Annotated in this window: 43 protein-coding genes, 1 tRNA gene and 1 pseudogene (1 of these 45 running past the window's edge); 25 read left to right on the top strand and 20 right to left on the bottom strand. The window is 61.5% G+C overall.

Annotated features, from left to right (window positions below; genetic code table 11):
* Positions 1–456, top strand: partial view of a hypothetical protein gene (locus tag ACILSQ_RS24595; RefSeq protein WP_395746329.1) — the 3' portion only. It extends 270 nt beyond the left edge of the window; only the last 456 of its 726 coding nucleotides appear in the window; its start codon lies off the left edge, out of view; the stop codon is at positions 454–456.
* A gap of 13 nt (positions 457–469) precedes the next feature.
* On the opposite strand, the gene ACILSQ_RS24590 is transcribed toward ACILSQ_RS24595, so the two are convergent.
* Both ACILSQ_RS24590 and gluQRS read right to left on the bottom strand, forming a co-directional pair.
* Positions 470–877, bottom strand: a complete 408-nt coding sequence (locus tag ACILSQ_RS24590) for a hypothetical protein (protein ID WP_395746328.1) — start codon at positions 875–877, stop codon at positions 470–472.
* Positions 874–1731, bottom strand: a complete 858-nt coding sequence (gene gluQRS / locus ACILSQ_RS24585; RefSeq protein ID WP_395746327.1) for a tRNA glutamyl-Q(34) synthetase GluQRS — start codon at positions 1729–1731, stop codon at positions 874–876. The genes ACILSQ_RS24590 and gluQRS overlap by 4 nt, the downstream gene beginning before the upstream one ends.
* A gap of 185 nt (positions 1732–1916) precedes the next feature.
* On the opposite strand from gluQRS, the gene ACILSQ_RS24580 reads away from it, so the two are divergent.
* Both ACILSQ_RS24580 and ACILSQ_RS24575 read left to right on the top strand, forming a co-directional pair.
* A complete protein-coding gene (locus tag ACILSQ_RS24580; protein ID WP_395746326.1) occupies positions 1917–2675 on the top strand; it encodes a Nif3-like dinuclear metal center hexameric protein in 759 nt (252 codons plus the stop codon).
* A gap of 107 nt (positions 2676–2782) precedes the next feature.
* Positions 2783–3400: a DNA-3-methyladenine glycosylase gene (locus ACILSQ_RS24575; RefSeq protein ID WP_395746325.1), complete on the top strand. Its 618-nt coding sequence runs from the start codon at positions 2783–2785 to the stop codon at positions 3398–3400.
* Positions 3401–3903: 503 nt separating this feature from the next.
* Here ACILSQ_RS24575 and ACILSQ_RS24570 read toward each other — a convergent pair.
* On the bottom strand, positions 3904–4122 hold the full coding sequence (locus ACILSQ_RS24570) for a hypothetical protein (RefSeq protein ID WP_395746324.1): 219 nt from the start codon (positions 4120–4122) through the stop codon (positions 3904–3906).
* 119 nt (positions 4123–4241) lie between these two features.
* Here ACILSQ_RS24570 and ACILSQ_RS24565 point away from each other — a divergent pair.
* The 3 genes from ACILSQ_RS24565 to ACILSQ_RS24555 all read left to right on the top strand — a co-directional run bounded on the left by ACILSQ_RS24565 (position 4242) and on the right by ACILSQ_RS24555 (position 5579).
* Positions 4242–4331, top strand: a tRNA-Ser gene (locus ACILSQ_RS24565).
* A 110-nt stretch (positions 4332–4441) separates the two neighbouring features.
* Positions 4442–4744 carry a GIY-YIG nuclease family protein gene (locus tag ACILSQ_RS24560; RefSeq protein ID WP_395746323.1) on the top strand — a complete coding sequence of 101 codons (303 nt, stop codon included), beginning with the start codon at positions 4442–4444 and terminating at the stop codon, positions 4742–4744.
* Between the two features lie 271 nt (positions 4745–5015).
* Positions 5016–5579 (top strand): hypothetical protein, encoded by a 564-nt coding sequence (locus tag ACILSQ_RS24555; protein ID WP_395746322.1) that lies wholly within the window; start codon positions 5016–5018, stop codon positions 5577–5579.
* A 320-nt stretch (positions 5580–5899) separates the two neighbouring features.
* Here ACILSQ_RS24555 and ACILSQ_RS24550 read toward each other — a convergent pair whose 3' ends face one another.
* Both ACILSQ_RS24550 and ACILSQ_RS24545 read right to left on the bottom strand, forming a co-directional pair.
* Complete coding sequence (locus ACILSQ_RS24550; protein ID WP_395746321.1) at positions 5900–6991, bottom strand: alpha/beta hydrolase; 1092 nt, start codon at positions 6989–6991, stop codon at positions 5900–5902.
* A 90-nt stretch (positions 6992–7081) separates the two neighbouring features.
* On the bottom strand, positions 7082–7408 hold the full coding sequence (locus ACILSQ_RS24545) for a hypothetical protein (protein ID WP_395746320.1): 327 nt from the start codon (positions 7406–7408) through the stop codon (positions 7082–7084).
* A gap of 98 nt (positions 7409–7506) precedes the next feature.
* Between ACILSQ_RS24545 and ACILSQ_RS24540 the strand changes: the two genes are divergently transcribed.
* From ACILSQ_RS24540 to ACILSQ_RS24485, 12 genes are all read left to right on the top strand, one after another.
* Positions 7507–8589, top strand: a complete 1083-nt coding sequence (locus ACILSQ_RS24540) for a mannose-1-phosphate guanylyltransferase (protein ID WP_395746319.1) — start codon at positions 7507–7509, stop codon at positions 8587–8589.
* A gap of 217 nt (positions 8590–8806) precedes the next feature.
* The gene (ruvX, locus tag ACILSQ_RS24535; protein WP_395746318.1) at positions 8807–9298 is read left to right on the top strand and encodes a Holliday junction resolvase RuvX; all 492 of its coding nucleotides are present in this window, start codon (positions 8807–8809) and stop codon (positions 9296–9298) included.
* Positions 9273–10112, top strand: a complete 840-nt coding sequence (truA, locus tag ACILSQ_RS24530) for a tRNA pseudouridine(38-40) synthase TruA (protein WP_395746317.1) — start codon at positions 9273–9275, stop codon at positions 10110–10112. The genes ruvX and truA overlap by 26 nt, the downstream gene beginning before the upstream one ends.
* Positions 10113–10333: 221 nt before the next feature.
* A complete protein-coding gene (locus tag ACILSQ_RS24525) occupies positions 10334–10915 on the top strand; it encodes a hypothetical protein (protein WP_395746316.1) in 582 nt (193 codons plus the stop codon).
* Between the two features lie 8 nt (positions 10916–10923).
* Positions 10924–12039 (top strand): glutathionylspermidine synthase family protein, encoded by a 1116-nt coding sequence (locus tag ACILSQ_RS24520; protein WP_395746315.1) that lies wholly within the window; start codon positions 10924–10926, stop codon positions 12037–12039.
* Positions 12040–12715: 676 nt separating this feature from the next.
* Positions 12716–14335 carry a peptide chain release factor 3 gene (locus ACILSQ_RS24515; protein ID WP_395746314.1) on the top strand — a complete coding sequence of 540 codons (1620 nt, stop codon included), beginning with the start codon at positions 12716–12718 and terminating at the stop codon, positions 14333–14335.
* 342 nt (positions 14336–14677) lie between these two features.
* Entirely contained in the window at positions 14678–14896 is a 219-nt protein-coding gene (locus ACILSQ_RS24510; protein WP_395746313.1) for a hypothetical protein, read from the top strand.
* A gap of 406 nt (positions 14897–15302) precedes the next feature.
* Entirely contained in the window at positions 15303–15992 is a 690-nt protein-coding gene (locus ACILSQ_RS24505) for an SDR family oxidoreductase (protein WP_395746312.1), read from the top strand.
* A 676-nt stretch (positions 15993–16668) separates the two neighbouring features.
* The gene (locus ACILSQ_RS24500) at positions 16669–17301 is read left to right on the top strand and encodes a phosphopantothenoylcysteine decarboxylase (RefSeq protein WP_395746311.1); all 633 of its coding nucleotides are present in this window, start codon (positions 16669–16671) and stop codon (positions 17299–17301) included.
* Positions 17302–17431: 130 nt separating this feature from the next.
* Entirely contained in the window at positions 17432–18109 is a 678-nt protein-coding gene (locus ACILSQ_RS24495; RefSeq protein ID WP_395746310.1) for an inositol monophosphatase family protein, read from the top strand.
* Positions 18110–18348: 239 nt separating this feature from the next.
* Positions 18349–19134 carry an ABC transporter ATP-binding protein gene (locus tag ACILSQ_RS24490; RefSeq protein ID WP_395746309.1) on the top strand — a complete coding sequence of 262 codons (786 nt, stop codon included), beginning with the start codon at positions 18349–18351 and terminating at the stop codon, positions 19132–19134.
* Positions 19131–19859, top strand: coding sequence for an ABC transporter permease (locus ACILSQ_RS24485; protein WP_395746308.1), 729 nt, complete (start codon positions 19131–19133; stop codon positions 19857–19859). Before ACILSQ_RS24490 ends, ACILSQ_RS24485 begins: the two co-directional genes overlap by 4 nt.
* Before the next feature lie 438 nt (positions 19860–20297).
* Here the strand turns inward: ACILSQ_RS24485 and ACILSQ_RS24480 are convergent, their stop codons facing one another.
* The 8 genes from ACILSQ_RS24480 to ACILSQ_RS24445 all read right to left on the bottom strand — a co-directional run bounded on the left by ACILSQ_RS24480 (position 20298) and on the right by ACILSQ_RS24445 (position 31530).
* The gene (locus ACILSQ_RS24480; protein WP_395746307.1) at positions 20298–21317 is read right to left on the bottom strand and encodes a Gfo/Idh/MocA family protein; all 1020 of its coding nucleotides are present in this window, start codon (positions 21315–21317) and stop codon (positions 20298–20300) included.
* A gap of 129 nt (positions 21318–21446) precedes the next feature.
* Positions 21447–21650, bottom strand: a complete 204-nt coding sequence (locus ACILSQ_RS24475) for a hypothetical protein (RefSeq protein ID WP_395746306.1) — start codon at positions 21648–21650, stop codon at positions 21447–21449.
* A gap of 95 nt (positions 21651–21745) precedes the next feature.
* Positions 21746–23338 (bottom strand): hypothetical protein, encoded by a 1593-nt coding sequence (locus ACILSQ_RS24470; protein WP_395746305.1) that lies wholly within the window; start codon positions 23336–23338, stop codon positions 21746–21748.
* The gene (locus ACILSQ_RS24465; RefSeq protein WP_395746304.1) at positions 23335–25989 is read right to left on the bottom strand and encodes a hypothetical protein; all 2655 of its coding nucleotides are present in this window, start codon (positions 25987–25989) and stop codon (positions 23335–23337) included. The genes ACILSQ_RS24470 and ACILSQ_RS24465 overlap by 4 nt, the downstream gene beginning before the upstream one ends.
* A 2-nt stretch (positions 25990–25991) precedes the next feature.
* The gene (locus ACILSQ_RS24460) at positions 25992–27716 is read right to left on the bottom strand and encodes a hypothetical protein (RefSeq protein WP_395746303.1); all 1725 of its coding nucleotides are present in this window, start codon (positions 27714–27716) and stop codon (positions 25992–25994) included.
* Positions 27713–30265, bottom strand: coding sequence for a hypothetical protein (locus ACILSQ_RS24455; protein WP_395746302.1), 2553 nt, complete (start codon positions 30263–30265; stop codon positions 27713–27715). The genes ACILSQ_RS24460 and ACILSQ_RS24455 overlap by 4 nt, the downstream gene beginning before the upstream one ends.
* A gap of 3 nt (positions 30266–30268) precedes the next feature.
* On the bottom strand, positions 30269–31171 hold the full coding sequence (locus ACILSQ_RS24450) for an ABC transporter ATP-binding protein (RefSeq protein WP_395746301.1): 903 nt from the start codon (positions 31169–31171) through the stop codon (positions 30269–30271).
* The gene (locus ACILSQ_RS24445) at positions 31168–31530 is read right to left on the bottom strand and encodes a GntR family transcriptional regulator (protein WP_395746300.1); all 363 of its coding nucleotides are present in this window, start codon (positions 31528–31530) and stop codon (positions 31168–31170) included. The genes ACILSQ_RS24450 and ACILSQ_RS24445 overlap by 4 nt, the downstream gene beginning before the upstream one ends.
* A gap of 268 nt (positions 31531–31798) precedes the next feature.
* On the opposite strand from ACILSQ_RS24445, the gene ACILSQ_RS24440 reads away from it, so the two are divergent.
* Positions 31799–31984, top strand: coding sequence for a hypothetical protein (locus ACILSQ_RS24440; RefSeq protein WP_395746299.1), 186 nt, complete (start codon positions 31799–31801; stop codon positions 31982–31984).
* A gap of 50 nt (positions 31985–32034) precedes the next feature.
* Here the strand turns inward: ACILSQ_RS24440 and uvrB are convergent, their stop codons facing one another.
* Together uvrB and ACILSQ_RS24430 are read right to left on the bottom strand one after the other, a co-directional pair.
* Positions 32035–34212: an excinuclease ABC subunit UvrB gene (gene uvrB / locus ACILSQ_RS24435; protein ID WP_395746298.1), complete on the bottom strand. Its 2178-nt coding sequence runs from the start codon at positions 34210–34212 to the stop codon at positions 32035–32037.
* 518 nt (positions 34213–34730) lie between these two features.
* The gene (locus tag ACILSQ_RS24430; protein ID WP_395746297.1) at positions 34731–35825 is read right to left on the bottom strand and encodes a fatty acid desaturase; all 1095 of its coding nucleotides are present in this window, start codon (positions 35823–35825) and stop codon (positions 34731–34733) included.
* Between the two features lie 257 nt (positions 35826–36082).
* Here ACILSQ_RS24430 and ACILSQ_RS24425 point away from each other — a divergent pair, with 257 nt between their 5' ends.
* From ACILSQ_RS24425 to ACILSQ_RS24415, 3 genes are read left to right on the top strand one after another with little or no spacing between them, the layout of a single operon-like run.
* Complete coding sequence (locus tag ACILSQ_RS24425) at positions 36083–38005, top strand: ATP-binding cassette domain-containing protein (RefSeq protein ID WP_395746296.1); 1923 nt, start codon at positions 36083–36085, stop codon at positions 38003–38005.
* A 10-nt stretch (positions 38006–38015) separates the two neighbouring features.
* A complete protein-coding gene (locus ACILSQ_RS24420) occupies positions 38016–40979 on the top strand; it encodes a protein kinase domain-containing protein (RefSeq protein ID WP_395746295.1) in 2964 nt (987 codons plus the stop codon).
* An 8-nt stretch (positions 40980–40987) separates the two neighbouring features.
* A complete protein-coding gene (locus tag ACILSQ_RS24415) occupies positions 40988–41557 on the top strand; it encodes a hypothetical protein (RefSeq protein WP_395746294.1) in 570 nt (189 codons plus the stop codon).
* Positions 41558–43071: 1514 nt separating this feature from the next.
* On the opposite strand, the gene ACILSQ_RS24410 is transcribed toward ACILSQ_RS24415, so the two are convergent.
* Genes ACILSQ_RS24410 through ACILSQ_RS24400 form a run of 3 tightly spaced genes read right to left on the bottom strand, consistent with a single transcriptional unit; the run spans position 43072 to position 48007 of the window.
* Positions 43072–43806, bottom strand: a complete 735-nt coding sequence (locus ACILSQ_RS24410) for a hypothetical protein (RefSeq protein ID WP_395746293.1) — start codon at positions 43804–43806, stop codon at positions 43072–43074.
* Positions 43803–46502 carry a WD40 repeat domain-containing protein gene (locus ACILSQ_RS24405; protein ID WP_395746292.1) on the bottom strand — a complete coding sequence of 900 codons (2700 nt, stop codon included), beginning with the start codon at positions 46500–46502 and terminating at the stop codon, positions 43803–43805. The genes ACILSQ_RS24410 and ACILSQ_RS24405 overlap by 4 nt, the downstream gene beginning before the upstream one ends.
* Positions 46503–46552: 50 nt before the next feature.
* A complete protein-coding gene (locus tag ACILSQ_RS24400) occupies positions 46553–48007 on the bottom strand; it encodes a sulfatase-like hydrolase/transferase (RefSeq protein WP_395746291.1) in 1455 nt (484 codons plus the stop codon).
* A 179-nt stretch (positions 48008–48186) separates the two neighbouring features.
* Between ACILSQ_RS24400 and ACILSQ_RS24395 the strand changes: the two genes are divergently transcribed.
* The gene (locus ACILSQ_RS24395) at positions 48187–50028 is read left to right on the top strand and encodes a sulfatase (RefSeq protein WP_395746290.1); all 1842 of its coding nucleotides are present in this window, start codon (positions 48187–48189) and stop codon (positions 50026–50028) included.
* A gap of 880 nt (positions 50029–50908) precedes the next feature.
* Here the strand turns inward: ACILSQ_RS24395 and ACILSQ_RS24390 are convergent.
* A pseudogene (locus ACILSQ_RS24390) lies at positions 50909–51292 on the bottom strand (FKBP-type peptidyl-prolyl cis-trans isomerase); the annotation flags it as partial.
* A gap of 906 nt (positions 51293–52198) precedes the next feature.
* Between ACILSQ_RS24390 and ACILSQ_RS24385 the strand changes: the two are divergent.
* Both ACILSQ_RS24385 and ACILSQ_RS24380 read left to right on the top strand, forming a co-directional pair.
* Complete coding sequence (locus ACILSQ_RS24385; RefSeq protein WP_395746289.1) at positions 52199–53779, top strand: glycerol-3-phosphate dehydrogenase/oxidase; 1581 nt, start codon at positions 52199–52201, stop codon at positions 53777–53779.
* Between the two features lie 395 nt (positions 53780–54174).
* On the top strand, positions 54175–57426 hold the full coding sequence (locus ACILSQ_RS24380) for a P-loop NTPase fold protein (protein ID WP_395746288.1): 3252 nt from the start codon (positions 54175–54177) through the stop codon (positions 57424–57426).
* A 48-nt stretch (positions 57427–57474) separates the two neighbouring features.
* Here ACILSQ_RS24380 and ACILSQ_RS24375 read toward each other — a convergent pair.
* The coding region (locus tag ACILSQ_RS24375) for a hypothetical protein (protein ID WP_395746287.1) at positions 57475–57671 on the bottom strand (197 nt) is incomplete at its 5' end.

Here is a 57671-nt window from a genome sequence, read left to right as displayed (position 1 = left end):
GTACGCGGCCGCGCCCGCCATGGCGATGTGGCCGGCTGGGTGCTCAAAGCCGAGGTCCTCTCCGCCGACCCCAATCTGAGCGCCAACCTCAAAAAACTCTATGAGCGCACCAAAATGGTGGAGGAGCTCATCCAGCACAAGCAGGTGGCCCTGGGCATGACCAGCCAGGAGGTGCAGGCCTCCATGGGCAGGCCCTCCCGCAAATCCAGCAAGATCACCGCCGCCGGCAAGGAGGAGCGCCTCGAATACGCCATTTACGATCAGGTCCCGCAGACCAGCACCGGTGTCAACGCCTTCGGCCAGATCGTCCAGACCGTCACCTACGTCCGCGTCGAGGTCGGCACCCTCAGCCTCAGCTTCAAAGACAATGTCGTTTCCGAGATCGAAGAGTCCAAAGGCAATCCCCTCGGCAACGGCGGAGTCAGGACCGTCCCGCCCCCCGTGGCTGGGTTTTGAACTTGGGTGTCGATCACTTTGCCTGGCTGCCAGACGACACTTGCCCCATCGGCTCCAGCAGTCCCTTCCGCCGCTTGACCGCCGGACTGTCGTACATTCCCCAGCGGATGGCACCATGCCCATCCCACCACATCACCGCTGTCACCAGCAAAACAAGCGGTAGCGGCCATTGCATCCGCACAAACAAAATGGCGAAGACAACGATGCCGGGCAGCACGATGAAACCGTACCCGGAAAAAAGGGCCAGAAACCAGGTAAGCGGAGGAATGCACGAGATCACATCGCCCCATGACTCGGTGGCCGTAAAAGCCGCCAGCAAACTCCCCAGCACCATGGCGGCAAATACCAGCGCCAGGCGCCCCGCAATCGTGTTCAACGCCTCACGAACCTGTGCATAGGGGAAGTCCTCGAAGTGAATCATGGCAGCTGGGTGTGCTCCGTTTGAGTCTTGATCATATCCCTCACTCGTTCGGAAGTCCACCCCTCCGCTCTCAGGCTCCTCAGCGACCGCGCATCATCCCGCTTCGCCAGCCGCTTCCCATTCTCGTCCGTGATCAGCCCATGGTGCCGCCACTCCGGCACCGGCAGCCCCAGCAGCGCCTGCAGCAGCCGGTGCAGATGCGTCGCCTCCAGCAGGTCCTCCCCCCGCGTCACCAGCGTGATCCCCTGCAGCGCATCATCCACCACCACCGCCAGGTGGTAGCTCGCCGGCGTGTCCTTCCGCGCCAGCACCACATCTCCAAACACCCCCGGCTGCGCCGTAAAAACCCCGCGCCCCCGGTCCCTCCAGCTCAGCTCGCCTTCCACCAGACCCATCGCCTTCGCCACGTCCAGCCTTAGCGCATACTGCTCCCCCGCCGCCATCCGCTGCGCCCGCTCCTCCACACTGCGGTGCCGGCACGTCCCCGGGTACAGCGGCCCGTCCGGCCCCTGCGGCGCATTCCCCGCCCGTGAAATCTCCTCCTGAATCTCCCGCCTCGTGCAAAAGCACGGATACAGCACTCCCAGCCCCTCCAGCTTCATCAAAGCCGCACGATAGTCATCAAAGTGCTCCGACTGCCGCCTCACCGGCTTCTCCCACTCCAGCCCCAGCCACGCCAGATCCTCAAAAATCGCCTCCTCATACTCCGGCCGCGCCCGCGTCCCATCAATGTCCTCCAGCCGGATGAGAAACCTTCCGCCCGCAGCCTGCTCATGCGCAAACAGCGCCGCATACGCATGCCCCAGATGCAGCCATCCGGTGGGGCTCGGCGCAAATCGTGTGACTTCAGGCATGGATATCAAATTGTCACAATCCGTCTCCCTTGACCTCTTTTTTTGCACGTCACGAAAAGAGAATCGATTGATTCAATCTCTGCCCCCTCTGCCTCTTTGCCCCTCTGCGGCAAATCGAACATCCCCAGGCTCGCCATCCTTGAAATGAGTTTTGCGAATCGTTGCAATCGCCCCAAACTCCCCACATGAATCTCGCCGACCTCGTCTCCCACCTCGACACCGAACTGCGCATCGCGGAAATCGCCGACTACTCCAACGCCCTCAACGGTCTCCAGCTCGAAAACCGCAGCGGCACCGTCACCAAGATCGTCGCCGCCGTCGATGCCACCCTGCCCGTCATCACCAAAGCCGCCGCCGCGGGTGCCGACCTCCTCATCGTCCACCACGGCCTGTTCTGGTCCGGCCTGCAAACCTGGACCGGCCCCGTCTTCCAAAAAATAAAGACCGCCCTCGATGCCGGCCTCGCAATCTATAGCTGCCACCTCCCGCTGGACATGCATCCCACACTCGGCAACAACGCCCAGATCGCCCTGTCCCTCGGAATCACACCTGATGGCGGCTTTTTGGAATACAAAGGCAACGCGGTCGGTGTGACGGCAGCTCATGAAATTCCCTTGGATGAACTGGTGGCAAAATTTCAGGCCGCCCTGGGTGGCAGCAAGGTGCACGTCTGTCCGGGAGGCCCCACGACGACCCGCAGAATCGGCATTTCATCCGGTGGCTCTGGCACGGAGGTCGCTGCAGCGGCCAGGGCCGGCATCGACACCTTCATCACCGGCGAAGGCCCCCACTGGAGCTACACCCTCGCCGAAGAAATCGGCGTCAACATCCTCTACGGCGGCCACTACGCCACCGAGACCTTCGGCGTCAAAGCCCTCTCCGCCCACATCCAGCAAAAATTCGGCATCCCCTGGGAATTTGTAGATCATCCCACCGGTTTGTAAGGATGCGCTGAATAAATCCACACACAGCAGATCAGAGGCCCGAATTTGAACTCATCTCTGCGGTCTTCTAATCTTGCGTTGTTAAATCAGTGTCTCCCTAAGCTGCCATGCCCTACCTCGGTACCTCCTTCTTCCAGCGCGACGTCCTCACCGTCGCCCGCGATCTCATCGGCGTCGAGCTCGTCTGGAAAGGCGCCGCCGGCATCATCGTCGAGACCGAAGCCTACTCCGTCGAGGGAGACCTCGCCGCCCACACCGCCACCCGCCCCAGCGCCCGCGAGTTCGTCAAAACTCACCCCGCCGGCGCCGCCTACGTCTATTTCAACTACGGCATGTACTGGCTCTTCAATCTCCTCGTCAAAGGCGGCTCCCAGGACGGCCTCATCCTCATCCGCGCCCTCGATCCCACCCGTGGCATCGAAAAAATGCGGCAGCGCCGCCACCGCGAAAAACTCCACGAACTCTGCTCAGGTCCCGGCAAGCTCGCCCTCGCCCTCGGCATCGATGGCACCCACCACGGCCTCCCCATGACCGGCAAAAACCGGCCCGCCGGCTGCGGCCTCATCCTGCCCTCATCCTCCTCCGCCCACGAAATCGCCACCGACATCCGCGTCGGCATCAGCCAGGCCATCGACTACCCCTGGCGCTTCCTCTCCCGCCACAGCCCCCACCTCAGCGTCAAACACGGCAAAGTGAAGCCTCCCGCCCCCAAGACACCCCGCTAAAAGAGGTCACAGACCTTGTACCATGCACACCTGCCAGCAGGTCTGCATTCCAGGTACGGCAGAGGCGTTGCGTCTGGCACGTCGCGCCGACATTCCGGCCCTTCAACAATCAAAAATCGATGGCTCATCAACGTGTTCTCCGAAGCTCGCAGAGCGAAGGATGAATCGTCAATCAAGTACGCCCCAGGCCCCCGAAGGCGCATCGATGCGCGGAGATTGAAGATCGCCGAACATTCGAGCTCTGGCCTTTCGCCCCCCAGCATCCTATACGACACCTGTTCCAGACCTGTTTTCAACGGTTCATGGCAGGATACCCCGCTCCGTTAAATACCGGTCCATTCTCCTCGCACAAGCAGCCTCAAACCCACACCAGCCCCAACGGGGCGACGGACTCAGCCCAGGGCGCAGCGCAGCAAGCCCTGGGTTCAAGTCGCCTTCCCCTCTTTCTCAAGGTCGCGCTCTGAAGGAGCGCGGGAAATGCTCCGCAGCCTCCCTGCCAAAACTCACAGCACCCCGCCGCCCATAAACAGCCGCAGCGCAGCCACCAGGGCCACGGCGACGTTGATCGTCAGACCGATTTTACGCTGGCAGAAGGAGCCGAAAATGATGCCCACCACGCACCCAGCCAGCACGGCCCATTGCAGCCAGCCCAGCAGAGGGATGAGCCCCGGAACGAGCAGCGCCGCGCACACCAAACCGATGAGAACAGAGATAATTTGCATAACAGGCTCAATGATCCCCACCCGCCCCCAAACACAACTGGAATTCTCCCCCGGCATTGTAAGCCGCGCCTTGCATTCATCCGCGGACGCGGTACTCTCCCCGCCTCGCAAAATGATCCGGAGAGGTGGCTGAGTGGTTGAAGGCACCTGACTCGAAATCAGACGTAGTGTAACAACTACCGTGGGTTCGAATCCCACCCTCTCCGCCATTTTTTTGCCGCAAGGCGGCAAAAAAATGCCCTCCGTAGCTCGAAGAGCGAAGGACGGGCCACCGCTCCCTTTCCGGTCGCAAACTATCCATACTTGCTTTGAGCGCCTCATGTCGTTCAAAATTGCAAACATGTACTACGTCTACCTCCTCCGTAGCCAGTCCGCGCCCAGGCAAACCTACACCGGCTTCACCGAAGACCTCCGCCAGCGCCTCGCCGAATACAACTCCGGCAAATCTCCTCACACCAGCCACTTCACCCCCTGGCTCCTCGAAACCTACCTCGCCTTCTCTGATCGCTCCCAGGCCCAGGCCTTCGAACGCTACCTCAAAACCGCCTCCGGAACAGCATTCGCGAACAAACGACTGCGTAATTCTTCATCTCCCCCAGGCGGCAGAAAATGCCCTCCGTAGCTCGAAGAGCGAAGGAAGGGCCACCGCTCCCTTTCTGGCCACAAATCATCCAGATCTCTTCCGAACGGCCGCCACCTCAGTTCCACGCAATGAGAACGGCACCCGAAACAATCGGTCCCTGGAAGCCGAAAATGAAGCCCCACTATTTTGCAGCGACGTCCAGAAGAACAATAAGGATATGGCCCGGCCATAGGGTGCGGCCACCACCTCCCGCGCAATTGGCTACATCCGTCCGCCCCTGCTCCTGCGAAAAAACGGGACTATGAACTTCATGGCCACGATTTTGAGCGAGCAGTTGAAGCAGCAGCAGGAGGGCATTGCCGAGGCCATCGCCCAGCCCCTCTGGCAGAAGGCCGCCTCCTTCGCAGCCCATGTGCACGCTTCTGAAGTTCCGAAGGGTGAAACCCCTCCTTCCCTGGCCCAGGCCACCCGCGTCGCTCTCACCATCGCCTCCGTGTATCATTGCCCGGAGCCGCCGGTCCTCGCCACCGCCCTGCTGCACAATGTCATGAAAAAATCCGAAGTCTCCTTTGATGAGCTTTGCGATGAATTCGGCTGCCAGATCGCCATGCGCGTTCAGCGTTTGAGCAGCGCTGAGGAAGTGGACACCGATGTGCACCTCAGGCGCCTGCATTCCTGCGACTGGCAGACCCGCCTCATCAAACTGGCCGATGCAGCCGACACCCTGGATCACGACGAGGAAAAACTGGAGGACCGCATCATGCGCACCACCCAAGTCCTTGAGCTGGCCTTCGGTGAAGAAGAGCCCGTCCTGCGCGCCCAGCGCCACCTCACCGAGCTCCTGGAAAACGTGCGCCTGAACTCCGCCGGCTGATCGATACCACGACTGCTTGGAGCCGGGTCTGTATCTCGGCCGACGATTGAAGCGCGCACAACAAGGCAGGCATCCACCTCTTGAAGGGAAGGCCAGCGGCCTTCCGTATCAAAGCGAAGGGATGCCGAGCCTCAGCGAGGCTTCCCTGGTACCCATTTCACCAGTCCGGAAAGCAAACCGGGCATTCCGCCACACCTGGCGTCCACCACAAGCCTGCCCTTCGTAGCACGAAGTGCGAAGAACGGGGCGTCTTTCATACGCTCCGCCACACGCCCGGGGCTTCGCAGCTCCAACCTAGTCGGGCAAGGCCGCGCGGTCCGTCAGTTCCGCGCCCCCTCGCCACCCGTGCGCATCTTTGACGCCGCACCCAGCCGCTCATCCAGCCACGCATACGTCTTGGCCAGCATCTCCTGTCTCACCAGCCTGTCGTTCAGCATGTCATGCGCCGCCTTCGGATTGGGGTGCCACCACAGCTCCGTGTCCCGTGCCTGAAACATCTCCCGCACGCGCTCCGGACTGCGTTTGCACATCGGGATCGTCGTGTCGCTCCGGCCATACTGCAGCAGCACCGGCGTGGCCGTCTTTCCCGGCACATCTCTCGCTTCCTTCCCCACTGCAAGACACGCCCCCACATAGCGGAAGCTCATGCCGCCGCACAGCCGGTCGCTGGACCGCTCCCACGCCGCTTCATCCTCCGGATTGGATACAATGTTCCGGTGCATCAGCTCAAACACCGCAGGTCCCGTCACCCGTGCCAGATTCAAGGTCATGACCTGCACGGTCGTGGCCGCCGCCCGCGCCCCAAACCACCGTGGATACGCCAGCACAAAGGCCGGCGCATACAGCACCAGCGCATCAGGAGCAGCCGCCGCCGCACTCTCACCGGCCCTCTCGGCTGCCGCCAGCGCCACCATGCCTCCCAGGCTGTGGCCCATGTACGCCACCGGCAGCTTTCGCCCGCCCCGCGCCTGGGCCGCAAATTCATTCACGTCCTCCACCCAGCGCCTCCACCGGTGGTAGTTCCCGCGCTCGCGCGCATCCAGGTCCTTCCCCTGCCCGCGCAGATCCGGCGAGTACATCTCATACCCTCGTGCTGCCACGTACCGCCCCAGCCGCGTCCAGTCCACCGAAGCCTCATCCATGCCCGGAATCGCGATCACAATGCCCTTCCGCGTCATGCCCTTCGGCGGCAGCCAGCGGCAGTACGGCAGCACCGCCTTGTCCGAAGCCTGCCACTTGAAAACGGGTTCATCATACAGCGGCGGCCCTTCGCCCATCTTCTTCTGAAACCTCCCGCCCCCTGTCAGGCACGAAGAAACCAGCAGCGGGAGCAGCAGCACCCACGCACGCCGCAGGCAGCGCCCCCCATCACGCATCTTCCCCTTCAGCATCGGCATCGGCGTCGCCTCCATAACGGGCAAAAAAAGAATCTTGTGTGCGGATCTTCGCGGGCCTGGGCTCGAAGCATCGGCGGGGCTCTCTATCCCCTGCGCTTGCCCGGCTCACCGCCCCTTCGCACCGAAAGACTCCGGCGTATCGGCAAAAAACTCACCCACATCCCCATCCGGCATCCCGTGGTTGCGGATGCCTTCCAGCCTCCGCCGGCTGCCGCGCTCACTGCCTGGCCGGTTCGCCGTGCGCTGCACCACTTCGGTGATCACCGGCGCCGCGATCGCCGCGCTCGCCGCCAGCAGCGTCAGGGCCACCATGTTCGAAGACCCGCGCCGCATCCCCCGGCCAAACAAGATGCCCAGGGCGCAGCCCGCTGCCGCTGGGGCGATCAGTGACGCATACGTTTCGTATCCTGGGGCGGGGGTGTGGTCTTGCATGCATCATCATAACCGCTCCGCGAGAATCACCAAAGAGGAATTTGCCCGCATCCGGCTTTCCGGCTAAGGGAGGGGCTGTCCACAAAAAACACCGCCCCATGACCTCTGCCGAATCCAAAAAACGTTATGCCCTCATTCTCGCCGGGGGCAGCGGCCAGCGCTTCTGGCCCATCAGCCGTGATGCCCAGCCCAAGCAGCTCCTGAAACTCTTTGGTGACAAAACCCTCCTCGAGCTCACCATCGACCGTCTTGAAGGCTTCGTCCCCAAGGAAAACATCCTCATCCTCACCAACAAGCAGCAGGAGGCCTCCGTGCGCGCCCTCATCAAGGATCTCCCCGCCGAAAACATCGTCGCCGAGCCCGAGAAGCGCGACACCGCTCCCGCCATCGCCCTCGCCGTTGGCTGGGTCGTCGCCCGTGACCCCACCGCCACCATGATCGTGCTCCCCGCGGACCACCTCATCCAGAACCATGCCGAGTTCCAGCGCGTGCTCTCCAACGCCGCCCTCGCCGCGGAAAACAGCGGCAGCCTCGTCACCGTGGGCATCACCCCCACCTGGCCATGCCCCAGCTACGGTTACGTCGAGCGCGGCCGCCGCGCCAGCATCGGCGGGCTCAATGACCTGCCCGTCTGGGAAGTCGCGCGCTTCCGTGAGAAGCCCAATCCCGATCTCGCCGAGCACTTCATCAGCCAGGGAAATTTCCTCTGGAACGCCGGCATGTTCATCTGGACCATCCCCGCCATTTTTAGCGAGCTCAGCCGCCACTGCCCCGTGCTGGCGGATTTCGTCTCCGAGCTCCGCGGCTCCAAGGATTTCAACGCCACCGTCGAAAAACAGTTCGGCAAGCTGCCCAAGCTCTCCATCGACTACGCCCTCATGGAGCACGCCTCCCGCGTACTCAACATCGAGTCCACCTTCGACTGGGACGATGTGGGGAACTGGACCAGCGTGGGCCGCTACCTCAAGACCGATGAGCAGGGCAACCAGCACAACTGCGCCCTCTCCCAGCTCGACACCCTCAACAACATCGTCTTCACCCAGACCGGCCAGCACGTCGCCCTCATCGGTGTTCAGGATCTCATCGTCGTCGCCTCCAAGGACGGCCTCCTCGTTGCCACCCGCAGCAAGGCCGAGAACATCAAGAAAATCGTGGACAGCCTTCCCACCGAGCTGCGCTGATCCAGCTCCAGCTCCAGCTCCAGCTCCGGCTCTGGCTCTGGCTCTGGTATCCAGCATCTAGCATCCAGCATCCAGCATCCAGCATCCAGCATCCAGCATCCAGCATCCAGCATCCAGCATCCAGCATCCAGCATCCAGCATCCAGCATCCAGCATCCAGCATCCAGCATCCAGCATCCAGCATCCAGCATCCAGCATCTAGAAACCAGCATCCAGCCATGCCCCGCATCCTCGCCATCGATCACGGCACCGTCCGCATCGGTCTCGCCCTCAGCGACGAGACCGAGATCGTGGCCAGCCCTTTCAAGACCATCGATGCCAACCACGAACCGGAGCGCACCATCGCCCGGTTCGTGCGGGAGAAGCACATCGGCAGAATCGTCATCGGCATGCCCTTCCGCATGAGCGGGGAGCGCGGCAGCGCCGCCGAGCGTGTGGAAAAATTCGCCACCAGCCTCGGCAAGGAGCTGCGCCATTCCATCCCCATCGAGTTCGTGGATGAACGCCTCTCCTCCGTCGAAGCCGAGGCCTCCATGTCCCGCGCCGGCATCACCGGCAAAAAGGAGCGCAACGAGATCGTCGATCAGCTCGCCGCCGTCGTCATCCTCCAGGAATATTTGAACCAGCAGCGCGGCCCCGCCGGCTTCCTGCTCCCCGACGAGTCATACGAACTCTCTTGGACCGATGAGCAGAAGCGACGTCGAAAGTAAGGCCGGCAAGCACCACGGCCCCGAGCCGGGGTTCAAACGCCTCCGCTTCACCGTCGCCTACTGCGGCACCCCATGGCGCGGCTGGCAGAGCCAGGAAGGCGGCGGCGGCGTGCAGGATGAAATCAACACCGCCATTCGCAAAGCCACCCGCATTCACACCCATGTCCAGGGCAGCGGCCGCACCGACGCCGGCGTCCACGCCCTCGCCCAAACCGCCCACGTGGACGTCCCCGAGACCGTCCGCATGACCGGCGAGGCCTGGGCCCACGCCCTCAACGCCTGCCTCCCCCTCACCATCCGCATCCTCTCTGTGGAAGAATGCCCGCCCCTCTTCCACGCCCGCTTTGACGCCATCGGCAAAACCTACCGCTACCGCATTTGGCGCCCCCGCATGCTCTCACCCTTCGAAGCCGACCGCGCCTGGCACGTCTATGGCCCTCTCGATCTCGATGCCGTGCGCTGGTGCTGCGAAAAACTCATCGGCACCCACAACTTCGTCCGCCTCTCCGCCAATCGCGGCGACATGCCCGAAACCGAACGCCGCCAGCGCACCGAAAAAACCACCCGCACCATCCACCGCGCCGAAATGCGCGAAACCGGCGACATGATTGAGCTCGAATTCTCCGGCGACGGCTTTCTCTACAAAATGGTCCGCCTCATCGTCGGCAGCCTCATGCACGTCGCCCGCGGCCGCGAACCCAGGGAATGGTTCGCCTCCCTCCTCACCGACCCCGCCGCCCCCCAAAGCAACCAGACCGCCCCCGCCTGCGGCCTCTATCTGGTCGGAGTGGACTATCCCGACGAAGCACCCTGATCCCCCTCCCTCCCTGCTTCGAAAACAGCCCGTCTTTCTATACCATAAAATAGCTCTAAATACCACTTCTCATCCTCCATTCATCCCGCCTCCTCCCGGTCATCTCCACCCCTCCCCGGGAATAAAATTCACCCCGCCTTGTAATTTATCTTTCCTCCCCCTGCGGCTCTTTCATAAGCTGCTGCCCGGTCACTCCGCAGCCACCACCCTCCCTTCCGCACATGAAACGCAGCAACATCATCATCCTCACGCTCGCTGGCGTCGGTCTGGGCGTCACCGGGTACAATCGCCTGACCGAAGCCGAGCCCGTGAATGTTCACGACACTCCCATCCTTCCCCCGGAGTCTCTCAGCCCGGAGATGCGCGCCAGCCTGCCTCCCTTTGTCGCCGGTGAGGATGTCTCCAGCCAGATCCCGCCCCACAACGCCTACGATCCCCAGCTCGGCTATTACCATCAGCCCTGCTCCGCCTGGTTCCCCTATCCTTACGATCATTACGATCAGCGCTGGGGCTACTACCGCTGCGGCACCTGGTCGCGTTATCACAGCACCGAGGCCTACGCGTCCTCCTCCTCATACTATCGCCCCGGCCTCGTTGGCATGGGTCTGGGCATGGCGCTCGGCGCCGCCTCCACTCCCCGCACCCCTGCGCCGCCCGGCAGCGACTACACCCGCCAGCCCACGGGCGCGCCCGTCCATGTCGGCGTGCCTCAGAGCCAGGCCAGCGCGACTCGTTCCGCCTTCACCAGCCGCGGCGGCTTCGGCCGCACCGGCTCTTTCTCCGGCTTCTCCTCCGGCTCCTGATCCCCTCCGTGCAGCGCATCACCGAAAGACCGCGTGCCGACTGGCAGGCCCAGGTGGAGTCCCTCGGCCTCACCTTCCACACCATCGACGGCCAGCTCTACTGGGACGAGTCCGCCCACTATCGCTTCAGCAGCCGCGAGATTGAAAAACTCGAGCAGGCCACCGCCGAGCTCCAGCGCATGAGCATCGCCGCCGCCGAGCGCGCCATCCGCGACAACTGGCGCGACCGCCTCGCCATCTCTCCCGAGGCCTGGAAGGAAGTCATCCTGTCCTGGGAGCGCGACGACCTCTCCCTCTACGGCCGCTTTGACCTCATGTGGGACGGCTCCGGCCATCCCAAACTCCTCGAGTACAACGCCGACACCCCCACCGGCCTTCTGGAGGCCGCCGTCGTGCAGTGGCAGTGGCTCCAGCAGACCCGCCCTCACGGTGATCAGTTCAATTCCATCCATGAGCAGCTCCTCGCCTCCTGGCCTGCATGGCCCGCGCGGCAGATCCATTTCTGCGCCCAGCGCGAAACCGAGGAAGACTGGCGCACCCTCCTCTACCTCATCGACACCTGCCGCCAGTCCGGCAAAAGCACCATCGATCTCGCCGTCGAAGATCTCGGCTGGAACGACCGCATGCAGAGCTTCGTCGATCACGAAGACCGCCCCATCGACCTCCTCTTCAAGCTCTACCCCTGGGAATGGATGTGGCTGGAGGACTTCTCCGTCCACCTCCCCGGCAGATGCCAGCGCTTCTTCGAGCCCGTCTGGAAAATGCTCTGGAGCAACAAAGCCTTCCTCGCCCTCCTCTGGGAGATGTTTGAAGGCCACCCCAATCTCCTCCGCACCTCCTTCACGCCCGATGGCATGCCCGCCCACGTGGAAAAACCTTATTTCAGCCGCGAAGGCACCAATGTGCGCATGATCCGCGATGGCGCTCTCCTCGCCAGCACGGACGGCCCCTGGAGCCGCCAGCCCAAAGTCTATCAGCAGCTCCACCCCGAGGTCAGCTTCTCCGGCCACCACCCCGTCATCGGCTCCTGGATCATCGGCGGCGAACCCGCCGGCATCGGCATCCGCGAAGACACCTCCCTCATCACCTCCAACACCAGCCGCTTCGTTCCGCATTGGTTCTGAACCGTCGCAGCGCCACGGCACATTCATCCAGCTGACACTCTGCCTTCGCCTGGGTCCGCCACTTCAAAAATCAAAAACCGATTGCTCATCAATCGTCAATCGCGCACGCCCAAGGCGCGCAGAGCCCGAAAATTGCCGCTCTGTACTTCGCCGTGTTGAACGGAAAACAAATCGTCAATCGTTCTCTCTACACCTGTCGACAGCATCAGGGCTTACGCATGAACAGTGCCCAAATATCTGGTTGTCGTGGAGCGCCGCGTCCTTTCGGTCGTCTCTGTCCTTTTTGTCTTTTCGAAGTAGCCTTCGCCTTCGCTGCCCCTTCACGCGCAAGCCCTGCGACAACATCTCTCAGCCCCAAAGGGGCGGCCTATCGCAGCCCTGGGCAGAGCGAGCCTCGGCGAGCGCCGCCCAGGGTTTTCCGCCAACAAATCCGGAAGCAAACCCAGCGCTTCTCAGGCACACAGCGAGCACAGCAGCGTATGCAAAACGCTCCGCCACACGCCTGCCGCCATCGCTCTCTCAACTCTCCCTCATCCCCCTCACACCCAAGGCTCCCCAAACAACCGTTCAGCCACCGTCAACCACTGTCAACTCCCCCTCCTCCCCCATTCGTCATTCTGATTTCGTCATTTGAAACTCCAGCCTCCCTGAACGATGTCTCGCGCCCCCTTTCCCCATGCCCCACGAAGCCCAAATCGCCCGCCGTCGCTCCTTCGCGATCATTTCGCATCCCGACGCCGGTAAAACGACGCTCACCGAAAAGCTCCTGCTCTACGGCGGCGCCGTCGCGCTCGCAGGCTCCGTCACCGCGCGCAAAAACCAGCGCGCCACCACCTCTGACTGGATGGAGCTGGAAAAGCAGCGCGGCATTTCCGTCAGCTCCACCGTCCTCCAGTTTGAGTACAAGGACAGCGTCGTAAACCTCCTCGACACCCCCGGTCACAAAGACTTCTCCGAAGACACCTACCGCGTGCTCACCGCCGTCGATGCCGCCATCATGGTCGTCGATGCCGGTAAGGGTATCGAGGCCCAGACCCGCAAGCTCTTTGAAGTATGCCGCCGTCGCGGCGTCCCCATCTTCACCTTCATGAACAAGCTCGACCGCCCCGCGCGCGAGCCATTGACCCTTCTCGACGAACTCGAAACCGTCCTCGGCATCGGCGCCTGCGCCATCAACTGGCCCCTCGGCCTCGGCCAGCAGTTCCGCGGCGTTTACGACCGCCGCAAAAACGACGTCCACCTTTTCGAGCGCACCGTCCACGGCGCCTACCGCGCCCCCGAAAAAGTCGGCGGACTCGATGACGACTTCGTCGCCAAGCACACCGTCCCCGAAGCCCTCGAACAGGCCAAGATGGAGCTCGAAATGCTCGACGGCGCAGGCCATGCCTACGATCGCACCAAGATCGATCGCGGCGAGCTCACCCCCGTCTTCTTCGGCAGCGCCAGCAACAACTTCGGCGTACAGATGCTCCTCGACGGCTTCCTAGAACTCGCCCCGCCACCCGAGCCACGCATGGCCGCCGATGGCCGCGTCATCGAGCCCACCGACGAAGGATTCTCCGGCTTCGTCTTCAAAATCCAGGCCAACATGGACCCCCGCCACCGCGACCGCATGAGCTTCGTCCGCATCGTCAGCGGCAAGTTCGAACGCGACATGCAGGTCACCCACACCCGCACCGGCAAACTCGTCCGCCTCGCCAACTCCCAAAAACTCTTCGCCCAGGATCGCGAGACCGTAAACGAAGCCTACGCAGGCGACGTCGTCGGCATCGTCGGCAATCACGGCTTCGGCATCGGCGACACCCTCGCCGCCGATCCCAAGCTCAAGTTCGACGAAATCCCCCGCTTCGCCCCCGAAGTCTTCGCCTACCTGCACAACCCCAGCACCGCGCATTACAAACGCTTCCGCGACGGCCTTGAGCAGCTCCTCAGCGAAGGCGTCGTACAGCAGTTTATCCAGCCCCACGCCGGCCAGCGCGTCCCCCTCCTCGGCGCCGTCGGCCCCCTCCAGTTTGAAGTCGTGCAGTTCCGTCTCGAAAGCGAATACAACGCCCAGAGCCGCCTCGAAAACGCCCCTTACACCGTCCTCCGCTGGGTCCGCACCAAAGACGGCGGCGCCATCGAAGACTTCGACATCCCCAGCGGCGTCGCCACCGCCCAGGACAGCGCCGACCGCTGGGTCGTCTTCTTCTCCGACCAGTGGGCCATCAACTACTTCGAACGCCGCAACCCCAACGCCGAACTCTCCACCATTCCGTGGGATGAAGTGGATAAAGCCAAGGAATCGCAAAGTTAATTCCCCCACAAAAGTCACGCGATCTAGCCCAGCTTCATTCGTGATAATTCGCGGATATTCGTGCTCATTCGCGTTGTGAACTCTGGTCGTTCCGACGAACGAGGGCATTCACCCGATCACGGCACGGTATTGCTGTTCTTTGATCCCGGAGGGATCACAGAAGGTAGCCAGGGATAAGCTCGCGTAGCGAGCGCCATCCCTGGAAAGAGGAGTCTCCGCCGGGAAGCAAACCCATCGCTCTCTTGGTACGTCGCGCTCACCAGCAGCGTCTCCACGCCATCCCGCCACGAACACGAAGCGCCCTATGGCTGACAAATCCCAGTCTTAGGCTATTGTCATCCCATGACCCCCTCGAAACTCAAATCCAGTCCAGACCGCACCTGGACTTGGGAGCAGTGGCAGGCCGGCCGCGCCGAGCGCCGCCGGATTGGGAATCTCGTGGCTCCGAAAAACATCCGCCGCGAAAAAAGCGAAGGCGACGAATACCTCCGTGAAACCTACGGCGGCGAACGCGGCCCTCCCTTCAACAAGCCCTTTGATCCTTCCGCCGACGAGAAGTGAAAAGGAAGCAGCGGTCAAAACAACGCTTTTGTGTCGCACAGTATTGGCCCCACCGTCCCCTCCCTCAGCAAACGGTCATCATCTTTCTCCAGTCTGCTCCGCAACACATCAGCCCTGAAGGGGCTGCGTAATAGAGCCCAGGGTTGCCGAGCCTTGGCGAGGCTACCCTGGGTTACGATCCGCAATTCCGGGAAGCAAAGCCAGCGCTCCGCTACGCCCACCGCCCACCAGCAGCGTCTGCAATAAGCTCCGCCGCGCCAGCCCCGCGATCAGACACCGCTCTTACTTCCACCTTCCTATCCGACTGCGCCAAAGCTCATGACGGCCGCGCCTCCCATTCGGCACCATACAGCCCTTCAACAAGCCCTTTGATCCTTCCGCAGACGAGAAGTAACGGTGGGTTCGCATGAACCCCAAAACCGTCGTCATCACCGGCTGCACCCGCGGACTCGGCCGCGCCATGGCCCCCCTCTTCATCAAAGCCGGCTGGAACGTCATCGGCTGCGGCCGCAACACCGCCCAGATCGCCGAACTCTCCCGCGCGTTCCCATCTCCCCACCTCTTCCAAACCTGCGACGTCTCCAGCGAATCCGACATCGCCGCCTTCTGCGCCTCCATCCTCCAGCACTCCGGCGCACCCGACCTCGTCCTCAACAACGCCGCCATCATCACCCCCAACGCTCCCCTCTGGGAAACCAGCGCCGAGGACTTCAGCCGCATCATCGACATCAATATCAAAGGTCCCGCCGCCATGATGCGCCACCTCCTTCCCGCCATGCTCAAGCGCGGCAGCGGCGTCATCGTCAATTTCTCCTCCGGCTGGGGCCGCTGCACCGCCTCAGACGTCGCCCCCTACTGCGCCACCAAATACGCCATCGAAGGCCTCTCCATGGCCACTGCCCAGGACACCGGCGGCAAAGTCGCCATCATCCCCATGAACCCCGGCATCATCGACACCGACATGCTCCGCAGCACCTTCGGCTCCACCGCCGGCGACTTCCCCAATGCCGAAGCCTGGGCAAAACGCGCCGTCCCCTACTTCATCAAACTCACCCCCAAAGACAACGGCAAGCCCCTCACCGCCCCCGGCGGCTAAACACCCACCCAATCTTCCTCCTCTTCCTCTTACTCCTCCTCCCTCAAAGTCTGGAGCACCAAAGAGCTCCCTCATCACCGCAGGCCCACCACGAGAACTCTCCAGTCCTGCACACCTCCTCTCAATGAATCCAGCGCCGTATTGTAGTACCGGCTTTAGCCGGAATCCGGCCCCTCTCCTCCCCCCTCCGGCCTCCGCATATCCACAGCATTCCGCAGTTCAAAAACCATCTCATCCCTCCGCCTCTGAAATTTTTTTACCCCTAATTTTTTTACCCTCAATTTTCGCTCCGCCACCACCCACCGCCCCACTACCTTTCTCTGCGGTCTTCTAATCTCTGCGCTGCAAATCTCCGGCCATTCCCTTGCTCCTTCATTCCTTTGCCAAAAACCAGCGCGCTCTTCCCCAAATCCCTTCCGGCATCCGTGCCGGTCGTGCAATCCGTGGTTCAAATCTCCGGCCATTCCCTTGCTCCTTCATTCCTTTGCCAAAAACCAACGCGCTCTTCCCCAAATCCCTTCCGGCATCCGTGCTGGTCGTGCAATCCGTGGTTCAAATCTCCGGCCTCTCTGCGTTTTCCGAATCTCCGCTGTGCATCCCTCGATCCAGCTCTCATCAAACCTCTGCGGTCTTCTAATCTGCGGTGTAAAAATCAGTTCTCCCACGCCTCACCCCCATGCGCCTCCTCATCACCGCCGGCCCCACTCGCGAGCCCATCGACCCGGTGCGCTTCCTCTCGAACCGCTCCTCCGGCCGCATGGGCTACGCCCTCGCCACAGCCGCCCACGCCGCCGGTCACGAAGTCCTCCTCATCTCCGGCCCCGTCACCCTCTCTCCACCCTCCGGCGTCCAGCTCATCCGCGTCGAAACCGCCCGCGAAATGTTCGATGCCGTCCGCACCCACCTCCCCGGCTGCTCCGCCGCCATCTTCAGCGCCGCCGTCGCCGACTACCGCCCCGCTCAGGCCGCCACCCAAAAGATCAAAAAGTCCGCCACCACCCTCACACTCGAACTCGAGCGCACCGAAGACATCCTCGGCTCCGTCCGCTCCACCTTCGGCTTCACCGGCTTCCTCGTCGGCTTCGCCGCAGAAACCGAAAACCTCATCCCCCACGCCCAGGCCAAGCTCCAGCGCAAAGGCTGCGACCTCATCGTCGCCAACGACGTATCCCAATCCGGCATCGGGTTTGACAGGACAGAAAACGAAGTCACCCTCTGCCTCCCCGGCGGTCACACGATTCCCCTCCCCAGGCAGTCGAAAACCTCCATCGCGGATGAATTGATCCAGTTCATTTCATCCCGCGTCTAGCTTGCCCTTCATAGCTCTCCAGTCCTCCGTCATGTCCTCCGTAGCTCGTAGAGCGAAGGAGGAAGCTTTAGCGAAGGATGGATAGCGAAGAATCGGCATCCAGCATCCAGCATCCAGCATCTAGCCCCCAGTGAAAGAACTCCTCGCCATCGCCACCGAATCCGCCCACGCCGCCGGCAAACTCATCACCGAAAACTTCGGCTCCGAACTCACGGTCAACGAAATGCAGCGCCACGACATCAAGCTCGAACTCGACGTCCGCAGCCAGAAGCTCATCACCGACATGATCCTCGCCCGCTTCCCCGACCACGCCATCCTCGGCGAGGAAGGCGGCGAAACCGGCGGCAACGGCGATGTCGAGTGGATCGTCGATCCCATCGACGGCACCGTAAACTACTTCTTCGGCATCCCCCACTTCTGCGTCTCCATCGCCGCCCGCAAACGCGAATCCAAAGAGCTCCTCATCGGCGTCATCTTCGACCCCATGCAGAGAGAAACCGTCGTCACCGTCGGCTTCTCCAAGAGCAAGGAAGCCCTCGACCTCGGCTTCGAGCGCTACAAGCGCATCGCCTACGAAGTCCGCAAAACCCGCATGCTCGGCAGCGCCGCCCTCGCCATGGCCTACATCGCCACCGGCCGCCTCGATGCCTACGTCGAAGAACAGATCAGCCTCTGGGACATCGCCGCCGGCCAGCTCATGGTCGAAATGGGCGGCGGCAAAGTCATGCTCAAGCCCAGCACCACCAAGCCCGGCACCATGTTCATCTGCGCCTCCAACGGCAAGCTCCCCATCGAAGAATACCTCTAAAACGGAGCGCTGATTTTAAGCGACCCGGATTAATGACGAAACCAGAATGAGGAATGTCGAAATAATGTCGAATGCCAAAGCTCGAAGAACACTTCATTCCCACGGTTCAGCGAGTTCCCTTTTCATCGTTCGAGCTTCGTCATTGATTCGTCATTCCTCATTCTGATTTCGTCATTCGACCTGCCATCCCCGCCCTGATCACAGCAACCTGCATTCAATCAGCGCCCTTAGCACCGCCCATGTCCGCTCCCCCCTCCCCCCGCGAAGTCATCCTCGAAGCCCGCGAGCTCACCCGTGAGTTCGATGGCGTCAAGGCGCTCGACCGCTTCAGCTTCCAGCTCCATCGCGGCGAGGTCCTCGGCCTCCTCGGTGCCAATGGTGCCGGCAAGACCACCGCCATGAACTGCCTCCTCGGCCTCACCCTGCCGACCTCCGGCGAGCTCAATGCCTTCGGCGTCCCACTCCACGCCAACCGCATCAGCATCCTCCAGCGTTCCAATTTCTCCTCCGCCTACACCGCCCTTCCCGGCAATCTCCTCGTCTGGCAAAACCTCAGCGTCTTCGCCCGCATCTACGGCGTGCCGAATCCGAAAAAGAAAATCGCCGAGCTCATGGAGCTCCTCGAAATCTCGCACCTCAGCAAACGCGTCACCGGCCAGCTCTCCGCCGGCGAATCCACCCGCGTCAATCTCGTCAAAGCCTTCCTCAATGACCCCGAGCTCCTAATGCTCGACGAACCCACCGCCAGCCTCGACCCCGACATCGCCGACAAAGTCCGCAAAGTCATCCGCAAGGTCCAGCGCGAGCGCCACATCGCCATCCTCTACACCTCCCACAACATGCGCGACATCGAGGAAGTCTGCGACCGCGTCATCTTCCTCCACAAAGGCAAGATCGTCTGCGAAGGCACCCCCTCCGACATCGTCGCCCAGTCCAGCAGCGACAACCTCGAAGACGTCTTCATCAAAATCGCCCGCGACGGCGAAATCCTCGACGAACCCAAGAAAGAAGAATCTGCCTCATGAATCTCCGCATCATCAGCGCCCTCGTCATGCGCTACCTCTTCCTCTACTCCCGCACCCCCATGCGCCTTGTGGAGCTCATCAAATTCGGCGAGTTCATCCTCTTCTTCCTCGGCGCCATGATCCTTTGGGACATCCTCTTCCGCGCCCAGCAGGGAGTCGCCATCTCATTCCTCGAAGACGTCTGGACCCGCAATCTCCTCAATGTCTTCGTCGCCCCCGTGCGCACTGCCGAATACCTCGGCGCCACCTTCGTCGTCGGCTTCCTGCGCATTCTCGTGACGTGCTGCGTCATGAGCCTCATCTCCTACATCGGTTACTCCTTCAATATCTTCCAGCTCCAGTGGTGGCTCATCCCCTTCTTCCTCAATCTCATGGTCTTCGGCTGGGCGCTCGGCATGATCTCCACCGCGCTCATCCTGCGCTGGGGCCAGGCCGCCGAATCCCTCGCCTGGGCCGTCCCCTTCTTCATCCAGCCCGTCGTCTGCGTCTTTTACCCCGTTGAAAACATGCCCGCCTGGGCCCAGCCCATCGCCTGGCTCTTCCCCGCCACCCCCATCTTCGAAGGCATGCGCTCCGTGATGAAAACCGGCGTCCTCAACTGGGACCACCTCTGGCTCGCCGCCGGCCTCAATCTCATCTACCTCACCCTCGCCGGCTGGCTCTTCGTCTGGGTCCTCAATCTCACCCGCAAACGCGGCCTCCTCACCAAGTTCGCCACGCAGTAAGCGCAAAAAAGTGATGCGGGCACTCCTGCCCGCACCAGCACTTTCGCACTGCCCAAGGCCACCCGCGCGGCCCATCAAAGTAGCCTTGTTGCTGTGCAACAAGGAAGCGCCCTCTCTACACCCAGCGCCAGCAAACCTTCACGGGCTTTCCCCTCCAGCCCCAAAGGGGCGGCCTATCGCAGCCCAGGGCAAAGCGAGCCTCAGCGAGCGCCGCCCTGGGTTTTTCGCCAACAAATCCGGAAAGCAAACCCACCGCTTCTCACTCACACGGCAGGCACCAGCAGCGTCTACAAAAAGCTCCGCCACACGCCAGCAGCACGCGCCCCAGCCCCCCTCACACCCACGGCCTCCCCAAACAACCGTCAACCACAGTCAACAACCGTAAACCACCCTGTCCTCCGTAGCAGGAACTGCGAAGGACGGACGTCAACTTCCCCCTCACCCCTCCCACACCCCCGCCGCCCGCATCACCGTCTCATGCACGCTGATGTCATGCGCCGCATCCCATGCCAGCTTCTTCTCCCCACGCACCACCGCCGCCAGATCCGTAAACTCCCCCGCATACCGATCCTTCGGCACCTCCAGTTGAAACGACTGCGCCCCCTTCTTGTAGCTCCCCCGCGCCTTCGTCAGTGACAGATTCACCTTCCCGCTCTCCATCGGCACGATCTCAAACGTCCCCTCCGTCCCCGTCACGTTAAACCTCCGGCGCGGCCCGCCAAACGGGTCCACATGGTTCACGCGTACCACCGCCGTCGCCTTCGCATACTGCAGCACCGCCATCTGGTTGTCCTTCACGCCATCATCCCGCGTCGGCGTTGAAAAAGCCGTCACCGCAGCAGGCTTCCCAAGGATCGTCGTCACCGCATCGATCATATGGCAGCCCAGCTCAAAAAGCCCTCCGCCCGGCAGCGCACCCAAAATCCCCCGCTGCTTCGCATCCCCCAGCTTCCCCATCGCCGCATCGATCTCCGTGATCTCTCCCAGCCACCCCTCGCGCACCGCCTGAAACAGCAGCACAAACGCCGGATTGTACCGCAGCATATATCCCATCTGCACCGTCAGCCCCTTCTTCTCCGCCGCCAGCCTCATCGTCTTAAACTCCTCATGGTGTAGAGCCCCAGGCTTGTCCAAATGCACATGCTTCCCCGCCTCGATGCACCGCAGCGCCGTCGCGCATGACTTCTCCATCCGCGTCTCCACCGCCACCGCTTTCAGATCCGGCGTCCCCAGCAGTTTCTCCTCCGTCAGCAACGGCACCCCCTCATACCCCTTCTCTGCTGCGACACCCACCACCTCCCAAAGGTCCGCCAAAGACCGCATCGCCGCCATCTTCCCCGCCGCATGCGCATGCTCCGTCCCGATCTGCCCAATTTTCAACCTTCCCCCGCCGCCACCAGCACCAGCAGCAAAAGCAGTCGAACCACAGGCAAGAATAAAGGCGCGTCGTTTCATCATAGTCCTTCTCAAACGCCATCACCCGTCCATTCCTCACAGCAAGATCAGTCTCACGCTACGACGCATCCGGCAGTCGCCTGCCGCAAGCCGTTCGACGGCCACGATCACACCGTGAAGAAAAAGCCGCCTCTATTCCTCCGCAATCTTCATCGCCACAATCACCGGCAGTTGCACCGGCAGCGTCACCACATCAAACGCCCCCGCCGCAATGCGCTGCCCCGGTGTCACATTCCCTCGGAAAGAGTTCTTAAATTCCAGCCCCGCGCTGGCGCAACTGCTCAGGTTCAAGCCAACGACGAGCAAAATCAAAGCGCGAACAAGTTTCGTTTTCATGGGGAACCATGCCCCACCCCCGCCCAAACCCCTCATCGATCCTCTGCATACTCCCATCGCCCCCATCACACACTCCACTGCCCACTGCCCACTGCCTACTGCCCACCGCTCACCACCTTCCCCAGCTCCTCCGCACTCACCTCCAAATCCACCACGCCCCGCTCCTCCGGCCACCACACATCCAGCGTCGTCCCGTTCACCCATTCCTCCAGCTTCAGTCCCGCGATGTCCATCTGCGCGCTCGGATGCACAAACCGAAAACCCGCCGGCCGGTTGTGGCTTCGCTGGTAGAGGCCGTCTCCTGACGAGTAGCTGGAGTTCTCCTCGCAGGCCGTGCACACTTCGCGGATCCCAGGCGAGTTCAGCACCACCAGAAAATTCTCCTCTGGAAACACACCCCCCACTCGCAGCATCTCCCAGCGGCTGGCGGGCGCCAGCATCGGATACCGGCGTCGCAGCATCGCCCAGAACCTCATCTCCTTGTCATGACTCAGAGCGTTGAGCTGAAAATCCAGCCTGCGCCCCGTGTCCAGCACCACGCGCTTCTCTCCCCGGACCGCCTCACGCAGCGGCATCGTCGCCACCCGCTTCATCTGCTGCACCGCCAGCCGCAGCCGCCACGGCACCGCCGTGTGGTTCCGCACCACCTTCTTCAGCTCCTCTGCTCGTTCCAGATCCGCATTCCCGCGCCACAGCGCTCCTGCCGGATAATGCGGCGCCAGCACACGCGTGTGCGCCATCATCATCCAGTGCTCGCGATGGCGCACCTTCCCCTCCTCGGACGTCCATGCGTAGTCAGAGAATGCCTTCTCCGGCGGCCACACGCCACCTCCTGCCGCCGGCGCAAACGCCACCACCGAGACCACGCAGTCCTCCGGCAGGCCCGTCACATAAACCCCTTTCCACAGCTCCTGAGCCGCACCCACGGGCCGTTCGCCAAAGTGCAGTCTCAGCTTCGTCTCTGCAAAGCGCTGCTCCGGTCTCGCATGCCAGTTCCAGTTTCCCAGTCCCGCCACCAGCAGCGTCACCACGCACCCCAGCACCAGCGTCACCCAGGCCCGCCGCCTCAGTGCCACCTGCCACCACGCGCCAGTCAGCGTCAGGATCAGGATGAATCGCGCCACCGCCAGCACACACACATTCTCCTCACCCCGCCACACCGTGCCCCACATCCAGGTCGTCAGTTCCAGCACCGCGATGCAAACCCCGCCCACCAGCACATTTCGCCACACCGGGCCGCTCCAGCTCGCCAGCAGCGCCGCACACACTCCCACATACGCCGCAGGCAGCGCGCTCCCCGCCGTTCCCGCCACCCACTCCACCGGCCCAAAGCCGTAGCCCCGCCACTGCGGCCAGTCACTCGCCAGCCACGGCAGCAGCAGCGCGATCTTGAAAAACACCACCTTCGCCAGCCACACCGCACCACGCCCCAGCGGCCGCACGTGCGAAGTCACCTCCGTGTTCCCCGGCGCATCCGCACGCACGCTGCGCACGATCACGATCAGCCCTAGCAGCGCCGGGAGAAATCCCGGCATCGTGATCTCCGGTTCCGTCTCCTGAAACGACTGCCAGCAGCCCATCGCCAGCGCCGCCAGCCACAGCAGCACCAGCAGCCACTGCATGCGCCATTCCAGCTTGAGCTGCTGCCACACGCGAAATGCAAAGGAGTTTGAAGTCACGGCATTCATGGTCGCTCAGGCATCAGTTTCCAGGTCATCTTCACCGCATCGTAGCGATAGTCCTTCGCGCCATGCACCCGCACATCGTGCAGAAACTGCCGCAGCGTCTTCGCATCCGGCATCCCCGTGTCCGTGGGGCCAAACATCGCCACGTAGCCCATCATGACGCTGGCGTTCCGCACCTGGTCATCCTCTTTGAATGCCAGCCCCCGCAGCACCCAGTCCAGCGCCTCCGGCATCCCCAGCGCCACCGCCGCATGCAGCGCCCTTTCATGGTCACGATCCAGGTTCACCACCGCAGGCAGTTGCTCAAACGCCTCGCGCGTCACCTTCTCGGCCTTCTCACGGTATTTGGGATCAGGCCGCTTCATCAGCCACCGCAGGTCGCCAGGATCAAACAATTTTGGGTAATCCCTCAGCACCTCATCAGCGCTCAGCGGCTGGTCATCCAGCAGCGGCCACAGCGGCTCGTCCGAGTGCCGCCGCATCGCCTCCACGTACGCGTCCAGGTCATCCGGTCTCCAGGACGCCAGCCACAGCGTTTCCGCCGTCCGCATTTTCTTCTGCCCGGGCCTGCCCGGCACCTGGGCTTCCCTTTCATACATCGCTCCGCCCGTTTTCTCATTCCGCGTCACGCCCGGCACGCCCGTCTGCAGCAGAGCCTCATGCAGCACTCCCTGCGTCAGCTCGGCGTTGTCACGCTGCAGCGCCGCGCGGAAAAGATCCGGATGCTTCATCAAAAACGGCGCCAGCAGCACGCACACCTCCTGGTCATTCCCCGGCCACTGCATGTCCCCTTCATTGTTACGCAAGATGCGGTCCTTGAACACATGCGAGGCCTCATACACCTCCGCCACATACCGTGCCATCTCCTCCCGCCCCGCATCCTCCGCCGGCCGCGCCAGTCCTCTCACCTGCTTTAAAAAAGCTTCGCGTGGATTCCCGCTCACCACGGCCGGCTTGCTCTCAGGCCACCCGTCGGTCTTCATCAGGTATTTGCCAATCGTGACGTCCTTCATCTCCAGCGCATGCCGTGAGCTTCCCAGATACTCCGGCCTCACCCACACCAGGCGCTGCTCCGCCAGATTCTCCGCCGTCACCCCCGTGCCCGGTTCCAGCACCCGTTGAAACGTCTGCTGCAGGACCAGACGGCACCACCCCAGGTTCGCCCCCCGCATCTGCTCATAGCCGGAGTGCACCGTGAACTGCCACATGAGCCGCTTCTCCTCCGCCATGATGAACGCATGCGGAAACCACGGCTGCAAATCCTGCTTCCATTCAAAGCTCCGCGCCGCCATCCGGTACACCAACGTCACACAGCCGTCCGTGCGATTTCCCCTGCCGTCCATGTTCGGCCTCACCTCCAGCAGTTCCACCTCGAAATCGGGCGAGGCAAACCTGGCTCCCGCTTTTAACGGCATTTCGCCCAGCCTCCGCACTCGCGCCCAGTCCGCCTTCAGGTCAAACTTCAGGTCCACCGCCTCATCCAGCCGGGCTGGCTGCGGCAGCCGCGTCTGCAGGTTTTGCACCTTCGGGTTCACATCCACCGTCAGCAGCCCTGGCGGTTTCGCCCCTGGCAGTACCGGTGCCGCCGGAATGTTCATGCACTGGTATCCCACACGCAGCAGCGGCCTCCACATTCTCTCGCCCTCCGGCGGCGCTGGCATCACCTCGCCGTTCTGCTTCATCGTCTTCGTCGTGGCCCCCCACTGGGGCACAAGGTCCCCGGGCATGCCCTTGAGACTCGCCAGCGCGCTGAGCTCAATGTACTTCTCCCCGCGCCATGACACCACGTCGCTCTCGTCCCCCGTTTCCTGCCCCTGGGCAAATCGTCGCTCCCGCTCGGGGATCACCACTTCACGCCCTGCCGTCAGCCTGCGGATCAGCTCCGGATCACGCGGCTCCTCAAACGAATTCGCAAACAGCGCCGACGCCGCCACAGCCTGTTGCAGCAGCATCAGCAGCATCACGGCTCCCAGCCGCGAGATCACCCCAAGCGCCCGCCGCTGGTGCCACAGCACCACCACCGGCACCAGCAGCCCCACCAGCCACGCCGCCTGCACATTGCGCCCGAACTCCATCGCCACCTGCGGTGAATCATACGCCAGGTTCAGCATTTCGAAGGTCATCCTCACCACCCGCGGGAACAGCGACTCCTTCGAAAGCACCACCAGCACGATCACCGCATACCGCTCCCAGCCCCGCAGCAGAAGCGGCAGCGGCAGCAGCCACAGAGTCATCGATCCCGCCGCCCATGCCCGTTCCGCCACCCCCAGCATCACTTCGGAAAACGGCCGCCCGTTGAGCAGCAGATACAGCGTTATCTCCAGCAGCAGCGGCGCCATCACCAGCAGCACCCACACCAGCAGCCGTCCCGCCCAGTAGTTCATCCGTCCCAGCGGCCGCGTCAGCACATGGCCCCGCCCGCCGCCGTCCTCCGGCGGCGCGCTCAGCATGAACCACCACACCACCATCCACAGCAGCAGCCGCATCAGCATCCCGCTCGAAACAAACACTCCTTCATAAGCCTTCGTCCCCAGCGGCCTCATCGGCAGCACCCACTCCATCTGCACCGCCAGGTCCAGCAGCACCACCAGCAGCAGCACACACCACCGCACCCGCAGGTAGCGGAATTCCTTTCCAAACTGGTGCAGCATCATCCTCATGGTTTCTTCACCTCCGTTTTGGGTTCCGGCTCCGCCAGCACCTCCGCCATCTGCTCAGGAGTCAGCTCGATCTCCATCGTCCCCCGTTCCTCCGCGTGCCACAGGCTCGCATTCAGCCGGTTCACCCAGTCTTCACGCGTGGTCTTTAAGATGGCCTCCTGCTCCTTCGGCTCCCACAGGCGGATCTCCAGCCCCTGGTTTTCATCGACCTGCCACAGCCGGGATTGATCATTGTAGCTGGAAAATCGCCTTGCCCGCTGCACGAGGCCTGGATCGAGCGCCTCGTTCTCCCCCAGATCCGGGTCTTCTAGCACGAAAAGGAAGTTGTCACTCAGGTCCCGGCCCCGCACATGGGCAGATCGATGCGATTCGACAGGAAGCACAGCCGCCGACAAGCGGTGCGCACGCCCATGCATCTCCCAGGCCCCCCTCAGCCACGCAAAGGCGTTGAACTCCATCCGCAATCCCGGCCGGATGAGAAAGCTGTTCTCCTGGGACCAAAACTCCCGGTAGGGCAGCGTGGCTGCACGCTTCATCTCATGCACGACAAGCCGCAGCCTCCAGCGGCGCGTGATCGCGTCCTCCCGTTTCAGCCGGAGCTGCTGCAGCACCGCTGGCAGCGGCCTGCGGCCATTGTACATCGCGTTGTTGCCAATCGTCTGCCGCCAGAGTGTCGTAGGCCGACTGTATTTGAAAAGCGCCCGCGTGTGATCCGTGTGCAGCCACGAATCACGCCCGCCTTCATCGACCGTAAGGTCGCTGTAGCTCCCCTTCGGGGGCCAGGCGCCGCTGTCATCGATGGGCGCAAACTCAAGGATGCTCGCCACTTCATCTTTTCCCAGTCCCGTGAGGCGCAACGTAGGCCACAGGCCCCGTCCCGGCGCTTTGTCCTCCTTGTCCGCTTTCCCCACCTTGATGCCGATCTTTGTCGCCTTGGCGTACTCCAGTGGCGGTGGCGTGATCCAGTCATACCGCCATGCACGGGCGATCAGTGGTGCGGCAGCCAGTGTCAGCAGCGCCAGTCCTGCAGCAAGAATCCGTCGTCTCGGCACCGTCGCGAACCACCACGCCACGAGCAGGCCGCCAAGTGCCGTCAATGCCGCCACGAAGGTGCCGCACAGACTCGCATGCTGCTGCTCCACCTCCTGGGGGATTTGTTCGCCATAGTGGTACACCTCCCCCTGCATCGCCAGCCACACACCAGCTCCCACCATCCCCAGCACCGCCAGAGCCAGCATCTGCCGCGTTGACGAGGCCAGGGCCGTGAGCGCACCCGCAAAGCCAAAAATCAGCCCCATCACCAGCATCACCGTACCTGACAGCGCGAGCCATTGCCCCACGCCCAGTCCGAAACCTCGCCAGTCGAGGCCGCAAACCACCACCGCAGGCAAAACCAGACCAAGGACGAGAAACAGCAGCTTTCCCAGCCACAGCGCGGCCTGCCCCACCGGACGCGCGAGGCTGAACGTTTCCGCGTTGGAAGGCGCATCCGCACTCACACAGCGCCACACCACGGCAGCAGCCAGCAGCAGCGATCCCACCTCGATCCCGGGCTCAAGATCCGCCAATGCCAGCGAAGAGAAGGTCGTCTTCGCCTCGTGAACGCGGTGCCAGCGCCGGGCGACAAGCCACAGCAGCCACGCAAGGATCATCCCACGCTGATGCAGCCACTCCGTGCGGCCTTGATGAAAAATGCGGATGTGAGCGGGCGCGGTGTTCATGGCTGGCGAAATTTCCAGGCTCGTTTTTCAGGCACGTATTCGAAGTCGCTGACCTTCAACCGGCGGAAAAACGGCCACTTCTCATGGTCTGGCATCTTCCGTTCCTCTTCCCAGAACTTGCCGCCGTCGGCAGTCAGCAAATGCGGACGCGGGTACCCCCCGCTGCGCGGCGGCAGATCACCGCCCAGCGCCATCCAGCGCAGGCAGAGATCGAATGCTTCCGGCGATCCAAAATTCGCGGCCAGACTCACGCTCACGGCACTTCGGTGATTGTCTGAGCCCGTCATCGGCAGCGTCTTTTCAAACTCATTCATGGCAATCCTCTCGGTCTCCGGCCGCATCATGGGAATCTTGTCCAGTTCCTCAATGATCCCGCGATAGATGTCATGCTTCGCGGCCTGCAGCAGTCGGGTCCGTGACTCATCATCACCCCAGGCGAAGAGCAGCGCTTCGCAGCCCCGTGGCAGTGGCGCCCCGCTCAGCAGCCGCGGCTTCAATCTCTTCGCCTCCTCGGCCCACCCCTTGCGCAGCACCACCTCCGCCAGCCCCGGCTGTTTGATCACCCGTTCGATCACCGCATCACGCTGATCTTCCGTCAAATAGCGGTCGAGCAGGGTCGTCGGTGGGCGGTCGCTCCATCCCGGCCACAGGCTTGAGGGCAGTTCCAGCAGCAGCGGCAGGTGCTCTTTTCCCAGAGGTTCAAAGGCCTGCGTGATCGCTGGATATGCCGCCGGGACGTAAACCGCTCCCGTCACGCCTGCGGTCGAAAAAAGTTCGTAGAGCGCACGCCGGGCCTCTTTCTCACCGCTTTCCGCTGTCAGCGGCTTGAAGGTCGCCATCCGTTCCTGAAACGCCTTCATCTGACGCCCTCCATACAGCAGTCTGGCCTCATGCCAGGAGTACCTCTCACCATAGGCGGATGGAAAATCCGCCAGACGCATCTCTGGAGACTTCCAGGTGTATGGACTGGACCCAAGAAACCGGCTGCGCAGCAGAATCAGACGCAGTTTCGCCGAATCCACTCCCGTGGCTTCGCCATCGGCATGGTTGAAAATACCATTCCATGTCAGTTCAATCTGCCTGCGAAGCCATCCCGTGTGACTGGCCCGCGTGCCGAGCTGCGTCTCCTTGGCTGGGTCGAGCCAGACGATCTGCCGCTGCGGCGAATGCAGCAGCATCGCACTGCCATTTTCCTCATTCCAATGGTCCCGCGTCTCCACTCGCAGCGTGATGGTCAGCGCACCAGGCTGCGGCCCGCCGGCGGGTGTTACACTGAGCACCTCCCACCGCGCCTCATCGCACTCAGCACGGCTTCCTGCCACCATCGGCAGTTCCAGCGCCAGATCACGCTGATACCATTCTATGTGGTAGTCAGTCGCAAGCTTCAATCGCTTCTCAGCCGCCGGATAAGGTTGATCAAAGGCGGCGAGGGCAGTTCTTCGGCCCTCCCAGGACCACATCGGAAAAATCTGTGCTGAATAAAACAGCGTCCCTTCAGGAAAGAAATCCCGCAGATTCACATCGCCGCGATGCACCTGATCCTGCGGAGAGCCGAAGCCAAACCGCGACCGAACCCTCGATGCCAATACCGCCTCGGCGCTGGATGTTCTGCCATCCTGGATGACACGGCTTCCTTCCAGCCTCATAACAGCATGAACACCTGGTTTTCCCGTCTCAGTCTCAGGTTGGGCGGAAAGTGTGTGGGTTCCAAACTCGCTTTCAAAACCTTCGAAATGAACTGTGTCCAGATCGATCTTTACTTTCAATCCCGGAGCCAGTGCCTGTACCAATGCCTCGTCCTGCGCCACAAGTTCCCCGCCGGTTGCCAACACCCAAAAGCGTGCGGCCATCAGCCCGACCAAGGCCGAGAAACAGGTCAGGCAAAGTCTCCGACGAAAACTGTATGCCTGTTGCAGATGCTTCCACGCCAGCCAGCCGCTTAGCCCGCCGAACACCATCCATCCCACCATGAGTCCAGCCCATGTTTGGTCGTAGCTCGGATAGAAACTCCACCAGGCAGCACTCGCCACATCCAGCACCTTCGAAGCTGCCGCGAGTGTCACCACGAGAAAAAACAGCGCCTTCCACACCTCCCGCCGCCGCCACAGCGCCAGCGCAGGCAGCAGCCAGGCTGAAAAACCCGCCGCAAAGCACGCCCTCTCTCCTGCGCCGCGCAGCACATCACTCCACGGCCTGCCGGACAGCGCCAGATAAAGTCCGTTCTGCACCACCACCGGCAGCACGATCAACCCCAGCCACAGCAGCAACCTCGCCTGCCAGTACGCCGCCCACGGCAGCGGTCGGGTGCCGACGAAGCTCCGGTCACTCCCCGGCCGGTCCTCCGGGCACGACAGCAGCAGCGAAAGCCCCGTCAGCAAGATCACCACCGGCACATAGCTCAGCCACCCCGGCGCCCCCTCCCCCGCCCGCATCGGCATCAGCCACTCCAGGTTCACCGCCAGGTCAAAACCCAGCAGCAGCAGAAACGCGAACCAGCGCAGCCGCAGATAGCGGAACTCTTTGAAAAAGTGATGCAGCACCAGGTTCATGGCTCATTTCCCCTCCAGTCGGTAGGCACGCGCCAGCGCCACAAAGATCTCCCGCAGGCTCATCGCCCGCACCTCATGATGCGCCGCCCCCGGCATCGCCTCACGCAGCGCCGCCGCAAACGCCTCCTCATTTCCAAACCGGCTCGCCGTAAACCTCAGCGTCCGCCCCGCCTGCTCCGCATGCAGCCAGTCACTCGGCAGCCCCACCGGCGCTCTACCATCATCTGGTAGCACCACCTCCACCGCTCGAAACCGCGCCTGCAAACTGTCGCTCGTCTCATCCAGCGCCAGCTTCCCACGATTGATGATCGCCACCCGGTCCGCCAGCCGCTGCACCTCCTCGATGTCATGCGATGACACAAACACCGTCCACCCCTCCTGCTCCGTCAGTTCCAGCAGCCCGCGGATAAACTCATCACGCACCAGCGGATCCAGCCCGCTGAAGGGCTCATCCAGTACCACCAGCTTCGGCCGGTATGCCAGACTGCTCAGCAGCGCCGCCTTCATCCGCATCCCGCGCGAGAGATCCTTCAGCTTCGTCCCCGTCGGCAGGTCAAACTGCTTCATGAGCTGCTTCTCAAACGCCATGTCCCAGTTCGGATAAAGCGGCCTGCAATAATCCAAAAACTGCCCCACCGTCATCCACAGCGGCAGCTCCATGTTCTCAGACACATAGCCGATCTGCGTGAACTGCGCCGGCCCCAGCTTCCTCGAATCCCCGCCCAGCACCGTGATCGTCCCCTTGTCCGGCCGGTGCAAACTTAAGAGACACTTGATCGTCGTGCTCTTCCCCGCGCCGTTCGGCCCCAGAAATGCCGTCACCTGTCCCTCCGGCACCTCCAGGCTCAAGCCCGCGACGGCTTCAGTTTTGCGAAATCGTTTATGCAGATCGTGGATCGTGATCATAGGCTTTTGAGATGTTTGATGACTTGTTCCAGCGTGAGATTGAGTTCCGCAGCCTCCTTCAGCAGCGCCCGGCACTCCGGCGTGATCTGCTCCAGCCGCTCCTTCAGATTCGGCTGATCCGGCACCGTCACGACCATCCCGATTCCCGGTCGTGAATTCAGCCAGCCCGCATCCTTCAGCAGCAGCACCACCTTGTGCGCCGTCGTCGGGCTGATGCGCAGCTCCTGGCTCAGCGTCCGCACACTCGGAAACGCATCCCCCGCCCGCATCTGCCCAGTCAGCAACGCCTTGCGCACAGCCCCAAGGATCTGGTCAGAGACCGGACTCCCATCCTGGAGCTGGATCGAAAAAGGCAGCATACGCGAGGTGTTCCTACTGTAACAGCACAACTGTTACACTGGCAAGAAAAATTTCATGGCTTTGTTTTTGCGTATCACGAATCGGCCAACCCGGCGCCCATTTGGAGTGCGGTTGCGAAGTGAGGAACGAACGAAGCTACCGCTTTCGCCGTGCAGGACAGCCCACGTATATCGGCTTTTCTTGCGAAGGCGGCATCTACAGCGCAACCTTCATCGAATGAGGAGGGGGAGGACTTGAATCATCCTCCATCTCTACTACCCTTCGACCATGAAAAAGCCGCTGTACCTGCTCACCCCTGCTGAAAAGGCGGAACTCATGCAGGAACTGCGGAAAGACGCCGAAGGCGAAAAATTCTTCACGGGTGTCCTCGGAAACAAAAACAGCTTTTTCATCGCCAAACCGCTCCGCCGCAAAAAGGCAGCGTCTCGAAAGTCCGCCAAAACTGCGGCCTAACACTTCGCTGCATTTAGCAGCAGTGACAGTTTAGTCGGAGGACTTCGCCTCTACTTCCCCTTCCGTCCCCCGCGTTTCGGCTTCGCATACGTCACATTCTTCCTCTGCGCCGGCAGCGCCCCCGTATCATCCGCATTCATCCCCGCCCGCTTCTTCAGCTCCCTTATCTGGTCCCTTAGCAGCGCCGCGCGCTCATACTCCAGCTTCATCGCCGCCTCCGCCATCTCCTGCTCCAGCTCACGAATCGTCTCCGTAATCGCAAAGTCACCCCCGCCCTCGCGCACCACGCTCTCTTCCACGTCACGGGCCTTGCCCAGGATTTGAAGGCTCTCCTGCACCGCACGCTGCACCGTCTGCGGCGTGATCCCATGCCGCTCATTGTGCTCCGTCTGCAACTGCCGCCGGTATCCGCTGATGCTCAGCAGCGCCTCGATGCTCTTCGTCTGCAGATCCGCAAACAGCACCACCTCCCCGTTCACATGCCGTGCCGCGCGTCCCGCCGTCTGGATCAGCGACGACTCGCTCCGCAGAAAGCCCTCCTTGTCCGCGTCCAGAATGCACACCAGGCTCACCTCCGGCAGATCCAGCCCCTCGCGCAGCAGGTTGATCCCCACCAGCACATCGCAGTCCCCCGCGCGCAGGCTGCGCAAAATCTCCACCCGCTCGATCGCATCAATGTCGCTGTGCAGATACCGCACCTTGAAGTTCAGATTGCGCAGGTAGTCCGTCAGATCCTCCGCCGTGCGCTTCGTCAGCGTCGTCACCAGCACCCGCTCCCGCTTCTCCACCCGCTGCCGGCACAGCTCGATCGTCTCATCAATCTGCCCCTTCAGCGGCTTCATCGTGATCACCGGATCCAGCAGCCCCGTCGGCCGGATCACCTGCTCCACCACCAGCGGCTTCCCCTTCGTCGTCACATCAAATTTCTCCACCGTCTCCGCACTCCCACTGATCCTCACATTCCCCGCATACGGCAGTGCGTCCGTGCTCTTCGCGATGTACCCCGCATTCCCCACCTTGCTGTTCTCAATCTCAAACCGCGCCGGCGTCGCGCTCACATACACCAGCTGCCCCACCTTCCCCATGAACTCCTCAAACCTCAGCGGCCGGTTGTCCAGCGCGCTCGGCAGGCGAAACCCATGCTCCACCAGCACCGTCTTGCGCGACTTGTCCCCCTCATACATCCCGCCGATCTGCGGAATGGTGACGTGGCTCTCGTCGATGAACATCAGCGGCGGCTCCTTGAAGAAATCCAGCAGCGTCCCCGGCGTCGCACCCGGCGCACGCCCCGTCAGGTGCCGGCTGTAGTTCTCAATCCCCTGGCAGAAGCCCATCTCCTGCATCATCTCGATGTCATACTGCGTCCGCATCTTGATCCGCTGCGCCTCCAGCAGCTTCCCCTCCTTCTCAAACCACGCCACCCGCTCCTCCATCTCCTCGCGGATTTTCACGATCGCGTTGCGCATCTTGTCCCCTGGCGTCACAAACTGCTTCGCCGGAAAAATCGTGTAGCTCGGCAGCTTCAGCGTCACCGTCCCCGTCAGCACATCCACCGCGCTGATCCGGTCGATCTCATCGCCAAAAAACTCCACCCGAATCGCCTCGTTCTCCAGATACGCCGGCACGATCTCGATCACATCTCCCCGCGCGCGAAATTTCCCACGCGTCAGTTGCACATCATTCCGCTCATACAGCATGTCCACCAGCCTCGTCAGCAGCGTCTCCCGGCTCATCTGCATCCCCACATTCAGCGGCAGCATCATCCCCTCATAGTCCTCCGGCGAACCCAAACCATAGATGCACGACACACTCGCCACGATGATCGTGTCCTGCCGCGTGATCAGCGCCCCCATGCTCGAAAGCCGCAGCCGCTCAATCTCATCATTCACCGCGCTGTCCTTCTCAATGTACGTGTCCGTCCGCGCGATGTAAGCCTCCGGCTGGTAGTAGTCGAAGTAGCTCACAAAATACTCCACCGCATTGTTCGGAAAAAAGTTCTTAAACTCCGAGTACAACTGCGCCGCCAGCGTCTTGTTATGCGAAAACACCAGCGCCGGCCTCCCCACCTCCGCGATCACATTCGCCATCGTAAAAGTCTTCCCCGATCCCGTCACCCCCATCAGCGTCTGGTGCCGGTTCCCCGCACGCACCGACTTCGTCAGCTTCGCAATCGCCTGCGCCTGGTCCCCCTGCGGTTGGTACTCCGTGTTAAGCCGAAAAACAGACATGATACATGCTACGACCACTGCTCAGCAATGCGCCGAATAATTTTGCAGCAATCCGCAGTGCATGAAAATCACCGCCGCCGCAAAGCCGAATCGCATTCGGATGAGCCCGTGCATCGGGGAGCATCTCCTGTCGCATCTTATGCAGCGCTTTGCGTGCTGAGGCTGCGCTGCTTGTTGTAGCGCGGTATTCCGATACCGCGTCGGCACCGAATGGGTATCAAAATACCGATCGACATCCGGCTCCGCCACTTCTGCACTCCATGTCCGGATATGAGCTTTACGATCGACTATAAAACCTCCCTGGGATCGTTTTCAATCTCGCCTCAGCCCTGAAGGGGCTGCGGAATGCAGCCCAGGGGTGCCGAGCCTCGGCGAGGCTCCCCTGGGTTATCCGCATGCAAATCGGAAAGCAAAGCCAGCGCTTCGCCGCATCTGCAGGTCACCAGAAGCGTCTGCAAAACGCTCCGCCACACGCCTGCGCGCAACTGTATCGACGCCCCCCGATGAGCCTTTGACCACTAGGACATCCCGGAGCCAATCTCGCTCGGCACCGGCAGATCCGCCGGATCCACCTCCTCCGTCACCGCAGCGGCAGGGGCCTTCGCGCCATAGCGCTGCTTGTACTCTTTCCACGAGATCAGCTTGCGGTCGCTTTCGTCAAACACCCGCAGATTGATGCACTTCAGGCTCTCCCAGAACGTCAGCGGCTTGATGCTGTAAAACATCGGGTGCGAGTTGTGGCACGCTTCCAGGTTGTAGTTCGGAATGCGCGAGCTCAGGTGATGCACATGGTGGAAGCCGATGTTCCCCGTGAACCATTGGAAGATCTTCGGCAGCTTGTAGAAGGAGCTCCCCTCCAGCGCCGCCGTCGTGTAGTCCCACTCCTCGCGGTGCTCCCAGTACACATCCTCATACTGGTGCTGCACATAGAACATCCAGATTCCGGCGATGCCGGCAAACATCGTCACCGGGATCTGCATCAGCACGTAGTTCTTGAAGCCAAACACAAAGCTCAGCCCCACAATCATGAGCACCAGCGCCACGTTCATCACCATCACGGACTTGCGGTCCTTGCCCTTCGCCCGCGGCGAGGGGAAGCGCTGGTGGATCAAAAACAGCGCCAGCGGCCCCACCACAAACAGCGTGATCGGGTTGCGGATCAGCCGGTAAAACCGCTGCCACCTCGGGCTCGCCGCCTGGTACTCCTTCACCGTCATCGTCCAGATGTCCCCGTCGCCCCGGCGGCTCAGGTCACCCGAGGTCTGGTGGTGCACCGAGTGCTGCCAGGTCCAGTGCAGATACGGCGTGAAGGTCAGCATCCCGCTGATGAAGCCCAGGATGCTGTTCGCCCGCTTCGACTTGAAAAATGACCCATGCCCGCAGTCATGGAAAAAGATGAAAATGCGCACCAGCAGCAGCCCCGTCACCGCCGCGATCGCCAGCGTCAGCCAGTAGGACACGGAGAGGCTCCAGTACATCGCATACCACAGCAGCGCGTAGGGAATGAAGGTGTTGACGATCTGCCAGGTGGCACGTGGTATGGAAGGAACCTGGAAAGGGGCCACAATTTTTTTCCATTCGGAAATCGTGGCCTGGGGCTTGGATGATGTCATCTCAGGGGCGCTGGGGATGTTGGGTTGGTGGAAGCCCATATATAACATCATTCCAAAATTAGTCCCGCGCAGAATTCGTTAAAAAATTCTCATTTTTGCTACTGACTCTGAAAGAACGTCCTCCGCACTCCCCGCAAAAGGACGTCCGGCAGCCGGTTTCACCCATTTTCTCGCCGGCGCCCGGTGTTTTTTCTTTGCCAAGCAAATGGTCGCCTTTTTTCAGAAATCTGCTAAGCAAGCCCGCCCCTTCGTTTCTAATGAACTCCCGTTTCATCGCCAACTTGCTCCCCATATCTTTGGCAAAAGAGACGGTGATCGGCCGCTCCAGCGACTGCGACATCAAGCTCGACGACCCCCAGGTTTCCCGCAGACACTTGCGCATCGTCTTTCGCGACGGCCGCTTTGTGGCGGAAGATTTGCAGAGCTCCACGGGGTCTCGCGTGAACGGCCGCCTCTTCGTCACCCGCGAGCTCGTCTATGGCGACCGGCTAGCCCTCGGCGCCCACGAGTTTCGTTTCGACTCACAGGCTTTGATTCCCGTCCTCGGAGCGGCTGGCGCCGAGCTCTCCGGCAGCCATTTGCAGATGCGCGCCGGCCGCCGTCTGATCCTCAATGACGTCTCTGTCCACGTGAGGCCCGGGGAGTTTGTCGGCCTGCTCGGACCCAGCGGTTCCGGCAAAACCACCTTGCTGGAGACCCTTGGCGGCGTCCGTCAGGCCACCGCGGGCGCCGTCACCTTTGACCGGATGACCGCGCAAAAATACATCCGCGAAAAACGGGCCCAGTGCGGCTTCGTGCCGCAGGACGACATTGTCCATGGCGAGCTGCGCGTCAAAGACGCCCTCCGCTTCAGCGCACGGCTGCGCCTGCCCGCCCACGTCTCAGATCTGATGATTGACGACGCCGTCCAGCGGACACTCGAAGCGCTCGCTTTGGATGAGCGCGAAAACGTCGTCGTGAGCCGCCTCTCCGGCGGACAGCGAAAGCGCGTCAGCATCGCCTCCGAGGTCATCTCCCGTCCTTCGCTTCTCTTTCTCGATGAGCCATCCTCTGGCCTCGACCCCGCCACTGAGTCAAAGCTCATGGAGCAGCTCCGCAGCCTGGCCAGCCTCGGCTGCACCGTCCTCTGCACCACCCATGTGATGGAGAACGTGCATCTCTTCGACCGCCTGCTGGTCATCTACGCAGGAAGGCTCGTCTTTGATGGACGCCCCGAAGACGCGAAAAAACATTTCCAGATCAGCAAGATGACCCAGCTCTACGAGCGGCTGGCCACGCGCAGTGTCGATGAGTGGCTGGCCCTGGCCCCTTCACATGCCAATGCCGCTCCGCCGCCCGCTGAGGGCGGCGCCCTGGAGACTGGCGGCCCGCCGGATGCCAAACCCCGCATGCTTCGCATCCTCCTGGAGCGCCAGCTCGCCCTCCTGCTCGCCGACTGGAAGACGCCGCTGGTCCTGCTCGGGCAGCCCCTCGTCATCGGTGTTTTGACGGCCTGGATGGCCGACACCGACGGCCTGCGCTTGTTTCTCGCCTACCTCGCCACCTTCTGGTTTGGCTGTGGCAATGCGGCGCAGGAGATCGTGCGCGAAACCGCCGTTTACCGCAGGGAGCGGATCGTCGGCATGGGCCGCGCCAGCTATCTCGGCGCCAAGTTTTTGTTCTGGTGCTCGGTCACGCTGCTGCAGGCCCTGCTCCTCTTCGCCTGCCTGAAGATTTCCGGGGAAGTCCACGGTCATGTGGGGTGGCAGGCATTGAGCCTCGCGGTCACGGCGCTCAGCGCCACCGGCATCGGCTTCGCCCTCTCCTCCTGGGTGCGCACCACCACCCAGGCGGTCATGCTCGTCCCGCTCATCCTCCTGCCGCAGATCATCTTCTCCGGCTTCGTCATGGAGTCGATGAACGAGCACGGCATGAAGCGCACCGTCAGCGCCTGCATGCCCAGCCACGCCTCCCAGATGATCATGGACACCAGCCTCGTCTGGCGGCGGCAGTTTTCCAGCGACCTTTTGCGCCAGCAGCCCGTGGCCTGCCGAAACCTCGAACTCCCCGCAAAGCTCGCTCTAGGAGCTGCGTATAAGAACTCCTCTCCGGCCTGGAAGGCGGTTCAAGTGCATGCCGTTTGGATGCTTGCCATGTGGTCCCTCGCGTGGCTAGGTTGCTGGCGCAAGGAAAAAGCCTGAAATCCCCCTCATGCAAACGCCGGACAAACTGGAACACTTCGAAGTCTTGCGCCATCCGGACGGCACCGCCTGGGAGCTGGGACGCGGAGCCATGGGCGTCACCTACAAGGCGCGCGATACCCGCCTCCACTGCGATGTCGCCGTCAAGGTCATCCACCCTCTCCTCAATGCCAGCACGGAGGCCCACGACCGTTTTCTTCGCGAAGCACGTGCCGCCGCGGCCCTGCGCCACCCCAACATCGCCGCTGCTCAGCACTTGGGCCAGATCCCGGACGGCAGCTGGTTCTATGTCATGGAATACTGCGAGGGCATGACCCTGCAGGAGGCGGTGGCCGCCGCCGGCGTGTTCACCCCCGTCAGGGCCGTCGAAATGGCTTCCCAAATCGCCCGTGCGCTCCTGGCTGCGGAGGCCAGGGGCATCGTCCATCGCGACCTCAAGCCTTCCAATCTCATCCTCGGCGAGCGCCCCGGCGAAGGCCTCGTCGTTAAAGTCATCGATTTTGGCCTGGCGCGCGCCCTCGACGATGCAGGCGGGCTCAACTCCGCCTCCCTCACCACCCAGGGCACCGGCTTCCTCGGCACCGTGCAGTTCGCCAGCCCGGAGCAGTTGGAGGAGCGTGTCGTCGATATCCGCTCCGACTTCTACTCCCTCGGCGCCTGCCTTTGGTACGCGCTCACAGGCCAGCCGGTGTTTCGCGGCCCCCTCGCACGCGTGATGGCTCAGACATTGAGCGCCGAACCAGACTGGACCCTCCTGGGAAACGTTCCCGCCCCTGTCCTGGCGCTCTTGAAACTTTTGCTGGCCAAGGATCCCGCCTCACGTCCGCACAACGGGGAGGCCCTCCTCTCTCAATGCTCCCTCTGTCTGAAGGCCATCTCCGCCGATGCTCCCCCGCCACCTTCTCCGAAAGCGGTGGCCCCTCCTCCTTCCGCCGACCTCCCCATCCCTGCTGGCAACAGCCTGTATGAAGGAGAGACCCTCCTCGAGCGCTACCGTGTGCAGAAAGAACCCTCCAGGCATCTGCTCGGCACGGATGCGATTCTGATGGACATCGAGGAGCCAGACGAGCCTCTTCTGCGCGGGCTGTTCATCGACGCCACCGTGCTCGCCGCCCCTCCCGTGCTCAAGCGGCTGCAGACCCTCGTCACCGGACTGCATGAACATCCGCACGACTCCCTCTCCTCCATCGTGACCTGGGCGGAGTTCGGCGCGGACTGGCTCATCGTCATGGAGCGCCATGAAGGCTGCAAGCTCCTGGACGTCTTGAAAGCACGCTCCGCCCTGCCCCTGAAAGAGGCGCTGGACTGGCTCATGCCCGTGGCGTTGGGCATGGATCACGCGCTGCAAAACGGCCTCGGCCTCCTCGAAGCCGGTCTCGGCAGCATCACCATTCATTTGGAGGACGCTCCCAAAGAAGACCTCCGTCACTATCTCCAGCGGCCCATGGCCCAGTGGCCGCGGCATCGTGTCGTCATTGATGCCTTTGCCTGGGAGCAGAACTCAGCAGGCCTGGGCACTCCCTCCACCATGCCCACCGTCGCTACCCGGCAGGTCACGGCAAAGAAGGGTGGGGCGGATGCTCCTGCCACCCCGGCCTCCATGATTGCCGCATTGCTCATGGAGCTTGTGGGCGGCACTCCTCCACAGGGTGGTCACTACACCCCTCTGCCACGGCTTTCCGAGGAGGCCAATGCCCTGCTGCGTCTGGCATGGCTCTCCGGTGGCACCGAACCAGGCGCGGCCAAACTCATCCGCCAGCTCAAACAGGGCGTGGCCATGGAGGATGATTTTTCTAGCTCCGAAAAAGCCCCCAAGCCCCTGAAGGCCGTTGCCAGGAAGCAGCCCGAACACGCCCCTTCGGCCCAGCCTCCCCCCTCCAAACCTCCCTCGCCCGCGGCCGCCAAGAGAATCCTTCTCTGGGTGCCGCACACCCTGGCTGGAGTCTCCGTGGTGGCGGCCTGCGTTTTGTTTTTCTCCAATGGCAGCTCAAAAAAGAGCGTGCCCCTCGCCATCTTCCCCGCGGAGAGCACCCCGGCCCCGGCCCCGTCTCCGCAGCCCGCGCCGAGGCCCAGCGCGCCGCCTCCCGTCTCCACCCCGCCGCCTCCGCCCCAGGCCTCCGCCAGACCAGAGCAGGCGGCCGCCCCCGCGGCACAGCCAGCCGCCACCCCCAGTCCTCCCGCCCCCTCGGCCATCGCCCAGGCCGCCAAGGAGCCGCCACCTGCGGAGACCCCGCCCGCACCGGAGCCAGCCGCCAAGCCTGGCGACGATGTGCCTCCTTACGCTCGCGGAATTTCCAGCACGGACATCGACCGCTCCATGCCCGCTGCGGAAACCGCTGCCAAAACCCCTTCGCCCGCCGCGCTTCAGGAGCGCCAGGTCGTCATCGGTGGCGGCGCTCCATCCGTCGCTGACACCGCCGCCCCCGCCGCCCCCGCCGCTCCGCTCTCCAAACGCGGACGCGAAGTGGCCGAGTTCGTGGTGATGATGCAGGAACTGGAGAACGCCCAGGAGCTCGACATCATCATGAGCCACTACGCAGACGCCGTCGAATACTACGACAAAGGCTTCCTCACACGCGATCTGGTTCGCGCGGACAAATCGTCCTACTTTGCCCGCTGGCCCCGCACGCAGGCCACCGTCAAAAACCTGCAGGTGCGCGCCATCTCCGGAGACGAGTCCTTCGAAGCCAGCTACACCTCCGATTTCCTCGTCTTCAATGCGCAGGGCGGCTGGGTGCGCGGCATGTCGGTTCAGAAAATCATCGTCTCCTTCAGCGAAAACGCACCTCTCGTAACCAAGGAGAGCGGCGAGTTGCTCACCCGCGTCACGGGCAAGGCCGGTGAAAACCCGCCCGCCACGCTCAGTCATGTGCCGGCCACAAAAGCCCCCGGCACAGCTCCCAAGAAAAACAGCACTCCCTCAGGCAGCGGCAGCAGCTTCCGCGACGCCGCACGCCGCTTTGACAATCTTTAACCCACTCCATGAAACCACACCGCATCCTCCCCTGCCTCCTCGCTGTCTGGGCTGTTTTAAACCTCGCCTCATGCGTCGTCCCCGACCCGGCTTATGCCCATGAGGCGGCCGCCGTCAGGAACGTCGAATACCCCTCCGGCAAGATCGTCGGCAGGTGGTTTTACATGATGTACATGCCCATCGCCACCACCACGCAAAACATGGAGGACAAGCACTCCTACGACCTCCGTTCCAATGGTTCGGGAACCCATCGCCAGTTCACCAAAAACATGGTCAACGGCCACTACATTGAACTCGAGGGCCCCGTCACCTGGTCCTATCTCGGCAACAACCGCTGGCAGATCAATCATTGCCGGGCCATGCAGTACCGTGTCGTCCGCAAAAACGGCATGAGCATCTCGCACGACCGGGCCATTCCGCCTGCCATCGTCCGCTACGCCAACGGCAAGCTCTTTGAGCCAAGGGGCATGCACATCTGGGTGCCCTTCTCCGCATCCGCAGTGGAAGGCCAGATCAGCCGCATGCGCGCCAGCCGGGCGGCCAATCAGATCTACCTCAACACCGGCCCCACCAGTTAAGTGACACCATCAACAGTTGAAAACGAGTCTTCGTCCTCGCCGCACAGGATCGGCGGGGAGCCGGAGCTGGATGATAGAGCCATCCGCAGTGAGTATAGACACCCCCGGCCGCGCCAGAGCGCCAGCAAAGTGGTCCGCTCAGTCCCCTGAGCGGAACGAGCGAGCATGTGGCGAACAAGCCAGGAAAAAAGAAGTTCGGACTCATGGCAGCGCAAGAGCACCAGCCAAAGTAGCCCGCTCAGTCCCCTGAGCGGAACGAGCGAACATGTGGCGAACAAGCCAGGAAAAAAGAAGTTCGGACCCATAGCAGCGCGAGAGCGCCAGCAAAGTGGTCCGCTCAGTCCTCTGAGCGGAACGAGCGAGCATGTGGCGAACAAGCCAGGAAAAAAGAAGTTCGGACTCATGGCAGCGCGAGAGCGCCAGCCAACTGCCCCGCTCAGTCCTCTGAGCGGACCGAGCGAACATGTGGCGAACAAGCCAGGAAAAAAGAAGTTCGGACTGTAAGTGTCAGGGGTAGGCATGCGCCGGCTTTGCCGCCTGCGTTCCCCTCACAGCCTTCCGCATCACAGCGAAGGGTTGCCGAGCCTCGGCGAGGCTACCCTGGTACAGCGGCATTTGTCTGGGAAGCAAACCCACCGCATTCTTCGTCCACCGCGCACTCCAGCCGCGTTTTCCCGCCATTCCGCCACAACGAGCACCGCATTGACCGCCGCTCAAAACCGCCGGGACATTCTCCCGGCCGTTTTCCCTTCGTGTCAGTCTGTCATACCATCAACAGTTGAAAACGAGTCTTCGTCCACGCCGCATAGGATCGGCAGGGAGCCGGAGAGGGATGATAGAGCGTTTTCCAAAACGGATTTCCGACAAGCGAGTGTCTGGCGACGTTCGACGCGCTTGGAGGACCAAGCTCCCTACCTGCGCCAGGCATGCGCAGGCCCGGCGCAGGTAGGGCGTGGCTCTCCTCAGCCCGCCGCCGAAGCCCAAGATAACCAGGCAACGACAGCCTCTCTGGCCGGAAATCAGTGTCACGCATCGCTATAGAGCCATCCTCAGGAAAGCATGCCCCCCACAGCAGCGCAAGAGCACCAGCCAAAGTGGTCCGCTCAGTCCCCTGAGCGGAACGAGCGAGCCCGTGGCAAACAAGCCATAAAAGCAGAGGTTCGGACTATAAGCGTCCGGGGGTAGGCACGCGTCCGCGTTGCCACCTGCGTTCCCCTCACAGGACTGAGCGGACCACGTTATAACATTTTCCAAGATAGATTTCCGAAAAATGGCTCGGGCGACGGTCCCCTTCGGGTACGATGGAACACTCAATTTTACCGCAAAGAGGCAGAGAGGCAGAGGGACCAGAGAATCGATACAAGTCTCTGCCACCTCTGCACCTTTGCCCCTCTGCGGCAAACCGAACCTCCAAAGACTCGCCTTACCGGAAATCAGTTTCGCGAATCGCTATCAGAGCCAGCCTGCCGCTGGCGCATTATCAATAACAAACCCGTTTTCAACGGTTCTTGGCATTAAAGAGACTGCCTCCGCTGCCACTTCCACCACCCAAACGCTCCCCCGCCGCTGAGAATCATCAGCGCCCACACCCACGCGCTTCCTCCGCCTCCCGCCTCCCACTCGGTGCTCATCGTCCCCGTGCTGGTCGCCAGTTGCCCCAGCGGAAATCTCCAGCGCACCGTGTTGCTTTTCCGGCTCACCTGCATGGAGTCCGCGTTTAGCGGCTCATGCGGCAGGTGCAGCGTGTAGGTCAGGCTGTAGCTCCCCAGCAGCAGTCCGCTGAATCCGCGCGCCAGCGCGTTTTGCTGGCGGCTGCCGCTCGTCGCCTCCGTGGTGAAGGGGCCCAGCGTCCGCCTCAGCTTCATGCGCCCGTCCTTTTTCTCCACGTCGATCGTGCCTATCACCCACGCCGGCTCCTTGCTGCTTGTGGCCAGCCACGTCAGCCGGCGCACATCTTCAAAGCGGATCGTCACCTGGCTCACCTGCTTTCCGTTCTCACGGAAGCTCTTCGTCTCCTCCACCTCCAGCCCCTCCGTTCCGGCGATCATCTGCCGCACCTTTTCGATCGAGAGCTGATCCGACCCCGCCTCCGCAAAGTTCGCCAGCGTGTCAGACACCATCACCGTCATCGTCACCTTGCCGGACAGGTCGTCCTCCAGCCACATCTCCTCTTCATAATCCAGGCACGAGCTCAGCAGCAGCGCCAGCAGCGCCGGGAATAACCTTTGCATCATCAGCTTCAAGTTCATGCGTCACTCAGGGGCCGGCATTTTTCACGGATGATCTGGATGGTGCCGTCCGGCATCAAAGTCAGCTCCAGCGTCACCTCCACCTTCCCATTTTTTTCCACGCCCTTGTCGTCCACCAGCTTGAACTCCATGGGATAGATGAAACGAAATGCCCCGTCCTCCGTCTGCCTCGGCTCCGGCTGCAGCGGCAGCTGGTTGGAGATCTGCTTCCACCGCCCAAAGTAGGTCATCTTCCCCTTCAGCACCCGCTCCCGGCTCACCATTCCCTCGTCGTAGTAGTCCACCTGCTCCGCATAGTGCTGCCTCAGCGCCGCATGGTCATGCTTCTGCTCCTTCTCGTGATGCGTGTTCACAAAGGCGGACAGCCTGCCCGCCAGCGTCCTGTCATTCACAGACGCGTTTGCCGCCACCGGCACCGCCTGCGCTCCCGGCTCCAGCCTGCCCGTCGTGCCCGTCACCCCCAGCCGCGCCACCTCGCCTCCCGTACCCGCCACATAAAACGCATGCGCCTGGTCATCAAAGCACGCGTGGTGCGCCCGAAACGGCAGGTCCGCGTTCTGGAACTGACGGCGGTTGCCACCCAGGCTCTGAAAGCTTGCCCAGCTCTGCCCGCTAAAACCTCTCTCCGCCTTGATCCCCATGCTCCATTCGGCATCGATGCCGGACATCGCATCCAGCCGCACCTGCTTTTGCCCCGCTTCCAGTTTTCGATACACCAGTGATTCAATCGTGAACGAAGACTGCGACATCAGGATGTCCTTGCCGCCGTTGAGCACCCTCAGACTCAGCGCGTGCGAAGAATCACCCACCCCATGCCCCTGGCCCACCTGCTCCCCTGTCGCCGGATCAAACACTCTCACCACGTCGTCCTCAGCGATCACCACCAGCCTTCCGCCATCCGGAGAAAACGCCATCGTCCGCACAAACGGAATGTCCTGGTTCCATTGGGAGGGATCTTTGCGCGCCAGGTTGTTCGCGGTGATGTGATGCAGCGGCTTCCCGGACTCCAGGTCATAAATCTCCACCACAAACAGGTGGCCTCCCGGACTCGTCGCCAGCCATTTTTTCCCCTCGTGCAGCGCAAACGGAGCCTCGTTGTTTCTCGACGGCCAGCGCCGCCTCAGGGCCGTGATCTCCCGTCCCTGCTCCAGGTCGATCACCATCGCCTGCGAGGGCGCGTCATACCTTCCTTCGCTGCGTTCGATCACGTACCGCCCGCCGTCGCTGATCATCATGGGCTGCTGGTTGCTCCGCGTGCGCCACAGCACCTCCCCCGTGCTCGCTTTCAGCGCCACGTAGCTCACCGGCACCCGGTTCATGCCCGCCATCCATACCAGCAGCCGGTCCTGCCCCGGCGCCTTCAGCACACCATTTGCATGCAGTGTGTCGTCTCCCAGCCGGATGCGCCACTGCGGCTGAAACAGCGGCCCCCAGTAGTGGCGGTCCGCCGCCGCCCCCTGCCGGATTTTGGACATCCACCCCTGCTGCATGCCCGGCGAAAAAATCCCCTGCTCCACCGCCCGCTTCGCGATTTGCACCGCGTTGTCCCACTCGCCGGCGCTCATCGCCTCGCTGATCTGCTGCCCCGCCTCTCCTAGAAGCACACGCCGCTGCGCCGCCAGCAGCCGCGGCTCCTGCCGCAGTTTGTATGGCACCTCGCCCAGGGCGTTCACCGCCTTCTGCCACTGCTTCTGCTCCATCAGCTTGTCCGCGTTTTCAATGGCCCGCAGCACGCTCACGTCCGTCAGCATCTGCGCGGCCCGTGCTTGGTTTTCCGCGTGGTAGCCCGCATGTTGCGCCCAGCGCTCGGCCTCGCTCCACTGCCGCGCCTTGAACGCCGCCGCGGCCGCCAGCATCGGGCCCTCCTTCACCATCTGCTTCAGATCTTCCTCCTGCGGGTAATGCCCCAGCGCCACCGTCGCCGCACCCACCGCCTGCTCGTAATTCTTCTCCCCCCATGCCTTCCGCGCCGCCGCCAGCGTCCGCCGCCCCTCCTCGTCCGTCGCCGCCGTGGCCCGCGTGCCCCGGTTCAGGATGACGTTCTGGCCCGCATGCGTGCGCCCTCCCAGATTTTGCGTCATCGAAAGCCACGCATCCCAGGAAAAATTCGAACCCGCCGCCTGCGTCGTCAGCACCTCATCGTACGCCTTCCCCGGCAGATCCAGCAGCACACGGCTGCCTCCCGCCTCCACCGCAAAGCCATACGTCTTGTCCATGAACTCCACCAGGTAGGCGCCGGGCGGCAGTTTCTGTTCCGGCACCGCCAGGATCGCCCCCGGCTTTTCCAGCGGCATGAACCTCAGGCGCACCGTCCTCCCCGGCACCAGCCGGTTCGCATCCCGCACCGCCACCGCCACCCTCGGGCCCTCACGGCTCGCGTGCACATACTCCACCTCCTTGCGCACCAGTTGCAGCTCCTTCAGCGTCACCGCCTGCTCCGCCGGCACCATGCCGCTCGCCAGCGTCTGGTGGTAAATGATGATCCCTCCCGCCTCCGGCTGGCTGGCGTCCCGCCACAGGATGCCGCCCCCCTCTTTCAGCACCAGCGCCTCGTCCGTCCAAAGATAGACCCCCATGTACGCCGGGATCTCCTCTCCCTCAGGAGGCGTCACCTGCCCGTTGCCCGATTTTTTTCCACACTGGCTGCACAGCACGGCGGCCACGAGCGCCAGGATGCTCACGCGCAGGTTTTTCATGCGCTCAGCCTATAGAGCCGATCATGATTCACGCAAGCGGGCAATCGTAATCAAAAGTCCCGAAACGGCCCCCGCGGCTCGCTCGCATCCATCTCCGCCCGCCACGCCGCAAACCGCTCCCTCATCATCTTCACCACCTCCGGCTTCTCCGCGCTCAGGTCCTTCTTTTCCCCCAGGTCCGTGCTCAGATCAAACAAGCCCCCGCCCTTCCCCGACTCCACCCACTTCCAGTTCCCCACCCGCGCCGCCTTGTCCGCACGCCTCTGCCAGAACATCTCCTTCCGCGGCGACTTCGCCTCCCCCCGCAGCACCGGCAGCAGGTCAAAGCCGTCAAGACTGCCCGCAGTCTTGCCCTCCGTAGCTTTAGCGAAGGACGGCCCCCCCTCCGGCCCCTTCGCCCCCGCCGCGCTCAGCAGCGTAGGCACCAGTTCCAGCGACGTGAGAAACTCATCCGTCACCTTCCCCGCCGGCACCTTCCCCGGCCAGCGCATGATGAAGGGCACCCGCAGCCCCCCCTCCCACATCGTGCTCTTCTGCCCCCGCAGCGGCGCATTCCCCCCGTTCCCGCTCCCCCCGTTGTCAGAGAGAAACACAAAGATCGTGTTCTGCGTCTGCCCCGCCTTCTCCACCGCCTCCATCACCGCACCGATCGCCTCGTCCATCCGCGTCACCGCCCCGCAGTACCGCGCCAGCTTCTCGTCCTTCACCTTCCCTCGGTACATCGCCACGTACTTCTCCGGCGCCTGCACCCCCTCGCCCCGCATCCTCTCCCCCTCCTTCGTCCCCTCCCCAAAGCTCGACGCCCCATGCGGCGCATTGAACGGCAGGTACAAAAAGAACGGCTTCTTCCCCACGTGCTCGTTCACAAACCGCAGCGCCTCCCGCTCAAACACCTCCGTCACATACGTCCCCTTGTCCTCCTCCGTCCGCTCGTTCCCCCGGAACAGCGAAGGCACCCCGTACCGCTCATGCGTGTAGTAGTCGATCCCGTTGTTCCCGTGCCCGTAGAAGAAATCAAACCCCCGCTGTAGCGGCAGGTACCGCCTCGCCTGCCCCATGTCCCACTTCCCCACGCACCCCGTCGCATACCCCGCCTTTCGCATCATGTCGCCGATCGTCACCTCCCGCACATCCAGCCCCAGCGTCATCTCCGGGGACACCGCATACTCCTCCGCATCATACCGGTGTCCAAAATTCACCAGATCATTCCGCACCATGTCATACAGCCCGTTCCGCTGCGGATACCTCCCCGTCAAAATGCTCCCCCGCGATGGCGTGCACGCACACCACGTCACATAAAAACTCGTCCCCCTCACCCCCTCCGCCGCCAGCCTGTCCAGATTCGGCGTCACCAACGGCTTGCTCCCAATGCACCCCAGATCCGGATACCCCTGATCATCGCTGACGATCAGGACAATGTTCGGCTGTTGTTGGGCAGCACGAGTGGTGGGAGAGAGGACGAGCAGCGAGAGCAGGCACGCAAGGGCGGCGAGACGGAGAGACATGTGCGGATAACGCGGGAATGGAGCAATCCTAGCACCGGGTTGCTGCATCGAGGGTGTGCATCGCATTCAGGAAACCAAAGCCGCTCCCGACCCGCACGAACATGTCCGATGCATCCTAAAAGTTGTCCTACGAATCTCCGCCCCGGGGCGCGAGCATCCGGATGAATCCGCATCCAACCATGAAATCCACCCTGCTCGCCCTTTCCCTGCTTCTCGGTGTTTCCACCGCAGCGACCGCCAAGCCCAACATCCTCCTCATCTACACGGACGATCAGGGCTGGGCCGATCTCGGGCTGCAAGGGGTGGATCCGGACATCCGCACGCCGCATCTCGATCAGCTTGCGCGCGAGGGCGTGCGCTTCACACGCGGATATGTCAGCGCCCCACAGTGCCTCCCTTCCCGCTCGGGCGTCATCACCGGGCGCTATCAGCAAAAGTTCGGTGTGGAGGACAACCGCAAAGGCCCGCTGCCGCTCGAACAAGTAACCATCGCCGAGCGGCTGAAGCCCGCGGGTTACCTCAGCGGCTTCGTCGGCAAGTACGGCTTCGACCTCGTCGGCGAGGGCGGCCCGGAGAAAAAAGTGCGGCTGCTCACCACGCACCTGCCGCATCTTCAGGGCTTCGACGAATACTGGCGCGGCGAACACAAGTCCTATCACGCCTCCCATGCGCTCGATGGCACGCCCTTCGCGGACGCACCCCGCGTCGTCCGTGACGACCGCTTCCGCGTCGTCGTTCAGACCGAGGCCGCCCTCTCCTTTCTCGACCGCCGCGCGAAGCAGCCCGCGCAGCCCTGGTTTCTCTTCCTCGCCTGGTTTGCTCCGCATGTGCCCCTGGAGTCCCCGGAGCCATGGTTCTCCAAAACGCCGCCGCATCTGCCCCTCAAACGCCGCCAGGGCCTCGCCATGATGGCCGCCATGGACGACGGCGTGGGCGAGATACGCGCCAGGCTCAAGGCCATGGGCGCAGAACAGAACACCCTCATCTTTTTCATCAGCGACAACGGCGCGCCGGTGCGAGGCGACGGCTGGGACGGCTCAATCAACCAGCCGCTCATCGGCGAAAAAGGCATGCTCCTCGATGGCGGCGTGCGCGTGCCCTTTGTGGCCGCATGGCCCGGGAAAATACCCGCAGGGCAGACCTGCGACCATCCCGTCATCAATCTCGACGTGGCCGCCACCGTCAACGCGCTCGCCGGCCTTCCCGCAGACCCGAAGCTCGACGGCGTGAACCTGCTGCCCTTCCTCACCGGCGAAAACAAAGCCGCGCCGCACGACTGCCTCTACTGGCGCTGGCGCTCACAGTCCGCCGTGCTCGAGTTCCCGTGGAAGCTCGTCCATCTCGGCGATGAAGAAACATTCCTCTTCGATGTCACCAGGCCCGATGGCGAACTCGCCGTGAACAATCAGCTCGCACAGCACCCGGACATCGCCGCGCGGCTCGAAGCCAAACTCAAGACCTGGAGCGCCACCCTGCAGCCACCCGGCCCGCCCGAGAAAGCCGGCGCTCCAGACTACCTCTACTACTCAGAGCATCTCCAGCCCGGCGGCCAGATGAAAGCAAAGTTCGACCAAAAATCCGCCATGGGAAAAAAAGCCGCGCCAGCCGCTCCCACCGGCATGCAAGGCTGGGTCTGCCGCAACGGCACGCTCACCGTGAAAGACGGCGCGCTCCACCTCACGCCCGATCTCACCACAAAAGCCCCCCTCTTCCTCACGCGCCTCGGCTTGGATGTGCCCGGCCCCGTCACGCTCACCCTCCGCACCCGGGGCCCCACCGGCGGCCAGGCCACCGCCAGTTGGCGCAGCAGCGAGCAGAAAGATTTCACGCCCGCCACCACCGCCACCTTCGACTGGCCGGGCGGCGCCGAATGGCAGGATCTCAAAGTACCCCTCCCCATCAAGGGCCGCCTCATCCACCTGCGCCTCACCCCCCCGAAAAACTCCACCCGCCTCGAAATCCAGTCCATCGAGCTCCAGGGCGCCGGCAATTCCCAGCAGATATTTCACTTCGCCCCCTGATCCCACTCACGGTGCGTCATGCACCATCCTGCAGCCCCATTTTCATAGCTCGTGATAGGAATCCCCTCCGGAGCCGCGCATCAGCCTCCGTCCCAAAACAAAAAAAGCAGGAACCCAATAACCCTTCCGGCTTCCGCATCCCCGCCTTTCCATTCTGAATTCCGTGCCTTCCGTGTATTCCGTAGGCCCTCCAGTCCCCTCCGAAAAACCCAGAAGAATCTCCCCTCCGTGCCCTCGGCCCGGCCTCTGTGGGTAAAATCAAATCTCTGCCCCCTCCGCCTCTCTGCCCCACTGCGGCAAAACCGAACGTCCCAGCGTCCCAAAAGCAAAAAGCAGGAACCCAAAAAAACATCGGCACCATCCCCGCCTTTCCATTCTGAATTCCGTGCCTTCCGTGTGTTCCGTAGGCCCTCCAGTCCCCTCCGAAAAACCCAGAAGAATCTCCCCTCCGTGCCCTCGGCCCGGCCTCTGTGGGTAAAGTCAAACCTCTGCCCCCTCTGCCTCTCTGCCCCACTGCGGCAAAACCGAACATCCCAGCGCCCCAAACCCAAAAAGCAGGAACCCAAAAAAACATCGGCACCATCCCCGCCTTTCCATTCTGAATTCCGTGCCTTCCGTGTGTTCCGTAGGCCCTCCAGTCCCCTCCGAAAAACCCAGAAGAATCTCCCCCTCCGTGCCCTCGGCCCGGCCTCTGTGGGTAAAGTCAAACCTCTGCCCCCTCCGCCTCTCTGCCCCACTGCGGCAAAACCGAACGTCCCAGCGTCCCAAAAGCAAAAAGCAGGAACCCAGAAACCCTATCGGCCCCTGCATTCCTGCCTTTCCATTCTGAATTCCGTGCCTTCCGTGTATTCCGTAGGCCCTTCCTTCGTTCTGCCAAAACTCACTTCACCTTGATCAGCTCCACGTCGAAAATCAGCGCCTCATTCGGCCCGATGTCCCGCCCCGCGCCGTGCTGACCATACGCCAGCTTCGAAGGAATGAAGAAGCGATACTTCGCCCCCTCCTGCATCAACTGCACACCCTCCGTCCATCCCGCAATCACCCGGTTCAGCGGAAACTCGATCGACGCATTTCGCCGGTAGCTGCTGTCAAACACCTTCCCGTCGATCAGCGTCCCCTCATAGTGCACCTCCACCGTGTCCGTCGCCTTCGGGCTCTTCCCCGTCCCCGGCGTGATCACCTTGTACTGGAGGCCGCTCGCCGTCACCGTCACCCCCTCCTTCTTCGCGTTTTCTTCGAGAAACTTTTCACCTTTGGCAAGAGCAATGTCGGACATGGAATGTGTGGATTGGGGGTTGGTTAACTTGGGAACCTAAACGCTAGCACCCCCCTCACTCTTGTCGACCCCCGAATGCAACCACGAAACCCCGAACCCATCCCCCCGCCTTCCTCACCCAAATATTTTTCGGCTCTTCATCAGCGTCTAATCAGCGTCCCATCAGCGGTTCAAAACCTCCGGAACCCTCTCCCCCCAGGCACCGCAAATCTGAATACCCCCACTCGCCCCCCATTCGCAAACATTCGCGGTCATTCCTCTCCCCATTCGCGTTTAAAAATCAGGCCCAGACTCCCACGCGAATAACCACGAACAGCCGCGAATCTCCACCAATCCAAGCCCCCTCCGGTCTCTGCGTTCGTCCATCCTCTGCGGTTTACCCCCCTCATGCTTGAACCGCAGAGAATGAACGGTCGCAGAGATACCCAGCCCCCAAACCTGCCTCTCCGGCCCTCCCCAAACCACCGCGAACCATCGCAAACCTCTGTCCCTCCGCCACCTCTGCCCCTCCTGCCCCTCTGCGGCAAAACCAAACGTCCCCACCCATTCGCCACACCCACACCCCTCCGCCTCTTCAACCACCGCAAACAACCGCCAACATTCAACCTCCGCCACCTCTGCCCCTCCGCCCCTCTGCGGCAAAACCAAACGTCCCCACCCATTCGCCACACCCACACCCCACGCCTCTTCAACCACCGCAAACCACCGCAAACCACCGCAAACACTCAACCTCCGCCACCTCTGCCCCTCCGCCCCTCTGCGGCAAAACCGAACGTCCCCAAGCTCGCCACCCCCTGTCTCCGGCTCCGGCTCTCCCCAACAACCGCAAACCACTGCCAACAACCGCAAACTCCCCCCTTCCCCTCCACCCCTCGCCCCCTTACACTCCCCCCCATGAACCGCGAGCACCTCCTCTCCCAGCTCTCCTCCCACACCGGCCCCTTCGACATCGCCATCATCGGCGGCGGCGCCACCGGCCTCGGCGCCGCCGTCGATGCCGCCTCCCGCGGCCACTCCGTCGTCCTCATCGAGCAGTCAGACTTCGCCAAAGGCACCTCCTCCCGCTCCACCAAGCTCGTCCACGGCGGCGTCCGCTACCTCAAGCAGGGCAATGTCTCCCTCGTCCTCGAGGCCCTCCGCGAGCGCGGCCTCCTCGTCAAAAACGCCCCCCACCTCGTCCACAGCCTCCCCTTCGTCATCCCCAGCTACCACTGGTGGGAGGGCCCCTTCTACGGCATCGGCATGAAGGTCTACGACGCCCTCGCCGGCCAGCTCGGCCTCCAGCCCTCCCGCTACCTCACCCGCGAGGAAATCACCGATCTCCTCCCCACCCTCGAAACCGAAGGCCTCTCCGGCGGCGTCGTCTATCACGACGGCCAGTTCGATGACGCCCGCCTCGCCATCCACCTCGCCCGCACCTCCGTCAATCACGGCGCCATCGTCCTCAATCACACCCGCTGCGTCGGCCTCATTAAGGAAAACGGCCACATCATCGGCGTCAAAGCCGAGTGCGTCGAAACCGGCCGCCAGCACGAAATCCGCGCCCGCTCCGTCATCAACGCCACCGGCGTCTTCGTCGATGACATCCGCCGCCTCGACGACCCCAAGACCGACACCATCGTCGCCCCCAGCCAGGGCGTCCACCTCGTCCTCCCCCGCGAGTTCCTCCCTGGCGACTCCGCCATCATGATCCCCAAGACCGACGACGGCCGCGTCCTCTTCGCCGTCCCCTGGCACGGCCGCGTCATCATCGGCACCACAGACACCCCCGTCCACCACGCCGCCCTCGAGCCCCGCGCCCTCCCAGACGAAATCGCCTTCCTCATGACCCACGCCGCCCGCTACCTCACGCGCGATCCCACCCCCGCAGACGTCCTCAGCATCTACGCCGGCCTCCGCCCCCTCGTCGCCATGAAGGAAAAGGAAAAAAACGGCGACACCGCCACCACCGCCGCCCTCTCACGCGATCACACCATCCTCGTCGCAGAATCCGGCCTCATCACCATCACCGGCGGCAAATGGACCACCTACCGCCGCATGGCCGAAGACGTCATCGACCACGCCGAAATGGTCGGCGGCCTCGGCCTCCGCCACTGCACCACCCACACCCTCATGATCCACGGCTCCGCCACCGTCCTAGATGCCCACGATCCCCTCGCCGTTTACGGCAGCGACGCCGCCGAAATCCGCACCCTCGCCACCCAGCACCCCGACTGGGCCGCCAAAGTCCACCCCCGCCTCGACCTCATCGGCGCCGAAGTCATCTTCCACGCCCGCCACGAAATGGCCCGCACCATCGGCGACGTCCTCGCCCGCCGCAGCCGCAGCCTTCTGTTAGATGCCCAGTCCAGCATGTCCGCCGCCCCCAAAGTCGGCGCCCTCATGGCCACCGAACTCCACTGGCCCCCCGAAAAAACCTCCCACGAAATCGACCGCTTCCAAAAACTCGCCTGCGGCTACATTCTAGAGGGGTGAGCCTGAGGTGGTTGCGGAAAATTAGAAAAGAAGTCGGAGGAGATTGGACGTTTAGAACCACTCATCGAATAATAATGCTCCAGAAAATAGGGGACTATGTGGGCTGAAGCGCTGATGCCGACGCCTTGCTCGTCAGCCAATTCAGGCACAGGCTTGCGTTGGCCCACCAGTGTCAGAGCACGGTCTTTGAAATCACTGCTATATCGTTGCCGCTTCACAGTCTTGATCGTGTTTGTCCCTTATATCCTGGCACCAGGATTTTAGCGCACCTTAAACTGGCTTTTTCAAAATTTTTGCAAAAACTAGCTAAACCATATTCGTCATTGAGTTCCAAAAAGTGATTATCCAAGCAATGTGCCATTGAGATACGACGACAAATTTTAATCCAATAAATCATGACACCATTAGGAGACAGAACGTCAGATGATGTAATTCGCCTTTCACAGTCAAAAACTAAACTGGAAGAAGAATTGGATTTTCTCCGGGCAACATTGGCCGATCTACTGCGAGATACTAATTCAGTGGTAAATGGACGTTCGTCCGATAATTCCAGAATTGGTAATTTGGAAGATCAAATTGATATTATCGAAGAGCAATTGTCTAGACTCAACGAAGTAATCGAACACAATGAGGTAGCTCCAAGCAAACTACCGAGTAGTGCCGTGATGGATGAGCGGCAATGGGAGAACTACTTGCAAACAAGATACAATTGCCTGTTCGATCGTACTGCAGTTAAGGCATTCCTAGACGCAACGAAGCGAGACGTCTTCGGCACTCTCGCAGTTCAAATGACGAGCGAGGATTTGTTGCGATCACTGATGAAGCCTTCTTTTCCACTGGAAGGGTTAAAAATTAAAGGTGGAGCCAGGATTCACTCGGGGCCGACAAAGCCGGAATGGCACGAGGACGCAAGCAAAGGAAAGTATGATGATGCATACGCATCTGCCAGGGGCTTTAAGCCATTCTCACAAGGTGTGGACAATTGCCTTCAAGAGGCACTTGATATTGCGATTACCACAGGGGGCTTTCGGTCAATTAATATTTGGCATATTGCGTTTTCATTGATCAAAGTGAGTCCACCTGGATTCTCATACCTTCTTCGTGTTGAGTTAAAAACTCAGGAGCATGTAACCGAAGTCTTACGTTCAAATGCACGCAGAAGCGCTCCTGAGATTTACCGAATTTTGCCATGGCGACTGCTCAAAGGGGAGGGAATTGGCATGAATCAAATGCCCAAATTAGCTGAAGAAGATTTGGCATTGCTGAATAAAAGATTGGCTAGAATAAGTGTTAAACCAAGTTTTGCACTTTTTGGGGCTTTAGAACATGCAACTGCGCAGTGCGCACAGGTGGCAAACATCAATCGTTCTTCACTGATTCGAATTGAACAAGTGATTGCAGGACTTTTAACAGTGGGTCTTCAAGATGAGTTGAAAGAACATGCACAAGTGTCCCTTCCATTGGCCATTCTTCGATCTTCAGATCAATCGGAAGAGTCAATATGGTCTCTCTGGGGCCGCCTTCGAGAAACTGCTGCAATCAATGCCGATGAGCATGGGTGGACATTTTCCCATGACGTGGAAGTGGCCTTGGTTCAAGCCCGACACCTTTGCGAACAGTGCACTGCAAGAGACTCATGGGTGGCTACTCGCCATTTCGTGGCCGCCATCCTTATTCGAGCAGTGGCGCAGGCATCTTTTCGGGAAGCAATGAAAATTGTCGGTCTTGACGCGAGCAAACTGGCACTAGTTTTGGTTGAGCACTTGAAGTTCTACGAACAAGCGGACTTAAAACGTGAATGGCGCAGGTGTCTTCGTGTGGTTCCTAATCTTCGACTGGGTGAATCTGTTCAAAAGTTGGGATCTCGGGTAATGTTGAAGAGAGAAGCTTCACCTAATCAGTTATGTTTGGGTATTGAAGATTACTCTTCTGCGATTCAAGAAATGTTTGACAACGCTCCTCCAGAAAATGACTTTGTATTTGGTCTCTTTGCGCCATGGGGAAGAGGTAAATCTACTTTGATTGACGCAGTTGCCGCTAAGTTGAGCGCAACGCATGAGTGCGTTAAGTTTGGAGCTGCTAAGTATCCCAGTAAGCCCGAGGTGTGGGTACACCTTTATCAAACTGTGATGGGCGCCGCTGAGTCTTCGGGATTTTGGAATAAATGGCGGCTTCGCATTCGAGTTGGAATTATTCGTACGGGTTGGTTTCCGCTAATTCTTGGTGCTTTTACAGCCAGTTTCCCATTGTTTGTGCGTATTGGCTGGGCTTCGGATAGTGTAGTCTGGGCGCTTGATAAAGTCGGAATATTTGGTGCGCTTATCTTGGCTGCATCAGCCTACCGTTTTTTTGGCTTGGGCAAGTTGATGCAAAAAGACTACGGCCATTTGCCGAATCATACAGAAAAGTTAGGGCTTCAAGCAGTAATCGGCGATGATTTCGAAACATTGCTCCGAGCTTGGATTCCTTCAAGATCAAATCCAGATCTGTGGGGAAAGAACAATGGGTTTAAGGAATGGACAAAAGATGTGGTTGCACATTTCGCTCATCAAGATAGTGCTTTGGATTTTCGAATGGGCCGTGCAGGCTGGTTAGGCATGATGCCTTGTTTGTTATTGATTGGCTGGGCTTGTGCCAAAGGGGCTTATTCAAGTTGGCAGTGGATATCGTCGCACAACGATCCTTCAGGGGCGATGGCGATTTGGAATGTGATGTCAGCAGTTTTTTTCCTTGGTGTATGTTGTTTTACTTTGTTCGGTGCGCGGAGGATTACGCGGACAAAATTGGACGCAAAGCGCGTACTTTTGGTGGTTGATGATCTTGATCGATGTGAACCAGATCAATCTCTTTCTGTTATCGAGAGTATTCGCTGGTTTTTAGATAACCCTGAGGTAAGTTCGCGTCTTCAGGTTGCGATGCTCATGGAAAAGACAGCATTGGAGGAGGCTTGTAAAAAGCGTGCTAAACAGTTTGGATTCGCAAAAAATGAGAACGAATGGAAAAAGCGATTCCAAGCTCATCGTGAGAAACTATTTGTCTTGGAGTTAGAATTGCCTTCTCTGGTATCTAAAGAGACGAATGATCTTGTTGCCATGGCTATCGCTGTGGAAGAAGGCAAGCTTATCCTTGCGGAGGCGGGTGAAGGAAATTCCAAATCCGACTTGTTAGAATCTGTATCTCAAATGAGAGTAAAAACTCCTTCCGATTCTGGTGAAGAAAAAAGTGGAACGAGTTCAACTGACAAAGACAATGACGAGTTCAAACCGAGCGGCATAGAGTCAAAACTCCAAGAAGAACATCGTATTGATTTAAGGAATCAACCACATAGTGGCATTCAAACAGATAATGAAATCAATTTAACCGATGATGTCTCGCAATCTAGCATGCCAGGCCATTTTTCAGCTGAAGAACGCGAAGCCATGATAGCAGCATTTCGTCTTGTTCCTCCTACTGAATTGACGCCCAGGTCTATTCGCGCTGCTATAGTAAGATATCAATTTGCTCGACGACTTTTGAAAGGTGTTGCCTTCGAACCCACTGAACTCATGGATCGATTGCTATACCGGATGTTTGGTGGTGATTTTCAAGCCGACGAATCTACCCGAAACAGCGAAGCGATGGACCGTGTGATTTTGCAGTTGGTGTGAAAAGCGCAAAAAGATGCCAGGCATGAACGGCACTCGGGTGAAATGGGGTCATGAAATGGGGTCAGGCGACATGAATACGAAGGAGAAAGCCGCTTTTCCGGCATCTCGGTATGAACCGGGAACATAGGTAACAGATTGACCGGGGACATAGGTTACACTTTGCGGGTGGTCTATGCCATGGAACACCACCCCCACACCGGAACAGCGATTGAAGTTTGTCACCCTCGCCAACAGCGGCAGGTTCA

This window comes from Prosthecobacter sp., assembly GCF_044227185.1.
Classification (GTDB): Bacteria; Verrucomicrobiota; Verrucomicrobiia; order Verrucomicrobiales; family Verrucomicrobiaceae; genus Prosthecobacter.
This window is presented reverse-complemented; position numbering and strand designations above follow the sequence as displayed.

What these genes read in the sequence shown, in the direction of transcription:
- ACILSQ_RS24590 (WP_395746328.1), bottom strand. Translation starts at nt 877, where the DNA reads ATGATTCACTTCGAGGACTTCCCCTATGCACAGGTTCGTGAGGCGTTG.
- gluQRS (WP_395746327.1), bottom strand. Translation starts at nt 1,731, where the DNA reads ATGCCTGAAGTCACACGATTTGCGCCGAGCCCCACCGGATGGCTGCAT.
- ACILSQ_RS24580 (WP_395746326.1), top strand. Translation starts at nt 1,917, where the DNA reads ATGAATCTCGCCGACCTCGTCTCCCACCTCGACACCGAACTGCGCATC.
- ACILSQ_RS24575 (WP_395746325.1), top strand. Translation starts at nt 2,783, where the DNA reads ATGCCCTACCTCGGTACCTCCTTCTTCCAGCGCGACGTCCTCACCGTC.
- ACILSQ_RS24570 (WP_395746324.1), bottom strand. Translation starts at nt 4,122, where the DNA reads ATGCAAATTATCTCTGTTCTCATCGGTTTGGTGTGCGCGGCGCTGCTC.
- ACILSQ_RS24560 (WP_395746323.1), top strand. Translation starts at nt 4,442, where the DNA reads ATGTCGTTCAAAATTGCAAACATGTACTACGTCTACCTCCTCCGTAGC.
- ACILSQ_RS24555 (WP_395746322.1), top strand. Translation starts at nt 5,016, where the DNA reads ATGGCCACGATTTTGAGCGAGCAGTTGAAGCAGCAGCAGGAGGGCATT.
- ACILSQ_RS24550 (WP_395746321.1), bottom strand. Translation starts at nt 6,991, where the DNA reads ATGGAGGCGACGCCGATGCCGATGCTGAAGGGGAAGATGCGTGATGGG.
- ACILSQ_RS24545 (WP_395746320.1), bottom strand. Translation starts at nt 7,408, where the DNA reads ATGCAAGACCACACCCCCGCCCCAGGATACGAAACGTATGCGTCACTG.
- ACILSQ_RS24540 (WP_395746319.1), top strand. Translation starts at nt 7,507, where the DNA reads ATGACCTCTGCCGAATCCAAAAAACGTTATGCCCTCATTCTCGCCGGG.
- ruvX (WP_395746318.1), top strand. Translation starts at nt 8,807, where the DNA reads ATGCCCCGCATCCTCGCCATCGATCACGGCACCGTCCGCATCGGTCTC.
- truA (WP_395746317.1), top strand. Translation starts at nt 9,273, where the DNA reads ATGAGCAGAAGCGACGTCGAAAGTAAGGCCGGCAAGCACCACGGCCCC.
- ACILSQ_RS24525 (WP_395746316.1), top strand. Translation starts at nt 10,334, where the DNA reads ATGAAACGCAGCAACATCATCATCCTCACGCTCGCTGGCGTCGGTCTG.
- ACILSQ_RS24515 (WP_395746314.1), top strand. Translation starts at nt 12,716, where the DNA reads ATGCCCCACGAAGCCCAAATCGCCCGCCGTCGCTCCTTCGCGATCATT.
- ACILSQ_RS24510 (WP_395746313.1), top strand. Translation starts at nt 14,678, where the DNA reads ATGACCCCCTCGAAACTCAAATCCAGTCCAGACCGCACCTGGACTTGG.
- ACILSQ_RS24505 (WP_395746312.1), top strand. Translation starts at nt 15,303, where the DNA reads ATGAACCCCAAAACCGTCGTCATCACCGGCTGCACCCGCGGACTCGGC.
- ACILSQ_RS24500 (WP_395746311.1), top strand. Translation starts at nt 16,669, where the DNA reads ATGCGCCTCCTCATCACCGCCGGCCCCACTCGCGAGCCCATCGACCCG.
- ACILSQ_RS24490 (WP_395746309.1), top strand. Translation starts at nt 18,349, where the DNA reads ATGTCCGCTCCCCCCTCCCCCCGCGAAGTCATCCTCGAAGCCCGCGAG.
- ACILSQ_RS24485 (WP_395746308.1), top strand. Translation starts at nt 19,131, where the DNA reads ATGAATCTCCGCATCATCAGCGCCCTCGTCATGCGCTACCTCTTCCTC.
- ACILSQ_RS24480 (WP_395746307.1), bottom strand. Translation starts at nt 21,317, where the DNA reads ATGATGAAACGACGCGCCTTTATTCTTGCCTGTGGTTCGACTGCTTTT.
- ACILSQ_RS24475 (WP_395746306.1), bottom strand. Translation starts at nt 21,650, where the DNA reads ATGAAAACGAAACTTGTTCGCGCTTTGATTTTGCTCGTCGTTGGCTTG.
- ACILSQ_RS24470 (WP_395746305.1), bottom strand. Translation starts at nt 23,338, where the DNA reads ATGAATGCCGTGACTTCAAACTCCTTTGCATTTCGCGTGTGGCAGCAG.
- ACILSQ_RS24465 (WP_395746304.1), bottom strand. Translation starts at nt 25,989, where the DNA reads ATGATGCTGCACCAGTTTGGAAAGGAATTCCGCTACCTGCGGGTGCGG.
- ACILSQ_RS24460 (WP_395746303.1), bottom strand. Translation starts at nt 27,716, where the DNA reads ATGAACACCGCGCCCGCTCACATCCGCATTTTTCATCAAGGCCGCACG.
- ACILSQ_RS24455 (WP_395746302.1), bottom strand. Translation starts at nt 30,265, where the DNA reads ATGAACCTGGTGCTGCATCACTTTTTCAAAGAGTTCCGCTATCTGCGG.
- ACILSQ_RS24450 (WP_395746301.1), bottom strand. Translation starts at nt 31,171, where the DNA reads ATGATCACGATCCACGATCTGCATAAACGATTTCGCAAAACTGAAGCC.
- ACILSQ_RS24445 (WP_395746300.1), bottom strand. Translation starts at nt 31,530, where the DNA reads ATGCTGCCTTTTTCGATCCAGCTCCAGGATGGGAGTCCGGTCTCTGAC.
- ACILSQ_RS24440 (WP_395746299.1), top strand. Translation starts at nt 31,799, where the DNA reads ATGAAAAAGCCGCTGTACCTGCTCACCCCTGCTGAAAAGGCGGAACTC.
- uvrB (WP_395746298.1), bottom strand. Translation starts at nt 34,212, where the DNA reads ATGTCTGTTTTTCGGCTTAACACGGAGTACCAACCGCAGGGGGACCAG.
- ACILSQ_RS24430 (WP_395746297.1), bottom strand. Translation starts at nt 35,825, where the DNA reads ATGACATCATCCAAGCCCCAGGCCACGATTTCCGAATGGAAAAAAATT.
- ACILSQ_RS24425 (WP_395746296.1), top strand. Translation starts at nt 36,083, where the DNA reads ATGAACTCCCGTTTCATCGCCAACTTGCTCCCCATATCTTTGGCAAAA.
- ACILSQ_RS24420 (WP_395746295.1), top strand. Translation starts at nt 38,016, where the DNA reads ATGCAAACGCCGGACAAACTGGAACACTTCGAAGTCTTGCGCCATCCG.
- ACILSQ_RS24415 (WP_395746294.1), top strand. Translation starts at nt 40,988, where the DNA reads ATGAAACCACACCGCATCCTCCCCTGCCTCCTCGCTGTCTGGGCTGTT.
- ACILSQ_RS24410 (WP_395746293.1), bottom strand. Translation starts at nt 43,806, where the DNA reads ATGAACTTGAAGCTGATGATGCAAAGGTTATTCCCGGCGCTGCTGGCG.
- ACILSQ_RS24405 (WP_395746292.1), bottom strand. Translation starts at nt 46,502, where the DNA reads ATGAAAAACCTGCGCGTGAGCATCCTGGCGCTCGTGGCCGCCGTGCTG.
- ACILSQ_RS24400 (WP_395746291.1), bottom strand. Translation starts at nt 48,007, where the DNA reads ATGTCTCTCCGTCTCGCCGCCCTTGCGTGCCTGCTCTCGCTGCTCGTC.
- ACILSQ_RS24395 (WP_395746290.1), top strand. Translation starts at nt 48,187, where the DNA reads ATGAAATCCACCCTGCTCGCCCTTTCCCTGCTTCTCGGTGTTTCCACC.
- ACILSQ_RS24385 (WP_395746289.1), top strand. Translation starts at nt 52,199, where the DNA reads ATGAACCGCGAGCACCTCCTCTCCCAGCTCTCCTCCCACACCGGCCCC.
- ACILSQ_RS24380 (WP_395746288.1), top strand. Translation starts at nt 54,175, where the DNA reads ATGACACCATTAGGAGACAGAACGTCAGATGATGTAATTCGCCTTTCA.